The organism is Pseudomonas sp. HY7a-MNA-CIBAN-0227, from assembly GCF_040310325.1.
Classification (GTDB): Bacteria; Pseudomonadota; Gammaproteobacteria; order Pseudomonadales; family Pseudomonadaceae; genus Aquipseudomonas.
The window spans coordinates 113,858-171,528 of sequence record NZ_JBEOPT010000004.1 but is presented as its reverse complement, the minus strand read 5'-3'; the positions used below and the strand labels follow the sequence as shown (position 1 = coordinate 171,528).

Annotated in this window: 47 protein-coding genes and 6 pseudogenes (2 of these 53 running past the window's edge); 31 read left to right on the top strand and 22 right to left on the bottom strand. The window is 56.8% G+C overall.

Features of this window, described 5'->3' with window-relative positions; all coding sequences use genetic code 11:
• The 4 genes in view from AAEZ06_RS08855 to AAEZ06_RS08840 are tightly spaced (each overlapping or abutting the next) and all read left to right on the top strand, a layout consistent with a single transcriptional unit that may run on beyond the window.
• Window positions 1–1,064, top strand: the 3' portion of a protein-coding gene (locus AAEZ06_RS08855) for a ComEC/Rec2 family competence protein (RefSeq protein ID WP_350613928.1). The gene continues 1 nt to the left of window position 1, outside the view; the window shows 1,064 of its 1,065 coding nt (coding positions 2–1,065); its start codon straddles the left edge of the window (only 2 of its three bases are visible, at window positions 1–2); the stop codon is at window positions 1,062–1,064.
• Window positions 1,057–2,388, top strand: a complete 1,332-nt coding sequence (locus AAEZ06_RS08850; RefSeq protein WP_350613926.1) for an ABC-three component system protein — start codon at window positions 1,057–1,059, stop codon at window positions 2,386–2,388. The genes AAEZ06_RS08855 and AAEZ06_RS08850 overlap by 8 nt, the downstream gene beginning before the upstream one ends.
• Window positions 2,366–2,920: an ABC-three component system middle component 1 gene (locus AAEZ06_RS08845; protein WP_350613924.1), complete on the top strand. Its 555-nt coding sequence runs from the start codon at window positions 2,366–2,368 to the stop codon at window positions 2,918–2,920. Before AAEZ06_RS08850 ends, AAEZ06_RS08845 begins: the two co-directional genes overlap by 23 nt.
• Window positions 2,910–6,023 (top strand): hypothetical protein, encoded by a 3,114-nt coding sequence (locus AAEZ06_RS08840; protein WP_350613922.1) that lies wholly within the window; start codon window positions 2,910–2,912, stop codon window positions 6,021–6,023. The genes AAEZ06_RS08845 and AAEZ06_RS08840 overlap by 11 nt, the downstream gene beginning before the upstream one ends.
• A gap of 413 nt (window positions 6,024–6,436) precedes the next feature.
• On the opposite strand, the pseudogene AAEZ06_RS08835 reads toward AAEZ06_RS08840, so the two are convergent.
• The 6 genes and pseudogenes from AAEZ06_RS08835 to fdhD (AAEZ06_RS08810) all read right to left on the bottom strand — a co-directional run.
• A pseudogene (locus AAEZ06_RS08835) lies at window positions 6,437–6,604 on the bottom strand (histidine kinase dimerization/phospho-acceptor domain-containing protein); the annotation flags it as partial.
• A 53-nt stretch (window positions 6,605–6,657) separates the two neighbouring features.
• Entirely contained in the window at window positions 6,658–7,563 is a 906-nt protein-coding gene (gene fdhE / locus AAEZ06_RS08830; protein WP_350613920.1) for a formate dehydrogenase accessory protein FdhE, read from the bottom strand.
• Window positions 7,560–8,204: a formate dehydrogenase subunit gamma gene (locus tag AAEZ06_RS08825; RefSeq protein ID WP_149415185.1), complete on the bottom strand. Its 645-nt coding sequence runs from the start codon at window positions 8,202–8,204 to the stop codon at window positions 7,560–7,562. Before AAEZ06_RS08825 ends, fdhE begins: the two co-directional genes overlap by 4 nt.
• The gene (gene fdxH, locus AAEZ06_RS08820; protein WP_306108740.1) at window positions 8,201–9,088 is read right to left on the bottom strand and encodes a formate dehydrogenase subunit beta; all 888 of its coding nucleotides are present in this window, start codon (window positions 9,086–9,088) and stop codon (window positions 8,201–8,203) included. The genes AAEZ06_RS08825 and fdxH overlap by 4 nt, the downstream gene beginning before the upstream one ends.
• Window positions 9,089–9,106: 18 nt before the next feature.
• Window positions 9,107–12,157 carry a formate dehydrogenase-N subunit alpha gene (gene fdnG, locus AAEZ06_RS08815; RefSeq protein WP_149415186.1) on the bottom strand — a complete coding sequence of 1,017 codons (3,051 nt, stop codon included), beginning with the start codon at window positions 12,155–12,157 and terminating at the stop codon, window positions 9,107–9,109.
• A 139-nt stretch (window positions 12,158–12,296) separates the two neighbouring features.
• Window positions 12,297–13,154, bottom strand: coding sequence for a formate dehydrogenase accessory sulfurtransferase FdhD (gene fdhD, locus AAEZ06_RS08810; RefSeq protein WP_149415187.1), 858 nt, complete (start codon window positions 13,152–13,154; stop codon window positions 12,297–12,299).
• A 151-nt stretch (window positions 13,155–13,305) separates the two neighbouring features.
• On the opposite strand from fdhD (AAEZ06_RS08810), the pseudogene AAEZ06_RS08805 reads away from it, so the two are divergent.
• The 5 genes and pseudogenes from AAEZ06_RS08805 to AAEZ06_RS08785 all read left to right on the top strand — a co-directional run.
• Window positions 13,306–13,446 (top strand): annotated as a pseudogene (locus tag AAEZ06_RS08805) (IS5/IS1182 family transposase); the annotation flags it as partial.
• 244 nt (window positions 13,447–13,690) lie between these two features.
• Window positions 13,691–14,518, top strand: a pseudogene (locus AAEZ06_RS08800) (LysR substrate-binding domain-containing protein); the annotation flags it as partial.
• 671 nt (window positions 14,519–15,189) lie between these two features.
• Window positions 15,190–16,533, top strand: a complete 1,344-nt coding sequence (locus tag AAEZ06_RS08795) for a CHASE2 domain-containing protein (RefSeq protein ID WP_149415189.1) — start codon at window positions 15,190–15,192, stop codon at window positions 16,531–16,533.
• A 37-nt stretch (window positions 16,534–16,570) separates the two neighbouring features.
• Window positions 16,571–16,936: a hypothetical protein gene (locus AAEZ06_RS08790; protein ID WP_133103076.1), complete on the top strand. Its 366-nt coding sequence runs from the start codon at window positions 16,571–16,573 to the stop codon at window positions 16,934–16,936.
• A 12-nt stretch (window positions 16,937–16,948) separates the two neighbouring features.
• Window positions 16,949–18,514 carry a M48 family metallopeptidase gene (locus tag AAEZ06_RS08785; RefSeq protein ID WP_149415191.1) on the top strand — a complete coding sequence of 522 codons (1,566 nt, stop codon included), beginning with the start codon at window positions 16,949–16,951 and terminating at the stop codon, window positions 18,512–18,514.
• A gap of 95 nt (window positions 18,515–18,609) precedes the next feature.
• On the opposite strand, the gene AAEZ06_RS08780 is transcribed toward AAEZ06_RS08785, so the two are convergent.
• A complete protein-coding gene (locus tag AAEZ06_RS08780) occupies window positions 18,610–19,896 on the bottom strand; it encodes an OprD family porin (protein WP_350613916.1) in 1,287 nt (428 codons plus the stop codon).
• A 465-nt stretch (window positions 19,897–20,361) separates the two neighbouring features.
• On the opposite strand from AAEZ06_RS08780, the pseudogene AAEZ06_RS08775 reads away from it, so the two are divergent.
• Window positions 20,362–22,114: pseudogene (locus AAEZ06_RS08775) on the top strand (TonB-dependent receptor).
• Between the two features lie 71 nt (window positions 22,115–22,185).
• On the opposite strand, the gene AAEZ06_RS08770 reads toward AAEZ06_RS08775, so the two are convergent.
• From AAEZ06_RS08770 to AAEZ06_RS08755, 4 genes are all read right to left on the bottom strand, one after another.
• On the bottom strand, window positions 22,186–22,398 hold the full coding sequence (locus AAEZ06_RS08770; protein ID WP_133103072.1) for a hypothetical protein: 213 nt from the start codon (window positions 22,396–22,398) through the stop codon (window positions 22,186–22,188).
• Between the two features lie 242 nt (window positions 22,399–22,640).
• Window positions 22,641–23,747, bottom strand: coding sequence for an agmatine deiminase (aguA, locus tag AAEZ06_RS08765; RefSeq protein WP_350613913.1), 1,107 nt, complete (start codon window positions 23,745–23,747; stop codon window positions 22,641–22,643).
• 5 nt (window positions 23,748–23,752) lie between these two features.
• Window positions 23,753–24,631: an N-carbamoylputrescine amidase gene (gene aguB / locus AAEZ06_RS08760; protein ID WP_149413845.1), complete on the bottom strand. Its 879-nt coding sequence runs from the start codon at window positions 24,629–24,631 to the stop codon at window positions 23,753–23,755.
• A gap of 206 nt (window positions 24,632–24,837) precedes the next feature.
• A complete protein-coding gene (locus tag AAEZ06_RS08755; RefSeq protein ID WP_350613911.1) occupies window positions 24,838–27,747 on the bottom strand; it encodes an aminotransferase in 2,910 nt (969 codons plus the stop codon).
• Between the two features lie 166 nt (window positions 27,748–27,913).
• On the opposite strand from AAEZ06_RS08755, the gene rfbB reads away from it, so the two are divergent.
• From rfbB to AAEZ06_RS08720, 7 genes are read left to right on the top strand one after another with little or no spacing between them, the layout of a single operon-like run.
• A complete protein-coding gene (rfbB, locus tag AAEZ06_RS08750; protein ID WP_149413847.1) occupies window positions 27,914–28,996 on the top strand; it encodes a dTDP-glucose 4,6-dehydratase in 1,083 nt (360 codons plus the stop codon).
• Entirely contained in the window at window positions 28,993–29,868 is an 876-nt protein-coding gene (rfbA, locus tag AAEZ06_RS08745; RefSeq protein WP_350613908.1) for a glucose-1-phosphate thymidylyltransferase RfbA, read from the top strand. The genes rfbB and rfbA overlap by 4 nt, the downstream gene beginning before the upstream one ends.
• Window positions 29,865–30,410, top strand: a complete 546-nt coding sequence (rfbC, locus tag AAEZ06_RS08740; RefSeq protein ID WP_149413849.1) for a dTDP-4-dehydrorhamnose 3,5-epimerase — start codon at window positions 29,865–29,867, stop codon at window positions 30,408–30,410. Before rfbA ends, rfbC begins: the two co-directional genes overlap by 4 nt.
• Window positions 30,407–31,288 (top strand): dTDP-4-dehydrorhamnose reductase, encoded by an 882-nt coding sequence (gene rfbD / locus AAEZ06_RS08735; protein ID WP_350613906.1) that lies wholly within the window; start codon window positions 30,407–30,409, stop codon window positions 31,286–31,288. The genes rfbC and rfbD overlap by 4 nt, the downstream gene beginning before the upstream one ends.
• Before the next feature lie 36 nt (window positions 31,289–31,324).
• Window positions 31,325–33,133 carry a sensor histidine kinase gene (locus tag AAEZ06_RS08730; protein ID WP_149413851.1) on the top strand — a complete coding sequence of 603 codons (1,809 nt, stop codon included), beginning with the start codon at window positions 31,325–31,327 and terminating at the stop codon, window positions 33,131–33,133.
• Window positions 33,130–34,512 (top strand): sigma-54-dependent transcriptional regulator, encoded by a 1,383-nt coding sequence (locus AAEZ06_RS08725; protein ID WP_350613903.1) that lies wholly within the window; start codon window positions 33,130–33,132, stop codon window positions 34,510–34,512. The genes AAEZ06_RS08730 and AAEZ06_RS08725 overlap by 4 nt, the downstream gene beginning before the upstream one ends.
• Before the next feature lie 24 nt (window positions 34,513–34,536).
• On the top strand, window positions 34,537–34,992 hold the full coding sequence (locus AAEZ06_RS08720) for a thioesterase domain-containing protein (RefSeq protein WP_149413853.1): 456 nt from the start codon (window positions 34,537–34,539) through the stop codon (window positions 34,990–34,992).
• Window positions 34,993–35,122: 130 nt separating this feature from the next.
• Here the strand turns inward: AAEZ06_RS08720 and cysQ are convergent, their stop codons facing one another.
• Both cysQ and nudE read right to left on the bottom strand, forming a co-directional pair.
• A complete protein-coding gene (gene cysQ / locus AAEZ06_RS08715; protein WP_149413854.1) occupies window positions 35,123–35,959 on the bottom strand; it encodes a 3'(2'),5'-bisphosphate nucleotidase CysQ in 837 nt (278 codons plus the stop codon).
• Entirely contained in the window at window positions 35,956–36,522 is a 567-nt protein-coding gene (nudE, locus tag AAEZ06_RS08710; protein ID WP_149413855.1) for an ADP compounds hydrolase NudE, read from the bottom strand. Before nudE ends, cysQ begins: the two co-directional genes overlap by 4 nt.
• 87 nt (window positions 36,523–36,609) lie before the next feature.
• On the opposite strand from nudE, the gene yrfG reads away from it, so the two are divergent.
• A complete protein-coding gene (gene yrfG, locus AAEZ06_RS08705) occupies window positions 36,610–37,272 on the top strand; it encodes a GMP/IMP nucleotidase (protein ID WP_350613900.1) in 663 nt (220 codons plus the stop codon).
• On the opposite strand, the pseudogene AAEZ06_RS08700 reads toward yrfG, so the two are convergent.
• Window positions 37,271–37,360, bottom strand: a pseudogene (locus tag AAEZ06_RS08700) (outer membrane lipoprotein carrier protein LolA); the annotation flags it as partial. The gene yrfG and the pseudogene AAEZ06_RS08700 sit on opposite strands and share 2 nt — an antisense overlap.
• Window positions 37,361–37,383: 23 nt before the next feature.
• The gene (lysM, locus tag AAEZ06_RS08695; protein WP_350613898.1) at window positions 37,384–37,824 is read right to left on the bottom strand and encodes a peptidoglycan-binding protein LysM; all 441 of its coding nucleotides are present in this window, start codon (window positions 37,822–37,824) and stop codon (window positions 37,384–37,386) included.
• Window positions 37,825–37,956: 132 nt separating this feature from the next.
• On the opposite strand from lysM, the gene AAEZ06_RS08690 reads away from it, so the two are divergent.
• The 5 genes and pseudogenes from AAEZ06_RS08690 to AAEZ06_RS08670 form a co-directional block, all read left to right on the top strand.
• A complete protein-coding gene (locus AAEZ06_RS08690) occupies window positions 37,957–38,844 on the top strand; it encodes a LysR family transcriptional regulator (RefSeq protein ID WP_149413858.1) in 888 nt (295 codons plus the stop codon).
• A gap of 93 nt (window positions 38,845–38,937) precedes the next feature.
• Complete coding sequence (gene fdhD, locus AAEZ06_RS08685) at window positions 38,938–39,777, top strand: formate dehydrogenase accessory sulfurtransferase FdhD (RefSeq protein WP_149413859.1); 840 nt, start codon at window positions 38,938–38,940, stop codon at window positions 39,775–39,777.
• Complete coding sequence (locus AAEZ06_RS08680) at window positions 39,774–42,122, top strand: FdhF/YdeP family oxidoreductase (RefSeq protein WP_350613895.1); 2,349 nt, start codon at window positions 39,774–39,776, stop codon at window positions 42,120–42,122. The genes fdhD (AAEZ06_RS08685) and AAEZ06_RS08680 overlap by 4 nt, the downstream gene beginning before the upstream one ends.
• Before the next feature lie 291 nt (window positions 42,123–42,413).
• Window positions 42,414–42,893 carry a glycine zipper domain-containing protein gene (locus AAEZ06_RS08675; RefSeq protein ID WP_133103054.1) on the top strand — a complete coding sequence of 160 codons (480 nt, stop codon included), beginning with the start codon at window positions 42,414–42,416 and terminating at the stop codon, window positions 42,891–42,893.
• Window positions 42,894–42,926: 33 nt separating this feature from the next.
• Window positions 42,927–43,011 (top strand): annotated as a pseudogene (locus AAEZ06_RS08670) (outer membrane lipoprotein carrier protein LolA); the annotation flags it as partial.
• On the opposite strand, the gene AAEZ06_RS08665 reads toward AAEZ06_RS08670, so the two are convergent.
• The 3 genes from AAEZ06_RS08665 to AAEZ06_RS08655 form a co-directional block, all read right to left on the bottom strand.
• Window positions 43,000–43,431 (bottom strand): acyl-CoA thioesterase, encoded by a 432-nt coding sequence (locus tag AAEZ06_RS08665; protein ID WP_350613892.1) that lies wholly within the window; start codon window positions 43,429–43,431, stop codon window positions 43,000–43,002. The pseudogene AAEZ06_RS08670 and the gene AAEZ06_RS08665 overlap by 12 nt on opposite strands.
• A gap of 23 nt (window positions 43,432–43,454) precedes the next feature.
• Window positions 43,455–45,392, bottom strand: coding sequence for a RecQ family ATP-dependent DNA helicase (locus AAEZ06_RS08660; protein WP_350613890.1), 1,938 nt, complete (start codon window positions 45,390–45,392; stop codon window positions 43,455–43,457).
• 254 nt (window positions 45,393–45,646) lie between these two features.
• A complete protein-coding gene (locus AAEZ06_RS08655; RefSeq protein ID WP_350613888.1) occupies window positions 45,647–46,822 on the bottom strand; it encodes a tetratricopeptide repeat protein in 1,176 nt (391 codons plus the stop codon).
• Window positions 46,823–46,997: 175 nt separating this feature from the next.
• Between AAEZ06_RS08655 and AAEZ06_RS08650 the strand changes: the two genes are divergently transcribed.
• The 6 genes from AAEZ06_RS08650 (at window position 46,998) to AAEZ06_RS08625 (ending at window position 51,437) form a co-directional block, all read left to right on the top strand.
• On the top strand, window positions 46,998–47,168 hold the full coding sequence (locus tag AAEZ06_RS08650) for a YhfG family protein (RefSeq protein ID WP_003236014.1): 171 nt from the start codon (window positions 46,998–47,000) through the stop codon (window positions 47,166–47,168).
• On the top strand, window positions 47,168–47,761 hold the full coding sequence (locus AAEZ06_RS08645; protein WP_350613885.1) for a putative adenosine monophosphate-protein transferase Fic: 594 nt from the start codon (window positions 47,168–47,170) through the stop codon (window positions 47,759–47,761). The genes AAEZ06_RS08650 and AAEZ06_RS08645 overlap by 1 nt, the downstream gene beginning before the upstream one ends.
• 137 nt (window positions 47,762–47,898) lie before the next feature.
• On the top strand, window positions 47,899–48,252 hold the full coding sequence (locus AAEZ06_RS08640) for a DUF1493 family protein (protein WP_149413865.1): 354 nt from the start codon (window positions 47,899–47,901) through the stop codon (window positions 48,250–48,252).
• A gap of 121 nt (window positions 48,253–48,373) precedes the next feature.
• Window positions 48,374–49,225 (top strand): EamA family transporter, encoded by an 852-nt coding sequence (locus AAEZ06_RS08635; RefSeq protein WP_149413906.1) that lies wholly within the window; start codon window positions 48,374–48,376, stop codon window positions 49,223–49,225.
• Window positions 49,226–49,333: 108 nt separating this feature from the next.
• Window positions 49,334–50,704: a reverse transcriptase/maturase family protein gene (locus AAEZ06_RS08630; RefSeq protein WP_178114481.1), complete on the top strand. Its 1,371-nt coding sequence runs from the start codon at window positions 49,334–49,336 to the stop codon at window positions 50,702–50,704.
• A gap of 142 nt (window positions 50,705–50,846) precedes the next feature.
• Window positions 50,847–51,437 carry an SLATT domain-containing protein gene (locus AAEZ06_RS08625; protein WP_149413867.1) on the top strand — a complete coding sequence of 197 codons (591 nt, stop codon included), beginning with the start codon at window positions 50,847–50,849 and terminating at the stop codon, window positions 51,435–51,437.
• A gap of 57 nt (window positions 51,438–51,494) precedes the next feature.
• Here AAEZ06_RS08625 and AAEZ06_RS08620 read toward each other — a convergent pair whose 3' ends face one another.
• The 3 genes from AAEZ06_RS08620 to AAEZ06_RS08610 form a co-directional block, all read right to left on the bottom strand.
• Complete coding sequence (locus AAEZ06_RS08620; RefSeq protein WP_149413868.1) at window positions 51,495–53,042, bottom strand: phosphoenolpyruvate carboxykinase; 1,548 nt, start codon at window positions 53,040–53,042, stop codon at window positions 51,495–51,497.
• Between the two features lie 179 nt (window positions 53,043–53,221).
• Window positions 53,222–54,124: an Hsp33 family molecular chaperone HslO gene (gene hslO / locus AAEZ06_RS08615; protein WP_133103047.1), complete on the bottom strand. Its 903-nt coding sequence runs from the start codon at window positions 54,122–54,124 to the stop codon at window positions 53,222–53,224.
• A gap of 167 nt (window positions 54,125–54,291) precedes the next feature.
• Window positions 54,292–54,699, bottom strand: coding sequence for an RNA-binding S4 domain-containing protein (locus tag AAEZ06_RS08610; RefSeq protein ID WP_149413869.1), 408 nt, complete (start codon window positions 54,697–54,699; stop codon window positions 54,292–54,294).
• A gap of 296 nt (window positions 54,700–54,995) precedes the next feature.
• Between AAEZ06_RS08610 and rimB the strand changes: the two genes are divergently transcribed.
• Window positions 54,996–55,478, top strand: a complete 483-nt coding sequence (rimB, locus tag AAEZ06_RS08605; protein ID WP_502948027.1) for a retropepsin-like aspartic endopeptidase RimB — start codon at window positions 54,996–54,998, stop codon at window positions 55,476–55,478.
• A complete protein-coding gene (gene rimK, locus AAEZ06_RS08600; RefSeq protein WP_038445187.1) occupies window positions 55,475–56,380 on the top strand; it encodes a 30S ribosomal protein S6--L-glutamate ligase in 906 nt (301 codons plus the stop codon). Before rimB ends, rimK begins: the two co-directional genes overlap by 4 nt.
• Before the next feature lie 89 nt (window positions 56,381–56,469).
• Here the strand turns inward: rimK and AAEZ06_RS08595 are convergent, their stop codons facing one another.
• A protein-coding gene (locus AAEZ06_RS08595; protein ID WP_133103044.1) for an ATP-binding protein crosses the window boundary here: on the bottom strand, window positions 56,470–57,671 show its 3' portion. The gene runs 112 nt beyond the window's last position; the window shows 1,202 of its 1,314 coding nt (coding positions 113–1,314); its start codon lies beyond the right edge, outside the window; it ends in the stop codon at window positions 56,470–56,472.

The following is a 57,671-nucleotide window of genomic DNA, read 5'->3' as shown; positions in this document are numbered from 1 at the left end:
TGCCATTGAAGGTACGTTTTTTAAAGGCGCTGCATGGCGATGCGATTTTCATCACTGCTATAGATGAAGATGGAGTCTCGACCATTCTTATTGATGGGGGCCCCCCCTCAGCCTTCACCCCTCGGGAAGTAGGTGACCATCGTGATGGCGCACTAAGGAAAATGCTTGATGAGCTCGCAGGTAACGGCGGGCAAATAGATTTGCTCATCATGACCCATGTTGATGAAGATCATATTGGTGGGCTCATAAAAGGCTTCGAGCCCCCCCATCACCTACGAAATCTTACTAGATCAGTAGTTTTTAATTCAGGCCAGCTCATTCATGAACACTTTAAATTAGCTGACGTAAGCCAGAATGTATTACGCGGCAACTTTAGCGGGTCTTCACAAACGAGCATCAAGCAAGGGATAACATTCGAAAAGCTGATTACAGATGCTGGAATATGGAAAAGAGAACTATTCTTACAGTCAATGGAGCACGATCTAAAAAATGTTAAAATTCGTTTTTTATCACCAGATGAAGCAGGCATAAAGCGATTACTAAGAAAATGGGAAAAAGAACAGACATCACCATTTACTTCAAAACGCAACACAGACTATAAACAAACATACGAACAGCTATTAAATAATGATGCATTTATTGAAGACAATTCAATACACAATAATAGCTCAATAAGTTGCATTATAGAATTCCAAAGCAAAATAATTTTGTTATTAGGTGACGCCCCACCGAGTAAAATATCAGATGGGCTGCGATCACTTAACTATTCAAAATCCAATCCCATCACCGCTGATCTCGTGAAATTATCTCATCATGGCAGCAAAGCGAATACTAGCCCAGAACTATTAGACCTTATAAATTGTGACCATTACGTAGTAAGCACGGATGGTTCTCGACACGGCTTGCCAAACAAGCTTACTTTTGCACGCATTCACCACCACAATCCAAACGCCACAATTTACTTCAATTATCCCGAAATAATTAAAACCATCTATACACAACAAGAAATAGAAAAACTAGAAGGTAAACTAAAGGGTTTGAACGGGGATTTTTGTCTTGGCTGACTTTTCAGAAAAAATGCGTGACCATACAGTACGTGTAAATGGCGGAAGCGGGGTAGTCATCCAGCCCTCGAACGATCGTTATACATACATACTCACAGCAAAACATGTGATAGAGACTGCCGAAGATAGTGGCGAGTATTTTGATGTTGGCCAGATAACTGTTACAACATACAACGAATTAGAAATTGAGCTATCCAACAGAATTATAGACCCTGATAATGATATTGCGATTCTCAAGACCAGAGAAAAAATACCATCAAGTTTACTCAGGTGTATAGACGAGATTGACCGCGATCAAATAGTACATGTATGTGGCTATCCAGAAACCCGAGAAGACCAAGTTGGCGAAAGGCAGCTCAACGAATTTCGTGGAGTCACTGGAAAAATCAGACCCGATCACTTTGTTGTCACTCTTGAAAACAAACCGGGTCACGATCAGATAGTTGGTGTTTCAGGAGGAGGTGTATTTAGAGATTTAGAAATTGATATTTTTCTTTGCGGCATAGAGTCAAAAGTCGAAGGTAACTCTACCCGTGAGTTTCATGGGAAAATAGAATGTATCCCGCTGGAAGCAATAGATCGGCTCTTGGAAAAAAATGATGACTATGAGCCAATTCTTGCCCCTCACTTACACTCATTTTCCAACATAATAAGTAGGACATTTCAATTCCGAGGCATTTCAACACCGACCGGGGCTGATTTTTTAAAAAGTATATTACACGACTTTGCTGCAGAGCTTGATCGACAAAATCTCCCCACGCCGAAAGATATACACGAGCGTTATAAAGAACAACTGCTCATCCGCAACTCACCTAGTGAACATGCTCTTGAAGTCATGCTTTGGATAGGTTACCTAGAGCTAATTATTATAGCGGCACTAATTGATGAAGTAAAAACAGTAGATTTTGGCTATCTCGAAAAAAACTCATCCCAGCGACGCTTCCTATTCAAAGCAACAAAAGAAAATTGGATGTGGTTATTAAGAGACATCTACACGTCTGACCTAAGAGGGTTACAGCCTGGAGGTATCATCATTGTAAGCACGGCAGATTCAGAGGGAATGTACACCCCACCTCCAGAGGCGCTAGAGCAAGTTATCGCGGATATTGGGAAAGTCTACCCTACTGAAACCAGGATAGACTCTCCGATGATAAACCCCGTGACGGAGTTTAAACTTTATCATTGGGCCGGACTTCACCATGAATGCGTGACTTTAAATCAAAGTTTTTATGTCAAAGGCAACCAATTCTCTGAAGAACATAATGCCGCCTGCTTGTTGAAAGAACTCAAGGAGCACTATAGTGATTTTATCAGAAAGCAGTAAAAATATTAGCTTCCTTACTGAATCATTCCCAGAACTAGACTTCAAACTTTTCGATACTAGAACCACAGACTCAATCAATTGTTTTGTCTGCAGTGGAAATACGAATGTCACGTTATTGAAGTATTGGAGCCAGATTACAAGCTGCATAGCAACAGAGTTCCAAGCAAAACTAAACAACAAGTATCTAGCTTGGAATATTTACCTTGTATTTCTTTGCACAGAAACCATTGATAAGACCTTAAAATATAAGATTGAGAATGACAAATTCTCGTTGCGAAAACTGGTTATTGACAATCCCCACATCCAAAACGACATTGACAAACTACTCAACAACGAAATACTTGGTCATGATTTAGAGTTAATAAATCAAAAAGACATACTAGAAGCAAATGCAGAACATAAAAAAAGCGAGCTCCAAATAATTATTGAGTCTCTTGATGAAATACCTCCAGGTTCTAAAGAGGACGTAGCCTCCCAACGCTTATTGCAACTAGACAAGCTTGTCTCATTGGTGAACCACGATGAAGATTAAAAATGTTGAGATTGTCGGATTTAGAGCATATGCCGACGAAGGAGATGGCAATTTCAATTTTTCTACAAAAAACGTAGAAGCAGCCAACTTCGTTTCGATCTACGCCCCCAATGGATTTGGCAAGAGTTCATTATACGATGCTATCGAATGGGCCATCACCAATAATATAGGGAGATACATTCGCGACGGCCTCAGATCTAATAATGACAGTACCTCGTTGTATCTGAATACTGCAGAAAGCGGCCAAAGTATCCTTCGGAATAGATATATCAGTGAAGATGCTCCGTCTTACGTAAAAATCAATGTAACAGGGAATGGAAAATTTGAGCGTGATGTAAGAAAAGCTGCACTGGGTAGACGTGACTATGCTTTTAAACCTGAAAACACTGATGAAAGCACAAAGCACCTCACGGATATATTCTTATCACAAGACGCCATTGATGCCTTTTTAAAGGAGGAAAAGCCGGAAGTAAGATATGAGAAATTCGTTAAACATTTTGGAGGCAATGATGAAAAGTATCGAGCCAAATTAAATGCGTTACGAAAAACATGCAACGCCCAGATCAAAAAACTGACTACCTACTCTATTGACCTTAAGGCAGTAATTGAGGAGCCAATAGAGGAAAAGGCTATTGAGTTAGTAAACAACACTATAGACTCACTGAATGAATTAGGCGAAAACTTCGATAGAATTTTGCCAATCTATGACTCCACCTTGGAGCTCAACTACAAAAATAAAATTACAAAAAGAACATTAGAAATATCAGAAGAAATAGATAAACACAAACGCATACTAGAAGTGGTAAACGCATGCTTAACAGGCCTGCCTGATTATTACAGAGCAAAAAATTCAACTAACAGTGCATCACAAAGACTTCAGGCCCTTCAACAGAATAATATACTACTTAATGAGCAAATCAGGCTTCAGTCTACATTACCTGAGCTTCGTACAAAGCTCAGCCAGATAGGTGAACTGCTCAGCAAACATGATTCAGCAGCATCCCAACTCGATCAATACATCGTTGAAACAACAGCCTTAGAGAAACACAGACATAATGAGAGCGCACTTTTAGCTGATCGTAATGTGCAAGAAGCGAACAGTAATCGACTGAAAGCTCAACAGCAGGAAATCCAATCAGCTAAACTGGCAATCGAAAATCGTCTGGCAGAAATTACCAGGCTTGAATTAGCTATCAACCCTATACATGAGCAGATAATATTTACTCAGAGGGACATTAACGACCATACTGTACAACTCGACCTCTCTATTAAACGGCTTAATGGCAGCATAGCAGCGAGAGATGCATTCGAAACAGAGATTAATCGAATAAATTCAATTCCAGAAGATAGAAATATTCTTTACTCTTCTGATTTAGCCACCCTAGGTGCACCACAAACATTTCCAAGTGAGCTTTCTCAGGCACTCAGCAACATCGAATCCTATCAAACACAAATCACCTCACATGAAAAAAGTTTAGCTTGCATAGCCGCGGATACGGAAACATTAGAAAAACTTATTAGCCTTGCCTCTGAGTTAATAGGAATCGAACATTCAGATAAATGTCCTGTTTGCAGCCATAAACATGAGTCTTATGAAGCGCTATCGCAAAAAATCCTGAATAACAGTAAATTTTCTTATCAACAACAGTCGATCATCAAAGCAAAAAATGAGGTCGAACGTAAACTTCAGGAAAATGAAAGCTACCTTACTCAAGCCTTCAAATATATTAACGAACTCAAGGCCAAAAAAGTATCAGCCCTGAGATCGGAACTGGGTAGAGTGCAAGATGAATGCCTCAACCACACGAATCAGCAGCAACTTCTGAAGCTAACAATAGAATCGTTAACCGCTCAACTTCAAGAGCTCAGAGCAAAATTATCATTCCTCGACAAAGAAGAGTTTCTAGAGCGCTGTCGTGAAGAGTCCGCGCAACTTACGCAAAAAGATGTCGAACTAAACTTTCAACACAAAGCAAACGAATTAAAAGCAAATGAGATATTAGTTGCACTTCAAAAAGTGCGAGAGGATATTGAATGGGTATCAGCCACAATAGCTCACCTTTCAAAATCGCCGTCGATACAAACTGTAGGCACCTACCTACAACAGCATGCAGTCGCAAGAAACGAAGAGCATGCTTTCTTTAGTGATAGGTCTCAAGAACTAAAATCTCAAGCAGTCGAGCTTTCGGAAAAAATCGTCAATGAAAATCAAAATTTAGAAAAAATAACCAAAACCATTGGCGATTCAACGGGGATATTTGAGCAAAATCAACTTTCAACTATGCTTGATGCCATGACTGTTGAGCTCAACAAAAGCGAAGAAACTATTATACCGCTTACATCCAATTTACGGCTTCTTGATCTTAACCCTGAAATCTCAGAGTCATTATTAAAAGCGAGCCTGGTTGAACTTGAACAGTCGAGCCTTAACACCATTGAAGCTCAACGAAAACTTGCATCTTTTGTAGAAGTTTTCTCTGGCCAATTAGAAAATATACTACCAGCAATTAATAAATCGAACGCCCGAAACGAATTAGCATCAATTCTAGATCAACTAAACAGCTACTCAGTCCTAAATATTAAACTTGGCGAAGAATTTGTAAACGTCGAAAGCCGTTTAAAAAAACGAATAGATAGCTTCTTTTATACGGAACTAATAAACCGTATTTATCTAAAAATTGATCCACACCCTTCGTTTAAAATTGTAAAATTCGAATGCATATTCCCTGACGACAAACCCAGACTAGAAGTATATCTAGAAGAGGAAGATGGCAAAAGAGTTGCGCCTAATCTGTATTTCAGCGCAGCGCAGTTAAATATACTTAGCTTAAGTATCTTCCTCGCTCGGGCGCTTCATGTACAACACGAGGAAAAGCCCGTTGAAACCATTCTTATAGATGACCCAATTCACTCCATGGATTCAATCAACGTTCTATCCACCATCGATTTACTTCGTAATATAGCCGTTCGCTTTGACCGACAGATCATTCTTTCTACTCATGACGAAAATTTTTTCGAGTTGCTTAAAATCAAACTCCCTTCGGAAACTTACGAATCTAAGTTCATAAAGCTTGAGTCTTTCGGAAAAGTCGAAAAGACTTAGTCCGACGGTATACCCAAGAGTGGTTTCTCGTATCTATACATGCTGAGGGGCTAGTAATTCTAGCCCCCTTTATCTTCAGGCAGCTCGTAACCTTAGACTTATTAATGAGCGTCACAATTTCACAAGGTAATAAGGGTAGTTTTAGAGGTAGTAATCTATACTTTATTATACAAATGCTAGTAATAATAGAACGTTATTAATGAGTTCGACTCCTGGTGCCGCACCATACGCTACAAGGCTTAGGCCAACCTTCGGGTTGGCCTTTGTCGTTTCTGGGTTAGGCAAAAACACGAAACTGACACGCTACGAGTCTTGCTTAGCCTCCCTCCTCGTTTTCGAGTCCCCACCCGCACTACGCTTTGCCAAAAACTCTCCAACCAACTCAAGCGGCGGCATACCAAGAGCCTCGGTGAACGAGCCATCGTCAGCAACTGATTGACCAAGCGGGTGCTTCGATCCACACCGGCAATCAGATGTTGAAGTGATTCATGGCGTTCACTTTCATTCGTGGCGTCCAACAGACTATGTGCGCGCACCCTTAATATCGCTAACGGTGCGCGCATGTCATGAACCGCATCAGAAGTGAGACCCTGCGCATGCCATATAAAGGAGCAATCCCTTGCCCCTTTGATGATTAGCCTGGAAACAGGAGCGGATTCAAGCCGCTACGGGCAAAGCCTTCTCTTTCTACCTCAGCATCCAGTGCCAGCGAAGCCAGGTCGTCGGCGAAGACTTCTTGGTAGTTGGCGCGATCGAGGTAGAGCAGTTTTAGGTAGCTCATGCAATGCGAGCAGCTCTCTGCCTTGAGCGGCGCGTCCTTGGTTTCCAGCGACCAATAGTCAAGCTTGTCGCCCTCCTCGCAGTTGCTGCACTTGACCCGCACCATGTGCCAACGGCTTTCGCACAGCCCGCAATGCAGGTAGCGCAGGCCGCTCTGGTCGCCACCCAAGACCACACTGGCACTGGGCGAGCCAGCACAGACCGGGCAGAACTGACGCTGCTCACCCAGTTCGGCGCTGGCCTCAAGCGGCAGCCGTGCGGCGAGCTGAGCCCAGTACAGCGACAGCGCGCTCCACAGGAATAGCGCCCGACCGCTGCCCACCTGGGCGAAGTCGCCGGCGAGCAAGCTGTCGGCCAGCTGCTCCAGCTGCTGAGAACTGCTGTCCCCCAGCTCGTCGAGCACCGCTTGCGCTTCAGGCGAGGCGTTCGGCCGTAGTTCTTCAATCAAGCAGCCCAATACCTGCTGCCAATAAGGGTCACGATGAAGCCGGGCGTGATCCAGCGGCGCCTGGCCGTCTATCAACTCAAGTCGGGCGTTGGCGCTGTCCGGTAGCGGAAATGTGTCGAGCAACCGCTGCTGCGCGGCGGCGATGCCAGCCGTGAATTTCAGGTAATCGCCCATGGCATGGCCTTCGGCCAGTTGTACCAGGCGACTGGCACGGACCTGGTAATGCTGATTCAGGCGTGGCAGCAGCAGTGGCGTAATGTGTTTCACCCCACCGGTGGGTTCCTGAGCCGGGGCGAGCTTGATGCTACTCATGGGTGGTCCTTCTTCGTGGTGTCACCGGTGATCTGGCGATACCAGCGCGGATGGTGGATGCGGGCCCATTTGCGGCTGACGTAGCCGGTAGACATGCTGTCGACCGAGCCCTTGACCCAGAACGCCAGGTAGATGTGGCCGATGATCAGCAGCATCAGCAGCACGCCGGCGATGGCGTGCAGCATCAGGCCGATGCGAATCAGTGGGATCGAAAACAGCGGTGCGAAGTAGGGACGCCAGATCACCACGCCGCTGATCAGCAGCAAGCTGATCAGACCCATGATCCCCCAGAACAACACCTTCTGCCCGGCGTTGTACTTGCCGGTGTCCAGCTCATCGACATGTTCGCCCTTGAGCACTTTGCCGATATTGACGAACCATTTGCCGTCGCTGGCTTCCGGCAGGTTGTATTTGACCAGGCGGATGAACATGTAGACGAGAAAGACGAATATCGTCACGCCCAGGAACGGGTGCAGGATGCGCGCCAGCTGTGGGCCGCCAAGCAGGTTGTTCAGCCAGTTCAGCGAAGGAAAGAACCAGGACAGGCCGGACATGGCCACCAGGAAGAAGCAGATCACCATCAGCCAATGGCTGATACGCACCACATAGGGGGTACGCAGAAGGCTGTTGCGCTTGTTCATACCTGGGTCTCCTCTTCTTTTTTGTCTTCATCCACTGTCTGCGGACCCACCCCTACATAGTGGAACAGTGTTCCGGCCAGCGTGATGAAGAAGGCGGCGGCCGCCACCGGCTTGAGCCAGCCCTTCCAGCCGTGAATGGCACTGCTGATACGCGGATCAGTCGGCAGCTTGTGATACAGCTGCGGCTTGTCGGCGTGTTGCAGGACGTAGATAACGTGAGTACCGCCGACACCCGCCGGATCGTAGATACCGGAACCGGCAAAACCACGCCCCTTGAGTTCTTCAACACGCTCCTCGCCGTAGTGCAGCATGTCCTCCTTGCTGCCAAAGCGGATCGCCCCGGTCGGGCAGGTCTTGACGCAGGCCGGCTCCTGGCCGACGGCGACTCGGTCGGAACACAGGGTGCACTTGTAGGCCTTGTTGTCCTGCTTGCTGATGCGCGGCACATCGAACGGGCAGCCGGCGATGCAATAGCCGCAGCCGATGCAATGCTCGGACTGGAAGTCGACGATGCCGTTGGCGTACTGCACGATGGCGCCCGGTTGCGGGCAGGCCGTGAGGCAGCCCGGCTCGGCACAGTGCATGCAGCCGTCCTTGCGGATCAGCCACTCGAGCTTGCCCGACTCGTCGTTTTCGTATTCGTCGAACCGCATCAGGGTCCAGGTATCCGGCGACAGGTCGCGCGGGTTGTCGTAGACACCGACGTTCTCGCCGACCTCATCGCGCAGGTCGTTCCATTCGTTACAGGCCACCTGGCAGGCCTTGCAGCCGATGCAAGTGGTCACGTCGATCAGCTTGGCTACTTCCGCCTTCTTGTCGCGCACCTGGGATGGTGGCGTCAGAACGTTGGTGGCAGAGCGCTTGATGATGTCTTGAGATTGCATGGACATAAGTTCGCTCCGTTACACCTTTTCAATGTTCACAAGGAAGGCCTTGTATTCCGGGGTATTGCTGTTGGCATCCCCCACGCCTGGGGTCAAGGTGTTGGCCAGAAAGCCCTTCTTAGTGCTGCCTTCGTAGCCCCAGTGACAGGGAATACCGATTTGGTGGATTTGCTGGCCATCGACCAAGAGCGCACGGATACGCTTGGTGACCACCGCCTTGCCGCGGACAAAGCCACGTTTGGTGGTCAGTTTGACGGTGTCACCGGCGACAATGCCCTTCTCCGCTGCCAACGTCTCGCCGATCTCGATGAACTGTTCGGGCTGAATGATGGCGTTGAGCTTGGAGTGCTTGGTCCAGTGACGGAACAGCTCGGTAATCGAATAGGTCGTGGCTACGTAGGGGAACTCTTCCCGCGTGCCCATGCGTTTGGCGTCGTTTTCCAGCAGGCGCATGGTCGGGTTAAAGGTCACCTTGGGATGCAGCGGGTTGTTGGCTAGGGGCGACTCAACCGGCTCATAGTGCTCGGGGAACGGGCCGTCGTTAATGTTACCACCGGCGAACAGCCGGCCGACGCCTTCAGGCAGCATGATGAAGGGACCAGCTTCGTTGCCCGGCGCCAGGGTCGCGCCAAAATCGGGCACGTCGCTGCCAATCCAGCGGCTGCCGTTCCATTCCAGAATCTTGCGTTTCGGGTCCCAGGGTTTGCCCTGCGGGTCGGCCGAAGCACGGTTGTACAGAATGCGTCGGTTCTGCGGCCAGGCGAAGGCCCAGCCCGGCGTACAGCCCAGGCCCGTGTCGGTGTTGTCGCGACGAGCCATCTGGTTGCCCTGCTCGGTCCAGGACCCGGTGAACACCCAGCAATAGCTGGAGGTGGAGCCGTCGTCACGCAGCAGCGAGAAGTCCGACAGCAGCTCGCCCTTCTTAGCCACCAGCTTGCCGACGTCGTCGTAAAGATCCTGCAGAGCGTAGCCGTTGGCGCGTTTGGCTACTTCTTCGGGTTTCGGATCCCAAGGGGTGGAGAAGTTCCAGTTCATGTTGAGAATCGGCTCGGGGCAGGTGCCGCCTTCCTGCTCATAGAGCTCGCGCACAGCCATGAACATATGACCGAGGATCTTGCTGTCGTGCCAGGCCTCGCCGGGCGGCTCGGCACCTGCGAAGTGCCACTGCAGCCAACGCCCGGAGTTGACGATGGCGCCGTTTTCCTCGGCAAAGCAGGACGATGGCAAGCGGAAGACTTCGGTCTGGATATTGGCCGTGTCGACGTCGTTGAACTCGCCGTGGTTCTGCCAGAACGTCGAGGTTTCGGTGGCCAGTGGATCGATCACCACCATCCACTTGAGTTTGGAAAGCGCGGCGCTGGCCTTGTTCTTGTCGGGCATGGCCGCGACCGGGTTGAAACCCTGAACGATGTAGCCGTTGACCTTGCCGTCGTACATCATGTTCATGAAGTTGAGCATGTCGTACTCGCGGTCCCACTTGGGCAGCCAGTCGAAGCCCCAGCTGTTTTTCTTGGTAGCCTTGTCGCCCCAGAGGTCCTTCATCAGGCTGGTGAAGAATTTTGGGATGTTCTTGTAGTAGTTGACCTGACCGGCCTGCAGTGCCTTGGGCGTGGTCTGGGCGAGATAGGTCTCCAGGTCCGGCTGGTTGTCGGTCGGCAGGTTCATATAGCCCGGCAGACGGATCGACAGCAGGCCAAGGTCGGTGTAGCCCTGAATATTGGAGTGACCACGCAGGGCATTGATGCCGCCGCCGGCCATGCCGATGTTGCCCAGCAGCAGCTGGATCATGGCCGCGCCACGGATCATCTGGGCGCCGCTGGTGTGCTGAGTCCAGCCCAGGGCGTAGAGGAAGGTTGCGGTCTTGTTCGGCGCGCTGGTCTCGCCAAGGATCTGGCAGATTTCCAGGAAGTCGGCCTTGGGCGTGCCGCACAGGCTGGTGACCACTTCGGGGGTATAGCGGCTGACGTGCTGCTTGAGCAAGTTGAATACGCAGCGCGGATGTTGCAGCGTCGGATCGCGCTTGGCAAAACCGTCTTCGCCCAACTCGTAGCCCCAACTGCTCTTGTCGTACTGCTTCACGGCTTCGTCGTAACCGCTGAACAAGCCCTCATCGAAGCGGTAATCCTCACGCACGATCAGGCTGGCGTTGGTGTAGTGCTTGACGTACTCATGCTGGATTTTGTCGTGGATCAGCAGGTAGTTGACCACGCCCATAAGGAAGGCAATGTCGGAGCCGGCGCGGATCGGCGAGTACAGGTCGGCCACCGCAGCGCTGCGGTTGAAGCGCGGGTCGACCACGATCACCTTGGCGCCGTTGCGTACCTTGGCCTCGATCACCCATTTGAACCCTACCGGGTGCGCCTCGGCAGGATTGCCGCCCATGATCAGCACCACATTGGCGTTCTTGATGTCGACCCAGTTGTTGGTCATCGCGCCGCGGCCGAAGCTCGGGGCCAGGGCCGATACGGTCGGACCGTGGCACAGGCGAGCCTGGCAATCCATGCCGAGGATGCCCAGGGCGCGGCTAAAATAGAAGTCGAGGATGCCGGTTTCGTTGGACGCCGCCGAGGAGGCCAGCATGCCGGTGGACAGCCAGCGATTGACCGTGGTGCCCTGCTCGTTCTTCTCGATGAAGTTGGCGTCGCGGTCGTCCTTGATCAAGCGGGCGATGCGCTTGATCGCCTTGTCCCAGCTGATGCGTTCCCACTTGTCAGAACCTGGCGCGCGATACTCGGGGTACTGCAGGCGCTGTTCGCTGTGGATGTAGTCGATCAGGCCAGCACCTTTGGGGCACAGCGAGCCACGGCTGACCGGGTGGTCCGGATCCCCCTCGATATGGAAGATCCGCGCCTTGGCGTTCTTTGCGCCATCACCCAGGCTGTACATCAGAATGCCGCAACCGACCGAGCAATAGGTGCAGTTGTTGCGGGTTTCCTTGGCTCGCAGCAGTTTGTACTGGCGCGGCTGGGTCGCTTGAGCAATGCCCGGGGCAAAGCCCAGGGTGGCGGCGCTGGCGGCGGCGACACCGACAGTGCATACCTTGAAGAACTGTCTTCTGCCGAGTTCCATGGTTATCTCCTCATCAGGTGCAATAATTGCGCTTGGATCATTCGCTCCGGCTTCGTAGTGGCCGAATGCGATCAGGCGTTTCGAATGCGCCACCCCCTCACCCGTCGAGATGAATTGACGAGTGAGGGGGTGGCATGGGCTATCGGGTTTTGTCGGGGTCGCGGGTGGGTTCGGGGCTCGGGCTGTACACCCGTGGAGCGTCGCGGTGTGGCGCATGGATCAGGTTCAAATGATGGCGACGGGCCCAGTCCACGGTCAGGGTGGTGGGAGCCGACAGACTGACCAGGGTGCCGATTCCGGCGCGCACGGTCTTATGCAGCAGCTCCAGCCCACAGCGACTGGTGACCACGGCAAAGCCGCCGTGGCTGTCCTGGCCGCCACGCAACTGGGCCCCGATCAGTTTGTCCAGGGCGTTGTGCCGGCCGATATCCTCACGGCACAGCAGCAGTTCGCCGTGGCGATCGACAAATGCGGCGGCGTGCATGCCGCCACTGTGACGGGCCAGTTGTTGAGCGGTATCGATGCGCCGACGTAGCTGTTGCAGGTGTTCGGCGGCCGGCAACGCCGAGGGTGTCAGTGGCGTCAGCTGCGGCAGCGCCTGCTCCAAGGCATCCACGCCACACAGACCGCAGCCACTGCTGCCGGTCAGTTGTCGGCGGTGCTGCTTGAGGCTCCAGAAGGCGCGGCTGCTGATTTGCAGCTCGGCATGCCAAGCGGCGCCCTGCCCTTGCGCAAGGCGCAGGTCGTAAATGTCATCGATATGGCTGATGGTACCGTTGCTAAGGCTGAAGCCCACCACGAAGTCTTCCAGATCACGAGGCGAGACCATCATTACCGCCTGATTCAAGCCGTTGTAACTGATGGCCAAGGCACTCTCGGTGGCCAGCGCCGCCTGTTGCCGGGTCTGCGGCGCACCGAGTTCAGCGTAGGTATAAGTACTGGCAATGCTGCTGGATTGTGGGTTGCCGTTACCGCATGGCTTAGCCTGGAGAGGCATAGCGTGGGCCCTCCGCCCCATGTGACTATTTATCTCATGTCGACTAGTGTAAACCCACAGAAAATATATGGCTAATCGTTAGGAGCCTGTGGTTGGCTAAAGTCGAGGCATGACGACAACCTATCGCCCGTATTAACCAAATCAGACCCTGATGTTGCCACCGTCGGTGAGCGAGTGGCTGCCAGAAGGGCATTTGGCCTATTTCATCAACGATGCGGTGAACGCGCTGGATTTGCGTGCTTTCCACGCCCGTTACGAAGGCGACGGCCGGCGTAATACGCCGTTCGATCCGCGCGCCGGGCGACGACGCCACATGGCCAGTGACGATTGCCAAAGTTGGTCAAAATAACTCCCCCAGAGGTGTCTAAAACCCGGGAGAGATTCATTCGTATCCGCCCAATCACTCGCGGTCACCCACGATCACGGGACGGACTACATCTACTGGTTGATGATCATGCGCGCTAACTCGACCGAGCGTTGCGAACACAGCAACTGCCGTGAGCACGCTGCCGGCGCCCAAGATGAAAAGCAGATAACGACTAGGTATTTCCTCCTCTGGCGTCGGTAAAAGTATTAGTCGGCTGGAGGAGAAGCTCGGTGTACGCCTATTCCAGCGCAACACCCGCAGTATTGCCCTGACGTTAGAAGGGTCACTGTTTCTTGAGCGGTGCCGACGGATACTTTCGGAGCTTGAAGCCGCAGAAATGGAGCTAAGCAATGCCCGTGAACAACCGAGGGGCAAGTTGCGAATTAGCTTGCCTCTAGTCAGCGGTCTAGTGATGCCAGCAATCATTCAATTCATGCGCACATACCCCGAAATAGAACTCGACATTGATTTTTCTGATCGAATGGTCGACGTTATTGAGGAGGGTTTTGATGCTGTGTTGAGGACAGGCGAGCCTAGTGACTCTCGGTTGTTTTCTAAAAGGCTGGGGGGCTTTCAGCTCCAGATTGTGGCGTCTCCGGACTATCTCGCACAGTACGGTGTACCCAAACGGCCAGCGGATCTCGCTACGCACTCATGTTTATTGCACAAGTTTCCTTCAACAGGGAAGGTTGAACCTTGGCCGCTGCGCGTTGAGACCGGAGAGCCGGATTTCGAGCTACCTCAGACCATGGTGTGCAACACGACTGAAGTGATTGTCGATGTGACTCGTTCAGGTTTGGGAATTGCTTGCCTACCTGACTTCATGACTTCTAAGTCCATCAAAAACGGCGAACTGGTTCGGGTGTTAGTAGACTATACGGCTCACACTGGGGTGTTCAGGCTTCTGTGGCCATCAAGCAAACATCTTTCTCTAAGACTACGGGTCTTCATAGATTTTATGCACAGTCAGCTATTCACTAGCGACCTGCATGGATAGCTCGTTTATCTACTCGCCAACGCAGCTCACCTCACAGCAACGACCCTAAGCCCAGGATGTCGCAATAACATCACCGCTTGACAGTCCTGCTCCTTTGCCAAGCTCATCAGCTAGGCGGTTCACCTAAGACAAACCAAGAGCGTTCACTGACTTTCGCGACCAATCGCAGATCAGAGGGTAATGAACGACAGGCTGGCGTGTTCAAGAACGATCAGCCGTGCCGCCCAAACCTCAAGCCCCCTTGCGCTCCAGATTTATTAATTGCTCTTGCTTCTCCCTCCCCAGACAGGCCAGGGCCAACGTACGGGCACTGCCTCACGGCCGTTGCTGTAACGGGTGATTCTGCGTGTCCCCACGCCAAGGGCTTCGGCGGCTTGTGTCAGGTTGAATCCGGTGGTCACTGCACGTCTTCAAGTTTTTCGCCGAAAAACGCGGTGATCTCGGGCACATCGATGGCACTTAGCCATATTTCTAATTGACACCCCCTCCTTGGTCCTTTAAAAACCCATGCATTCGCTGTGGCGGTTGTGGGGCGAGCTTGCTTGCGCAATGGGTTCAGAGGTGTCGTGTTTATCCCGTGAGCGCGCGTCATCATTAGCGACCATCGCAGGCAAGCCAGCGCCTACAGAACAGCCAGAACAGCTGCATTACTCACCTTTATCGAGACATGGATGTCGAAGAATCCTCCTCTTTTCAACTACCGCCGCTATTGGCTCGCTGCCCTTATTGTGTTGCTGGCTGTGCTCGATCCTTTTGGTCTGGCCAGCTCAAGCGACAAGGCCTCCGCGCAGTGGCTCAACCGTATGCTTGCCAGCAAATACCACAACGACGGTCAGCAGCGGATCGCGGTGGTGTTGATCGACGATGCCTATCTGATGCGCAACAACACCTCGTGGCCGATGCCGTATGGCGAGCAGAGCAAGCTGTTCAAGCGTTTGCTGGCGTACAAGCCCAAGGCGCTGTTTGTGGATTTGTTGTACAGCCACGATCACTCGTTCGGTGATCCGGCGCGGGGCAGTCAGTTGTTGGCGAATGTGTTTGAGCGTTATCAGCGTCAGGGCATTGCGTTGTGGCTGGCCAATACCGGGGTGGCGCGGGGTGAGGACGGGCAGGCCAATACGCTGGAGCATTTTGCCCAGGTGAGCCGGCCGGCGCTGGTAGTGTGGGATGGCGTCGACGACAAGTATCCGCTGGCGGTGCCGACGGCGTTGGGGGTGATGGAGACGCCGGCGTTGGCGATGTATCGGCAGTTTTGCAAAGGGCTGGCGTGCGATGAGTTGCCGGCGGATGCCGAGGCAGCGGCGCGGTTACCGCCGATTGCGGTGCAGTGGGGGTTGAAGCTGGCGCCGGAGCAGGTGCGAATTGCCGATATTCGTCATTGCACGCCGTCGCGCAATTTTGTGCTGGATGGCGTGGCGCAGTTTTTCCAGGCGGTGTTCTGGAAGCTCGATGACTCGGCCCAGGCGCGCTGCCCTTACAGTTTTACCTTGTCGGCCAGTGATCTGGAGGTCAGTTCCGAGGAGGATCAGGCCTTGCTCGCTGAGTTGCTGCGTGATCGGCTGGTGATGGTCGGGGCGAATATTACTTCCACGGGCGACTTGGTGCAGTCGCCGGTGCACGGGCAGGTTCCGGGGATTTATCTGCATGCCATGGCGCTGGATAACCTGATCACCGACGGCATGGATTACGACCGGGAGCCGGCGAATCTGCCGTTCTTCAATATCAATTGGCTGGACGGGCTGGAGCTTGGGCTGTTGGCGTTGATTGCCGTGCTTAAGGCTCTGCACGCCCGGCGCTCGGCCGGCCTGCATACCTGGAGCCGTTGGCGGCGCCAGGAGATCTGGTTTTTCTCTTCGCCGTACCTGTCGTGGCTGTTGGTGATGCTGGTGTTGTTGGCGGTGTGTGTACTGCTGCACTTCAACCACATCACGCCGGTCAACGTGCTGGGGATTGTTTTGCTGTCACTGGTGCTGTTCAGCGAGCGGATCGAAGCCTTTTTCGACCGTGGCCGCTGACGATGCCGTTTTCTCGTCTTACTCAAGGAACTCAAGGATGAACAGAACCTTCATCGTGTTACTCGTCGCACTCTTCAGCCAAGCCGTGCTGGCCGAAACCCACGCCATCAAGGCGTTCCTCGCCGACCCGGTGGCGGTGCTGGATGAGCAGGGCAAGCAAGAGCGGGAAATCGCCCAGAAGGACGCGCCCAAACAGCCGGTGCCCGTGTTGCAGTACAACAAGGCGCTGGACCTGGTGCAGGTGGAACTGGCGGGCCAAAAGGTCTGGCTGGACACCATGGATCTGCGCATCGACCCGCCGCTGAATGTGGTGGACCTGCCCTGCCAGATGATGCCCAAGAGCCTGGCCAAGGACAGTCACAACAATTCCACCATCGGTTTTGGTGCCGGCTGTAATCAATAAGGGAGCATTGCGGTGAAGGGATATCTATTGCTGGCCAGTGCATTGCTCAGTGGTTGCGCCACCTTGAAGGGCGCCGACCAGGCGTTTCTGAACCTGGTGGGGCCGTCGACCCAGTCGCGGGTCCAGGGCCACTATGTCGACAACACCGACGTGCGCCAATACTACAAGCTCGACCCGCAACGCCAGGGCCAGCAGCGCTTGAGCTATGACGGCCACACAGTGCCGGCCGCCGAGGCGCGCCAGCAGAACCTGGTGGATATCCCGATGTTGCAGGTGTACTTGCAGGGCATTGTCACACGCCTGTCCAAGGGCTGGCCGGGGGAGTTGCCAGTGTTGCAGGTGAAGATCACCGACAGTTACGGCTTTGGGCCGTCGGCGGACCCGTACGGCAATATCTTCGTGCCTCTGGGCATGCTGGATAACGTGCGCAGCGAAGATGAAATCGCCGCGATGCTGGGCCATGAGATGAGCCATGTGTTGCTGCATCACCATGACCGCTCGGCGGCGTTCCAGCAGCAGAAGGAAATGTTCACCACCGTCGCATCCACCGTGGCCCTGGCGACGATGGCGGCAGACACCGGTATCGATCGCAGCTCCGGGACCATGAAGCTGTTCAGCAAGGACCCGATAGGCACGCAGAAAACCATCGGCAACACTGTGTTGTACACCGCGCTGGCCAATTCCTTTTCTGACAATATATGGAGCACCGCCTGGGGTCGCAGCCAGGAAGACCAGGCAGATTTGCTGGGCACTGACTTGATGATTCGCGCCGGTTACGCACCCCGCGCGGCCACTCATAGCCTGGAGCGGCTGAATGATTTCCAGGGCAAGCAAAAACCATTGCTCACCGGTTTTCTCACCGCCCGCAAGAACGCCATGCAGGACTCGCTGCAGCAGTTCAACCTCAACCGCTTCACCCAGGAGTTGGACGTGCTGGTCAAGGACGGCCTGACCACCAGCATCGCCGCCACCAGCCAGTATTTCAACCGCTCCCATATGTCAGCCATAGACCGTGACAAGGAACTGCGCGAATACCTGCAACGCGAGTACCGCCAGGAGCGCCGCGCCAGGGTTAACACCCAGAGCTGGCCAAAAGTGCGTGACGCCGCGCCTGTGGCCAAGGCCATGCAGGGCTACAAGGACGCCTACGCCGCCACCGCCGCCCTGGAGAAGAACAAGGTGCCCGAGGCTGACGCCTTTATCCGTCGCGCCTTGAGTTCTCCGGTCAAGGACCAGCCGAATATTCGCCGCACCGCCTACACCGTGCGCCTGGCCCAGGGCAAAAACGCCGAGGCGTTAAAGGAGTTGCAGGCAATCAAGGACTGGTCGCTGGCCGGGCCGTCGACCTATGACTTGATGATCAGCTACCACCTCAAGCGCGGCGACGGGCAAGCGGCGCTGGCAATGATCGACAAGGCCGAGCGTCACTTGGGTTCGGAGGAGCTGTTTATCACCGAGAAGCTGCTGGCCAACCAGCAGTTGCAGAACACTCAGCAGGTGCAGACGGTGTTGCGCAAATGTGAGCAATACCCGATGCGCAAGGCCGGCTGCAAGAAGCTGGCGCCCGTGAAGGCCTGAGTACTCGCCGCCAACACGCGTTAATCACAGGCATAAAAAAACCCCGACACGTCGGGGTTTTTTATCGCCTGGTATCAGGCACTGCACCAGATCAATTAGAAAACGTTGATCGGGTAGTCAGCGAACAGACGGATTTCGTTACCGCCAACGTTGTATTTGCTGGCGTTGTTGGAGACGCGCAACCACGACGCGCGGGCACGCAGGCTCAGGTCTTTGGCTGGGCCGGCTTGTACCACGTATTTGAACTGGTTGAAGATCTCACGCTCGCTGCCATCGCCACGGCCGCTGCCGTCGTCGATGTTGGTGCCGCGCACGTAGGCAATGTTGTAGCTCAGGCCAGGAACACCGAAGGCGCTGAAGTCGAGGCCGTAGCCTGCCTGCCAGGAGCGCTCGTCTTTACCGTTGAAGTCGGACCAGTAGGAGTTGGCCAGCAGGATGGTGTTACCACCGTCGCCAAAGCCGCCATCGTTGCGGTAGCCACCGTACAGGTAAGCGGTGTCACCGGTGCTGCGCTGGTGGGCCAGCGTCAAGCTGTGCGGACCAAAGGCCCATGTGGCGCCCAGGCTCCAGATCTTGTTGTCGCGGGCATCGGCATCACCTTGGTTGACCAGGGCGAAGCTCTTGTCCAGCTTGGTTTTGTAGCCGTTGAAGTCAAAGGTCAACGATTGTTTTTCTGGCAGGGCCAGCACGTAGTTGACATTGACGTATTGCTTCTTCAGCACGTTTTCCATGTCGGAAGCATAAAGAGCGGCCGACAGGCTTTCGGTGAATTTGTAGCTACCACCGATGTAGGTGATGCTTTTCAGGTCGCCGCTGTCGGTGCCTTCGGCACTCTTGCGTGCTTCCTTGGTGAAACGCCCAGCGTCCAGTTGCAGGCCTTCGATCTCTTGGGAAACGATGGAAGTACCGGTATAGACTTCCGACAACAGACGGGAATTGTCGTACTCAAGGACCGGCACGGTTGGCATCTGCTCGCCGTACTTGATTACGGTGTTGGAGATGCGTGCCTTGACAGCTGCGCCGCCCTTGGCCAGGTCGCTTGCCGCTTCGCCGCTGTCACCTTGCTTGAAGAAGTCGATACCGCCAGCGCCGCTTTTGCCTTTACCGCCATCCAGACGAACAGCGTATTGGCCCGTCACGTCGACACCAAAACCTACAGTGCCCTGAGTGAAGCCGGACTCGAACTTGCCGATGATGCTTTGACCCCATTCGGCGTTGTCTTGCTTGCCATTCTTGTAGTCGCGGCTGATGTAAGCATTACGCAGCGCGATGTTCAGGTGGCTGTCTTCTACAAAACCCTTGGATTGCTCCTGGTCGTTAGCCATTGCCTGTGTTGCGCTCAAAATCCCCAGAGCAATCAGACCCATCCGTTTATTCAACATCTTTTTATATTCCTTATTACTGGTTGAGTACGCGCTGTGATACCAGGCTCCGTGTAGCTCTTTTGGTGTCGGCTTATCACGGATAAAAAAAGGCCCGCGGACGACTGAACATGCCGCGGGCCTTTTATTATTGGGAAGTCATGGCGGTTAGCCACAGGCGTTGGGACGAATCCTAGCCGCGCCTTTAACTGCATGTCAATTTCGTGAATCGTCTGTATTTAGGCAAAAAAAATCTAAGTAGTGTTATTTAGCCATCTCTCGCATGAGGCAGGCGCATTTGCAGCTCATTGAGTGAACATCCAGCTGTCTCTCAAGGAAATTGCCCGGTGCGACAAAATATCCACGTAAAACACATTCTGTAACATATTGCCGAGAGAGCCTACACAAGAATTAATAACGCAGGCAAATAGCAAGCATTATCATTAATGAGCTATTTCCTACCCTTCTTTTCGGATGCACTCCCTGATGCCTGCCCCTCGCCTGACGCCCATAACCATTGGGCTTTGCGTATTGCTGTCCGCCGGATTTGCCTGCGCTGCGACCATTCTGCCCGAAACCTCCATCAGCGCCGAAGCTGACGAAGACGATCCGCGCATCAAAGAAACCACCACCGCCACCCGCACCGCCACGCTCGTGCGCTACGTGCCCCAGGCCATTGATTCGGTAAAGACCGAAAACCTGCGCGCCTACGGCACCAATGACCTGGGCCAGGCACTGAGCGGCATCCCCAACGTCAGCAGCGGCGCCGATACCCGTTTTGACAGCCTGCGTATCCGTGGCTTCGAGGCCAGCAGTGACTTCTACCTGGACGGTATCCGCGACGACAGCCAATACGTGCGCGACTTGCACAACATCGAGCGCATCGAAGTGCTCAAGGGCGCGGCGGCCAGGGGGGCATCGTCAACCGGGTGAGCAAACTGCCCCAGGTCGGTCACGCCATGGCGACAATCACGACTATATCGACGACACGTCCCAGTCCCTGCGCTCCAAACTTGCCTACGAACTCAACGACAGCTGGCAACTGCGCCACACCCTCGGCGTGTTCAAGCTCGACAGCGATTTCGACAACACCTACCTGACCGGTTACACCGCGTCGACCAACAAAGTTACGCGCCAGCGCTGGCAGCAGGACCTGACCACCCGCAACATCTTCAACAACGTCGAACTGGAAGGCGGCTTCAGCACCTTCGGCCTGGAGCACCGCCTGCTGACCGGCGTGGAGCTGGGCAGCCAGCGCCGTGATCCCAAGCTGTACAGCGGCGGCCAGGCGGTGCCCGGGCTTGACTTGAATCAGCCCAATCACGACCTGAGCCACACCGGCCCCATGACGATTTTCAGCAACAACCACACCGAAGTCGAAAGCCAGGGCCTGTATGTCCAAGACCAACTGCGCCTGAACGATCAGTGGCAACTGCTGGCAGGTTTGCGTTACGACCGCTTTGAAGTGGAGACCACCAGCAAAGTGGCCAACACGCGGCAAAAGGTCGACAGCCACAACACCAGCCCGCGCGTGGGCCTGGTCTGGACGCCGCTGGAAAACCATTCGTTCTACGCCTCCTGGAGCAAGACTTTCTCGCCTACCGGTGGCGGCTTGATCGGCATTACCCCCAACGCTGCCGGCAACGCCAACGACCTGAGCCCGGAGCTGACCAAGCAGAAGGAAGTCGGCGTCAAGAGCGACTGGTTCGACGATCGCCTGAGCACCACCCTGGCCGCGTACGAGCTGGAACTGTACAACCGCCGCACTCGCGACCCTCTGGACCCGACTATCACCCTGCTCAGCGGCCTGCAACGCTCTCGCGGTGTAGAGCTGACCGCGACCGGGAAGATCGTCGGTAATTGGTATGTGCGCGGTGGTGTCGGGCTGCAGGATGCCAAGGTCGAGAAGGACAACAACGGCTTTGAAGGCAAGCGCATCAGCGACGTGGCCAAGCGTAACGCCAGCCTGTTCGTCACCTGGAAGCCCGAGATGGGCTGGTACGCGGAAACCGGGCTGACGTTGGTCGGCGATCGTTATGCCGACAACGCCAATACGGTAGTGCTGCCGGGTTACGGGCGCTGGGACGCACTGGCCGGATTCCGGCAGAAGGAATGGGATGTAAGGGCGGCGCTGAACAACATCAGCGACAAGACGTACTACGCGTCGGCGACCAGTGCGTTCCAGATTCAGCCGGGCGATCCGCGTAACCTGGTAGTGACAGGAACATACAGCTTCTAGGCACTGCTGCACTTTTGTGGCTAGGGGGCTTGCCTCTCGCCACAAGGTCAGTGCATATCTGGATCTGTTATTCAGTCTTTCATCAACTCACACAACACCTGCAACTCATCCTCGCTCAACAGCCCCACCGGATATCGCTCACTCATAACCCGGCGTGGATCAGGCGTCCTGATCTGTCGCGAGCCGTTTGCCTTCAACCAAAGTGCCAGCGCCTGAATCGCGTTGCCATCCACCATCAAGGGATGGGAGGTGCGCGTGTAGATCGTGTTGATTTCGGCGTTCATTCCAGCGTTCTCTCCTACTGCGTAAGCGGTCAACTTACTCAAGGTTTATGACAGAACCGTGCAGTCACCACCTTGATAACCGTCATAAAACAGACACAAGGGCTATGCCAATACCCGCAGTTTGTCGCCGCTCAGACACAAAAAAGCCCACGGCCTTGACGGGCTATGGGCTTGCTGCAATCGCCAGGACAACGTCCCGGCTGACAGTCGCTTCCTGGGGAAATCGGCTGTTACAACTGCACTCAGATTTTGTGCGGTGCCGGCTGCTGTTGAGTCAGGCAATGGATATTGCCACCCCCCAGTAACAGCTCGCGGCCCGGCACCATCACTACTTCATGCTGTGGGAACAGGCTCTGAAGGATTTCCCGTGCGCGACTGTCCAGCGGGTCGTCGAAACTCGGCGCGATGATGCCGCCATTGACGATCAGGAAGTTGACGTAGGAACCGGCCAACCGCACGGTCGGATTACGCTCCTGGGTGCCGTCTACGGGATCGACACCGGCGCACTCTTCCTCGGTCGCATACAGCGGGCCAGGAATTGGCATTTTATGCACGGTGAACGAGCGGCCCTGGGCATCGGTGCTGCTTTGCAACACGTCCAGTGCGGCGTGGCAGCGCACGTAGTTCGGATCTTGCGGGTCGTCGGTCCAGGCCAGCAATACTTCACCTGGGCGCACGTAGCAGCAGAAGTTATCCACATGGCCGTCGGTTTCGTCGTTGAACAGGCCATCCGGCAGCCAGACGATCTTATCCACAGCCAGGTTGGCGCTGAGCACCGCTTCGATTTGCGCACGGTCGAGGTGCGGATTGCGGTTGTGGTTAAGCAGGCATTCTTCGGTGGTGATCAGGGTGCCTTCGCCGTCGACGTGAATCGAGCCGCCTTCCAGCACAAAGCCTTCGGTGCGGTAACGCGGGCTGCGCTCGATCTCAAGGATCTTGCCGCCGACCTGGGAGTCACGGTTCCACGGTGAATACAGGCCACCATCAAAACCGCCCCAGGCGTTGAAGTCCCAGTTCACACCACGGACTTCACCGCTGTTATTGATCACGAAGGTCGGCCCGGTATCACGTACCCAGGCGTCGTCGCTGGACATTTCCACCAGGCGAATATTCGGCATGTCCAAACGGGCACGGGCGTTCTCGTACTGGCCAGCCGAGACCGCCACGGTTACCGGCTCAAAGCGGGCGATGGCCTTGGCCACAGCTACGTGGGCAGCCTGCGCCGGCTTGCCGCCCAGGCGCCAGTTGTCCGGGCGCTCGGGCCAGATCATCCACGCTTGGGTCTGGGTCGCCCACTCGGCCGGCATGTAGAAGCCGTCAGCGCGAGGTGTGCTGTGCAAAGTGGTCATGGCGGTCAGGACTCCAGGGAACCGTCGAGGGTTTTCAACGCGCCGTACAGGTTCGGACGACGGTCACGGAACGAACCCCAGGCACTGCGGATGTGCTCCAGCTCGTCGAGGTCAAAGCTGTGCACCAGGATGCCTTCTTCGGTCTCGTTGAGTTCTTCAACCTTTTCGCCGAACTGGTTGGCGATAAACGACGAGCCGTAGAAGTCGATGTCGTAGCCGTCCTGCTCTTCGTTGCCAATGCGGTTGCTGGCGATCAGCGGCATCAGGTTCGCGCCGGCATGGCCTTGTTGCACGCGTTGCCAGTGATCGCGGGACGAGATGCTCTTGTCATGTGGCTCGCTGCCGATGGCGGTCGGGTAGAACAGGATTTCCGCGCCTTGCAACGCCATGCTGCGGGCGCATTCCGGGAACCACTGATCCCAGCAGATACCCACGCCGATTTTTGCGTAACGGGTGTTCCACACTTTGAAACCAGTGTCGCCGGGGTTGAAGTAGTACTTTTCGTGGTAGCCAGGGCCATCCGGGATGTGGCTTTTACGATAAATGCCGAGGTTGGAGCCATCAGCGTCGATGATCGCGATGCTGTTGAAACGCGCACGGCCGGCCAGCTCGAAGAAGCTGATGGGCAAAACCACCTGCAACTCCTTGGCGATTTTCTGGAAGTGCTTGATGGCGACGTTGTCTTCAACAGTGGTCGCCAGTTGCAGGTAATCCGGGTTGGGCTTCTGGCAGAAGTACGGGCTCTCGAACAGTTCCTGAATCAGGATGATCTGCGCGCCTTTGGCTGCGGCCTCACGGACCAGCTTTTCAGCGGTCTCGATGTTGGCTTCAAGGTCCCAGGAACAGGCCATCTGGGTAGCGGCGACGGTAACGATACGGCTCATGAATCATCTCCTGGGCGGTGGTCAGTGATCAGGGTGGCAGTGATCGATGACAGAAAAGGGAACGCTGGACGCCAGTGTATAGCGTCGGGGACATGGGCGACTTTATAGCGGATAAAAATCGGCTTTTAAAGTACCCTAAGACCCACTCATCGAAATAAATGCTTAAAAACCAGATAAAAATCGAGTTATGTAGATAAAAAACCTCCTTACAACCCCTCATCCAACACCTTCGACAGCATGTCGACAAAGAAATCCACACTGCGCCTGGAGGTGACCATCGGCGGCTTGATTTTGAGGATGTTCAGATAATCCCCGGTTGGCTGCATGAATATCCCCAGCTCCCGCAACCGATCACACAGCAACGCGGTTTCTTCGGTGGCCGGCTCCAGGGTCTGCCGATCACGCACCAACTCCAGCCCCAAGTAGAACCCGGAACCATGCACCGCACCCACCAAGGGATGGTGCTCAGTCAACGCTTCCAACCGCGCCTTGAAATGCCCGCCCACCACCTGGGCGTTTTCCCACAGCTGTTCTTCTTCCATGACATCCAGCACCGCCATGCCAATCCGACAACTGACCGGACTGCCGCCCGAGGAAGAAAAGAAGTATCCCTCGGCCTCCAGCGCCTCAGCGATTTCCCGTCGGGTGATCACCGCGCCCAAAGGTTGGCCGTTGCCCATGCCCTTGGCCATGGTGATGATGTCCGGGACCACACCCTGTTCTTCAAACCCCCAGAAGAAATGGCCCATACGCCCGTAGCCCACCTGCACTTCATCGGCGATACACACGCCGCCCTGGGCGCGGACCAGGGCATATACCTGTTGCAGATAGCCCGGCGGCAGCGATATCCCGCCAGCATTGCCGTACACCGGCTCGCAAATAAAGCCCGCCAGTTGACGCTTCTGCGCGGCGATTTTCGCCAGGTTGTGTTCGACGCTGCGCACGTAGTCTGGTGCGCTGTCCTGGCCGCGAAACTCGCCGCGATAAGTGTTCGGCGCGGTCACCGGGTGCACCCAGTCCGGGCGGCTGCTCAGGGCCAGGGGGTTGTCGGCAATCGAGGTGGACACCGCATCGGCGGCCACCGACCAGCCGTGATAAGCCTCCAGCACGCTGAGCATGTCGCGCCCGCCGCTGTAGGCCCAAGCCAGGCGGATCGCCAGGTCATTGGCTTCGGTGCCGCTGTTGACCAGAAATACCCGGTCCATGGAGTCCGGCGCCAGCGCCAGCAAACGCTCGGAAAACTCGGCAATCGCTGCGTAGTGAAAGCGTGAATTGGTGTTGAGCAGCGACCATTGCCGCGCCGCCACTTGCGCCATGCGCGGATGACCATGGCCCAGCACTGCGACGTTATTGAGCATGTCCAGGTAGGAACGGCCCTGCATATCGATCAGATGATTGCGCCAGCCGCGCTCGATATGCGGCGGGTCGACGTAATAATGCTTCTGCGAACGAGCGAAACTGGCGTCGCGCCGGGCCAGCAAGGCGTCGGAGTCCAGCTCCGGCTCGGCGTCACAGGCCAGCCCCAGCAGCGCCGCTGGCGAAGGGCACAACGCCTGCCACGCCTGCGCCCGTGACGGTGAGCAGAACAGCGGCGCCTCAAGATCGGCGCGGCACACTTGCACCGTCAACGGTCCACCGGCCTCACCGAGCACCTGGCCCTTGAGCACCGCTGCGCCAGGCTGCAGTAAGGCTTTCACGCCCCACAGCCAAACAGTCAATTGAGCGCTGTGCAGCGACAGCCTGCCATCGGCGACATAGTGCAGGGTGCCAGCGAACGGTGATTCCACGGTGGTGCCGTCTGGCACCCATAGCTCTACGTGGATCGCAAAGGTGTCTGGCTCAGCAGAACTGTCAGCACAGGTTCGGGACAGCCGATATTGACCATAACGACTGGCCGCCAGCCCATGAGCCACCGCGGCCTCATGCAACAGTCGCCGATCAATACCGGGCAGCTCCCAGTTGCCCGCCTCGAAATGCGGGCTGAGTACGCCCAGGTCAATCAGCGCGAACTCGCGCCCCACTAACCCCGGCAACAACGGCACGAAGCCCTCACTGGCAATGGGCGGCAAGGCGCCACCGACGCAGGTCAGGATCGCTGCATCCATCAGTTCAAAAGGCACGGACGTGGCAACGTGGAAAATCTCCCACTCATGCTTGGCATTCTTCAGCAGGTACTGGTTCTGCGGATCGAGGCGCTGCTGCTGTTCACTGCTGAGCACCAGCACCGCCGCGCGGGCAACGATCAGCGGCCATAGCACCTGCAACTCTTGCGGCTGCAAGGGGGTGATGGCATGACAGGCGTGAATCGCCGGCAGGATGGCAAACGGATCACCCTCGGCGTGATGCAGCAATGCGGCGCACGTCACCGACAAGTCGGCGATGCGCCAGGTGCGCACCAGATCGCCGAAATCGATGACGCCCTGGATCTGCCAGTGGCGCTGCTCATCCCGATGCCAGACCACATTGTCATCGGTGATATCCATGTGCACCGCTTGCTGGGGCAGACCATCGGCCAAGGGTCGCACCCGCCGCTCAACCTGCTCTGCCACTTGCTCAAGGGCCGCACGCTGCGGCAGGTTTTCCAGGGTCAACAACAGATGGGTAATCAGTTCATGGGCATGGCGCGGGTCCCATTGCAGGGTGCGTGCAAGGCCCGGATGCTCGAAGCTGGCCAACGCCTGGCTCATGCGCCCGCAAAGCTGGCCAAAACCAGCGATCACGTCACGGCCCAGATGAGGCAGATGGGTCAGTGGCTGGCCGTCGATATAGTCCAGCAGCCGCAGGCGCACGGTTTGCCCGGCGACTGTTTCCGTCAGCAACGCTTCGCCATTGAGGGCCGCAATCACCCTCGGCACCCGCACATCCGCATGTTCCTGCAGGTGCTGGAGGGCAGCGTGCTGCGCCTGCAACTCAACAGCGGCATAGTCGCCCCGACAGATTTTCAGGACAAACCGACCACTATCACTGTCGACCCGGTAGTTGAGGTCTTGCTGGCTGCCCAGCGACTGCAACGTGCCGGTGAGGCCGTAATGCTGCTCAAGCCATTGCAACGCCTGCTCAGGACCGACCTGTGGGCACGGCAGACTGGCGCGGTGAATCAACGTGGCGAGCAGCATGTGACGACCCCTTGGTGTTTTTATCAGGCCTTATATCGCCACTGTTGGTGGGTGTTAAGCAACCCCCAAGCGATCAATCTGACCGCAAACCCTTGCACCGCCCTGCTCCAGAACACAAGCTATGCTCCATTCGCTTAATGTCCGTCTAAGGAAAAGGGCCTCCGACATGCGCATTCTCATTACCGGCGGGGCCGGGTTTATCGGTTCGGCTCTGGTCCGGCACCTGATTCAACATACTGAGCATGAAGTGCTCAACCTCGACAAACTGACCTACGCCGGCAATCTTGAGTCGCTGACCAGCATCGCGACCAATACCCGCTATGAGTTCGTCCAGGCAGATATCATCGACCAGGCCGCCGTCAGCGCAGTCTTGGCGCGCTTCGAACCCCAGGCGATCATGCACCTGGCGGCCGAATCCCATGTCGACCGCTCCATCGACGGCCCTTCGGATTTCATCCAGACCAATATCGTCGGCACCTACAGCCTGCTGGAGGCCACCCGCGCCTATTGGCAGACGCTGGCGGAGCCTGAAAAAAGCGCCTTGCGCTTCCACCACATTTCCACCGATGAGGTATATGGCGACCTGCACGGCGTCGATGACCTGTTCACCGAGACCACGCCTTACGCGCCAAGCTCGCCGTACTCCGCCAGCAAGGCCGCGTCCGACCACCTGGTGCGCGCCTGGCAGCGCACCTATGGCCTGCCGGTGCTGCTGACCAACTGTTCGAACAATTACGGGCCGTTCCATTTCCCCGAGAAGCTGATCCCGCTGGTGATCCTCAATGCCCTGGCCGGCAAGCCGCTGCCGGTGTACGGCGATGGCCTGCAAGTGCGCGACTGGCTGTTTGTCGAAGATCACGCCCGCGCGCTGCTTAAAGTCGTCACCGAAGGCGTCGTAGGCGAGACCTACAACATCGGCGGCCACAACGAGCAGAAGAATATCGACGTGGTCCGCAGCATCTGCGCCCTGCTGGAAGAGCTGGCGCCACAGCGCCCAGCCGGCGTTGCGCAATTCACCGACCTGATCACCTTCGTCAAGGATCGCCCAGGCCACGACCAGCGCTACGCCATCGACGCCAGCAAGATCGAGCGAGAACTGGGCTGGGTGCCTGAAGAAACCTTTGAAACCGGCCTGCGCAAAACCGTGCAGTGGTACCTCGATAACCTGGAATGGTGCCGCAGGGTCCAGGACGGCAGTTATCAAGGTCAACGACTTGGCTCCACCAACATGAAGGACCTGATTGCATGATGAAGGGAATTGTATTGGCCGGTGGCTCCGGTACCCGTTTGCACCCTATTACCCTGGGCGTTTCCAAGCAGCTGTTGCCGGTGTACGACAAGCCGATGATCTACTACCCGATCTCGGTGCTGATGCTCGCCGGGATCAAGGATATCCTGGTGATTTCCACTCCGGTGGATGTGCCGCAATACCGCAACCTGCTGGGAGATGGCAGCCAATTCGGCGTGCGCTTTACCTATGCCGAACAACCCTCCCCCGATGGCCTGGCCCAGGCATTCCTGATTGGCGAGGAGTTTATCGGCGAAGACCCGGTGTGCCTGATCCTGGGCGATAACGTCTTCCACGGCCAACATTTCGGCGACCAACTACGCACCGCTGCTGAACGCCCATCCGGTGCCACCGTGTTTGGCTACTGGGTCAAAGACCCGGAACGCTTCGGGGTAATTGACTTCGACAGCGAGGGCCGTGCCTTGTCCATCGAAGAAAAACCGGCCAAGCCCAAATCGAGCTATGCGGTGACCGGCCTGTATTTCTACGATAACGACGTGATCAAGATCGCCAAGGCGGTCAAGCCGTCGCCGCGCGGCGAGCTGGAAATCACCGACGTCAACAATGCTTACCTCAAGCGCGGCGACCTGCATGTCGAGCGCTTTGGGCGTGGATTCGCCTGGCTCGATACCGGCACCCATGACAGCCTGTTGGAAGCGTCAACCTATGTGCAGACCATTGAGCACCGTCAAGGGCTGAAGGTCGCGTGCCTGGAAGAGATTGCTTACCAAAATGGCTGGATTGATCGTGATCATTTGCTGGAACGGGCCAAATATTTTGGCAAGACCGGCTACGGCCAATACCTGTTCATGATTGCCAGGGAAGCGCAATGAAAGTCACTGAGACGACATTGCCTGGAGTGCTGATCATCGAACCTAAGGTGTTTGGTGATGAACGCGGCTTCTTCTACGAAAGCTTCAACTCCCGGGCCTTCGAAGAGGCCTCCGGGCTGAAACGCGACTTCGTCCAGGATAACCACTCGCGCTCGCAAAAAGGCGTGTTGCGCGGCCTGCATTACCAGCTCGAACACACCCAGGGCAAACTGGTGCGCGTCACCGCCGGAGAAGTGCTGGACGTGGCCGTCGACATTCGCCGCAGTTCGCCCAACTTCGGGCAGTGGGTCGGCGTGCGCCTGTCAGCACAGAACCATCGCCAGCTGTGGGTACCAGAAGGTTTTGCCCATGGTTTCGTGGTATTGAGTGAATTCGCCGAGTTCCTCTACAAAACCACCGACTACTACCAGCCCAGCGCCGAGCGCAGCATTCTCTGGAATGACGCGACGCTGGCCATTGATTGGGAACTGACGGAACCGCCACAGCTGTCCGCCAAGGACCAGAACGGCAAAAGCCTCCAAGAGGCTGATCTGTTCCCATGAGCACGCCCCTGAAAATCCTCATCAGCGGCCAACACGGCCAGGTTTCCCAAGAGCTGCAACAGCGGCTCAAGGGCCTGGGCGAATTGGTGATTCTGGGCCGCGACCAGCTCGACCTGACGCACCCCGAGCAAATTCGCCAACAGGTGCGCGCCCATCGCCCTGGGTTAATTATTAACGCCGCAGCCCATACCGCCGTCGACCAGGCCGAAAACGAGCCGGATGTCGCCTTCGCGATCAACGCCACGGCGCCAGGCATCTTCGCCGAAGAGGCCAAGGCCTTGGGCATCCCGCTGATCCACTACTCCACCGACTACGTATTCGACGGCAGCAAAACTGCGCCCTATACCGAAGACGACGCGCCAAACCCGCTCGGCGTCTACGGCAAGAGCAAGTTGGCCGGCGAGCAGGCCATCGCGGCCGTGGGCGGTGAACACCTGATCCTGCGCACCAGCTGGGTCTACTCGACCCACGGCAAGAATTTCCTGTTGACCATGCAACGCCTGCTACAGGAAAAGCCGCATATGCGCATCGTCGCCGACCAGATCGGCGCGCCGACCTGGGCCGGGAGCATCGCCAACAGCACCCGCGCCTTGATCGAGCGCTGGCAGGCAGGCCAGGCAGGCAAATGGGGCACCTATCACCTGACCGCCAAGGGCGAGACCTCCTGGTTCGGTTTTGCCCAGGCCATTGGTGAGCAATTGCTGGCCGAAGGCAAGGCCTGCGCCGAGCTGGAAGCAATTCCCTCCAGCGCCTATCCAACGCCGGCAAAGCGCCCCTTGAACTCGCGCCTCGATTGCAGCCGTCTACAGCAACAATGGCAAGTCTCGCAACCACAATGGCACGACGCATTGCGCGAGTGTCTTGCCGGGCAGCACTAGGCATAATGCGCCTGTACCCCCAGGCGCCCGACTCCCATGACCCCACCCCTTGCGCGAAGACCCCGCTGGCGTAGCCTGGCCTTGCTGGCGCTATGCCTGGCGCCGCTACTGTGGCCGCTGGAGCACTTGGCCGAGCGCTACTATCGTAGCGAATTGGCCGGGCAGAACCGTCAGACCCTCGACCTGTACGTCGCCAACCTGCTGGGCACCCTGCACCGCTACGAAGTGTTACCGCAGATCCTTGGCGACTTGCCAGCCCTGCGTACTGCCCTCGACGCGCCCCACGTCAGCACCAACCTGGTCAGCGCCAACCTGCTGCTCAAGGACGTCGCCGCCCAGGCCGGGGTGGAAGTGATGTACCTGATGGACACCACCGGCAAGACCCTGGCCGCGTCAAACTGGGACAAGCAAGACAGCTTCGTCGGTCGCAACTTCTCCTTTCGCCCCTACTTCAGCGAAGCCATGGCCGGGCGCCTGGGCCGTTTCTTCGGCCTGGGCACCACCTCGGCCAAGCGCGGCTACTTCTTCGCTGCTGCTGTGCGCGACGGTGAAACCATCATCGGCGTGCTGGTGGTCAAGGTCGACCTGGACCACACCGAAAGCCTCTGGGGCAAGACCCCGGAGCAATTGCTGGTGACCGACCACAACGGCGTGGTGATTCTCACCTCGCGCCCACAATGGCGCTTTCGTGCTACCCGGCCGCTGACCGATGCGGAGCGCCAAGCCATCATCGCCATCCAGCCCTACCCTACCCGTGACCCGCAGCCACTGAACCTCAATCCCAATGCCTGGCTGCGGCAATCCACGGCAATCGCCGAAACCGGCTGGAACGTTGAAATCCTCGCCCCACGCACGTTGATCGACCGCCCGGTGCGTACTGTCGTTGCGGTCGGGGGCGCGGCGTTGCTGGTGCTGATGCTCTTGCTCGGCCTGATGATGCAGCGCCGTCGCCACTACCTGGAACGCATCGCCTTCGAAGCCAAGGCCCGCCGCGAACTGGAAATGCGCGTGATCGAGCGCACCAGCGACCTGGAAGGTCTCAACCGACGGCTCAAACAGGAAGTGCTGGAGCGTGAGCACGCGCAGCAGAAGCTGGTGCGCGCCCAGGATGACCTGGTGCAGGCCGGCAAACTGTCAGCGCTGGGCACCATGTCGGCGAGCATCAGCCATGAACTCAACCAGCCGCTGGCGGCCATTCGCAGCTATGCGGAAAACGCCGAAATTCTCCTCGATCACCAGCGCACCGACGACGCCCGAGGTAACCTCAAGCTGATCAGTGAACTGACCGGGCGCATGGCCTCGATCATTGCCCATCTGCGTGCCTTTGCTCGGCGTGACCGCCATGCGCCAGAAAGCGTGGCCCTACAACCGGCCCTGGACGACGCCCTGGCGCTGCTAGCCAAACGCAGACGAGCCATGGAAGTCGAGTTGATCCGCGACTTGCCGGAGGCGACCTTGTGGGTGGAGGCCGGGGAAACGCGGCTGCGCCAGGTGCTGGGCAACCTGCTGGCCAACGCCCTCGATGCGCTAACCGAAAAAGGCCCGCCGCGAAAATTGTGGTTGAGTGCCCAATCCACCGACCAGGGCGTCAACCTGTACATTCGCGACAACGGCCCGGGGTTCTGCATGGAAGCCCTGGGCCGCGCCAGCGAGCCTTTCTACACCACCAAGACCCGCACCCAGGGCCTGGGGTTGGGCCTGGCGATCTGTGACACGCTGATGCGCGCCTTTGGCGGTGAACTGCTGTTCGCCAACCACCGCGAAGGTGGCGCACTGTTAACCTTGAAACTGCGCGCCGGAGCACCGGGCGTCAGTTTGCAACCGTCCGAGGACCGCAGTGTATGAGTATCGATAACCAGATTCAGGTGGTGTTGATCGACGATGATCCGCACCTGCGTCAGGCCCTGTGCCAGACCCTGGACCTGGCCGGGCTGAAAGTCCTGCCCCTTGGCGAAGCCACGGGCCTGACCTCGCGCTTGTCCCGAGATTGGCCGGGAGTGGTGGTCAGTGATATCCGCATGCCAGGCATGGACGGTCTTGAGCTGCTGGCCGAACTTCACGGCCAGGACCCTGAGTTGCCGGTGCTGCTGATCACCGGCCACGGCGACGTGCCGCTGGCGGTCCAGGCCATGCGTGCCGGCGCCTACGATTTCCTCGAAAAACCCTTCGCCAGCGACGCCCTGCTCGACAGCGTGCGCCGCGCCCTGGCCTTGCGCCGGCTGGTGCTGGACAACCGCAGCCTGCGCCTGGCCCTGAGCGATCGCCAGCAACTGAGCACGCGACTGGTCGGGCAATCGGCACCGATGCTGCGCCTGCGCGAACAGATCGGGGCGCTGGCGGCGACCAAGGCCGACGTGCTGATCCTTGGCGAAACCGGCGCCGGCAAGGAAGTGGTAGCCCGCGCCCTGCACGATCTGTCGAACCGCCGTGCCGGTCCGTTTGTAGCGATCAACGCCGGAGCCCTGGCCGAGTCGGTGGTGGAAAGTGAGTTGTTTGGTCATGAACCAGGCGCATTTACTGGTGCGCAAAAACGACGAATCGGCAAGTTCGAATTTGCCAATGGTGGCACGCTATTTCTCGATGAAATCGAAAGCATGAGCCTGGACGTGCAGGTCAAACTGCTGCGGCTGTTGCAGGAACGGGTGGTGGAGCGCCTGGGGGGCAATCAACTAATCCCGCTGGATATCCGCATCATCGCCGCCACCAAGGAAGACCTGCGCCAGTCGGCCGATCAGGGGCGCTTTCGGGCCGACTTGTACTATCGCCTCAACGTCGCGTCGCTGCGCATTCCGCCCCTGCGCGAGCGCGGCGAAGATGCGTTAATGCTATTCCAGCACTTCGCCGACGAGGCCAGCACTCGCCATGGCCTGCCGCTGCATGAGTTGCAACCGGGCCAGCGCGCCTTGCTGCTGCGCCACAGTTGGCCGGGCAATGTACGGGAGCTGCAAAATGCCGCCGAACGCTTCGCCTTGGGCCTGGAACTGGCGCTGGACAATACGCCGGACGGTCCGGCGGCGGGCATTGCGATGACGGCCGGTGGCCTGAGTGAGCAAGTCGAACACTTCGAGAAAAGCCTGATTACCGCCGAACTGGCCCGTCCCCACAGTTCCATGCGCAGCCTCGCCGAGGCCCTTGGCGTGCCGCGCAAAACCCTGCACGACAAACTGCGCAAGCACGGGCTGAGCTTCGCCGACAGCGGCAACAGCAGTGCGGACGACGAATAACCTTCACTTTGCCAAGAGGCACCCATGAGTCGCGATAGCCGTTACCTGGAATCGATCCTCCACCACGACATTCCCCTTACGCGGGAGATGGGCCTCAAGGTGCTCGGCTGGCAGGGCCGGCAACTGCAACTGCACTTGCCGTTACAAGCCAACATCAACCACAAAAGCACCATGTTCGGCGGCAGTCTCTACTGCGGTGCCGTGCTGGCGGGCTGGGGTTGGCTGCACCTGCAATTGCGTGAGGAAGGGATCGAGGACGGACACATCGTGATTCAGGAAGGGCAGATCAGTTATCCGTTGCCCGTCACTCGGGATGCGACGGTGATTTGCCAAGCGCCGGAGGAAAAGGTGTGGAAGCGCTTTGTGGCGACGTATCGGCGGTATGGGCGGGCGCGATTGGCGCTGCAGACGTGGATTGTGAATGACGGCAGTGAAGAGCGTGCCGTCGCCTTCACTGGCCAATATGTCCTTCACCGCTAAACGCAGGCTTGCCACACAACGGCGCTTGTAGGAGCAAGCTTGCTCGCGATGGACGTCAACGATAACGCGTGCTTGTGGGTAACGCGGCACCCTCGGGCTTTTCGCGAGCACGAACTAGGCGTCCCCCTCGCTACAGGCTAGCCAGGGTCAACAGCCGCTCGCGCCACGCGGCCTTCGCCGGCAACGCCAAAAAAAACGGGTTCAGTAGCGATTCCCGCGCTGGATAACTGAACGGCTGGCCATTCAACTCCAGCACTTCACCACCCGCCCCCTCCAGCACGCCCTGGGCGGCAGCGGTATCCCATTGCGAGGTCGGTGCCAGGCGCGGGTAGCAATCGGCGGAGCCTTCGGCCAACAGGCAAAACTTCAGCGAGCTGCCGATATTGGCCAGCTTCAACTCCCCCAGTCCTTCGCTCAATCCAGCCAGCAAGCGCTCTTGCTCGGGACTGGAATGGCGGCGGCTGGCAACCACGGTAAACGCCTCACCCGCCGCAGGCATCTGGCGCACCTGAATCTGCTTGGGCGCTTCATTCACATCAGAGCGCCAGGCCCCAAGGCGGGCACCGCCGAAATAACAACGGCCGCTGGTGGGAATCGACACCACGCCAAACACCACCCGGCCTTGTTCGATCAAGGCGATATTGACGGTAAATTCTTCACTGCCGCTGATGAACTCCTTGGTGCCATCCAACGGGTCCACCAGCCACCAGCGCTGCCAACCGGCACGCACGCTCTGGTCGATGTCGGCGTCTTCCTCCGAGAGCACTGGAATGCTCGGGTCCAGCGCGGTCAGCCCAGCGAGAATCAGATGGTGAGCGGCCAGATCAGCGGCGGTCACCGGTGAATCATCGGACTTGTTGGTCACGGCTACATCGGCACGCCAATACGGCAGGATCACTTCGCCCGCCTGGCGGGCCAATTCAATCACAGGAGCAATAAGCGGGTGACCCAGGGACAGTTCGCTCATGGCTGGAACGCTCCTCGTTGGGTCAACAGGTCTCGCACCAGATAGAGCGCGGCCAGGGCACGGCCTTCGCTGAACTGCTCGTTTTGCGCCAACTGTGAGAGCTCGCGCAGGTTAACCCGGTCCACGCGCATCGGCTCGGGTTCGTCGCCTTCCAGGCGCTCTTCATACAGGTCAGTGGCCAGCACTACCTGGATTTTCTGGCTCATGTAGCCGGGGGACAGCGACAGTTCTGTCAGGTGTTCCAACTGACGGGCGCCGAAACCTGCTTCTTCCTTAAGCTCCCGGTCCGCCGCTGCCAATACGTCTTCACCCGGCTCGATCAGGCCCTTGGGCAAGGACAATTCGTACTCGTCGGTGCCACCGCAGTACTCTTCGATCAACAGCGCATGGTCAGAATCGATCATCGCCACGATCATCACCGCGCCATACCCAGCGCCTTTGCCCACCAGGCGCTCGTAGGTACGTTCCACGCCATTGGAAAAGCGCAATTGCACTTCCTCCACCCGGAACAAACGGCTGCTGGCGACGATTTCGCGGGCGAGGACGGTGGGTTTCTGGCGCATAAGCGGCTCCTTGGCGTGATCGGGTTACTATACCGTGGCTTTTCCGATTGTCTGTGTCGGATGTCTTTACTTACATGAGAGCTTTCCATGCCCCCATTGCCCTGGCACGCCATCGACACCGTCCTGCTGGACATGGACGGCACCTTGCTGGACCTGCATTTTGACAACCATTTCTGGATGGAGCACCTGCCCCAGCGCTATGCCGACCTGCATGGCGTGAGCCGGGCCATGGCCGAGATGGAGCTGCAGCCGTTGTTCGAGCGTAACGCTGGTCAGTTGCAATGGTATTGCCTGGACTTCTGGAGCGCCGAGCTGAACATTCCGGTGCGCGAACTCAAACTGGAAACCGCCCATCTGATCGCGCTGCGCCCGGATGCCGACACCTTTCTGGCAGCGATCAAACAGGCCGGAAAACGCGTGATCCTGATCACCAACGCCCACCGCGACTCACTGTCGCTGAAACTGGAACGCATTGAGCTGGCGCCGTATTTCGAACGGCTGATCAGCTCCCATGACTATGGTTTCGCCAAGGAAAACCCGCAGTTCTGGGATGCCCTGCAAGCAGACATCGCCTTCGACCCGGCCCGTAGCCTGTTTATCGACGACACTTTGCCGATCTTGCGCAGCGCTCGGGATTTTGGCGTGGGGTATTTGCTGGCGGTGAAAGAGCCGGACAGCCGGAAGGGGCCTAAAGACACGGCGGAGTTTGCGGCGGTGGGGGATTATCGGGAGTTGATTGTCGGACTGTAACTGTAGGAGCGAGCTTGCTCGCGAAAAACCCGAGAACGACGTGGGGCGTCAGGCTTCCCGCGTTATCGTTGACGACCTTCGCGAGCAAGCTCGCTCCTACAGGGGTACTGCTTACTCAGGAATACGCAGCGTCTGCCCAGGATAGATTTTGTCCGGATGGGACAGCAGCGGCTTGTTGGCCTCGAAGATTTTGTTGTACTGGTTGGCGTTGCCATACACCGCCAAGGAGATCGCGCTCAGCGTGTCGCCCTTTTTCACCACAACAAAGCGGGCCGCAGCAACTACCGGACCAGAAACGGTGATCTGGTCATCCACACTGGCCACACCGGCAATATTACCCAGCGCCAACAGGATCTTTTCTTTCTCTTCCTGACTGGCGACTTCACCCGTTACGGACACCTTGTCGCCATCAACCGTGGTCTGCACATTCGGACTCCCCAGACCAACTTTGGCGACGTGGTCTTTCAACTGCTCACTCGCGTTCGCATTACCCGGCGTCAACAGATCAATCAACTTCTCGCCTGCTTCTTTAACAAAGCTAAAAATACTCATGGTGCGCTCTCCTTGGGTTTTGATTTCCAGATGCCCAAGACTAGACCAGTCTTACAGACCTTGGTTCCAGTCCGACCAATGACCCAAACGCGCTAGAATCCCCCAGCCATTGGAATAAGCACTGGAGCGAAGATGGACATCAAACAACTGAAATTCCTCATCGCCCTCGACGAAACTCGTCACTTCGGTCAGGCGGCCGCGCGCTGCCACATTACCCAGCCCACGTTGTCGATGCGCCTGCGCAGCCTGGAAGAAGAGTTACAGCTGCCACTGGTCAATCGCGGCCAGCGCTTCGAAGGCTTTACCGCCCCCGGTGAGCGCGTGCTGGCCTGGGCGCGCACAGTGCTGGCGGCCTATGACGGCTTGCAGGCCGAAGCGGCTGCCTGCCGTGGCAACCTGGTAGGCACGCTACGCCTGGGCGTGGTGCCATTGTCGAGTTTCGATCCCTTGGCCCTGATGCAACAGCTGCACAAGCAACACCCCAGCCTGCGCTTTGAACTGTCGGCCTTGAGTTCGGAACAGATCCTCGAACACTTGGCGAGCAATCGCCTGGACCTCGGCGTGTCGTACCTGGAACGCCTGGACAGCGAACGCTTCGACTCCCTGGCCTTGGGCGAAACACGCATGGGCCTGCTTTACGACCAGCGTTTCTTCAGCTTCGGTGAAAAACCCCTGAGCTGGGAATCGCTGATCGAATTGCCCCTGGGCATGCTCACCAGCGGCATGCATTTTCGCCAATCCATAGACCACAACTTCCACAGCCGTGGCCTCACGCCACAACCGTTGCTGCAAACCGATGCTGTCCATCAGTTGCTGCAAGCGGTACACGGTGGCCTGTGTTGCGCGGTGATGCCACTGGACGGAGGCCTGGACGCCTTGACTGAACACCTGCGCCTGCAACCCATTGAAAATGCCCAGACCCTGGCGAACCTGGGCCTGATCATGCGCCGCAGCGCCCCACGCTCCGCCCTGGCGGAAGCCTGTTTCGCGCTTTACCAGAAATCGCTGCTGGAACCCTGATCGACGTCATCTATCGGTAGATCAGTACTGACGATTAGACGCGACTCTTTGTCGCGCCTAGTCTTAGTACTGAACAGTCCGCAGGTATGACCCATGAACGCCAAGCGCCAAGCCTGCGCGGCGCCCGCTCTCGAAATACCAGCGCCCGCCGCCAGCCAGAGCTATCAATACAGCAATCTCGAACACACCGAATCAGCCAGCACCGCCTTGGCCGAGGAAGTCGCGCTGGCGATTGCCTACAACGACATCAGCCAGGCGGTCATGCTGGTTACGCCCACCGACCTTGAAGACTTTATTGTTGGCTTCAGCCTCGGTAGCGGCATCATTGCCGACGTCAGCGATATTTATGACCTGAAACTCAGCGGTGCAGGCTCGGCCCAGTACGCCCAGGTACAGATCTCCAGCCGCGCCTTCTGGAACCTCAAGCAGCAACGCCGGCAACTGGCCGGTACCAGCGGCTGCGGCCTGTGTGGCGTGGAAGCGGTGGAGCAGGCGCTGCCAGACCTTAAGGTGCTGCCCGGCGCGCCCTTGCCGCCTGCCGCATGGCTCGACGGGCTGCGCCAGCGCATCAGCGCCTTCCAGCCCCTGGGCCAATACAGCGGCGCGGTGCATGCGGCGGTGTTCATGAACGGCCAGGGCGAATTGCTGCTGGGTCGTGAGGACATCGGCCGGCATAACGCGCTGGATAAGCTGATCGGCGCGCTGATCCGCCAGAACATCTCAACCGTCGGCGGCGTGGCTATTGTCACCAGTCGTTGCAGCCTCGAACTGATCCAGAAAGTCCTGCGCGCCGGCATCCAGACCCTGGTCAGCCTATCGTCGCCCACCGGCCTGGCCCTGCAATGGGCCCGCCGGCACAACCTCAATCTCATCCACCTGCCGCAGAAAAGTGCGCCGCGGGTCTACAGCCCTGCGATGGAGAATCAAGCGTGAGCACTCATCATCAAGCCGACCAAACCCCAACCCCGCGCTACAAGCCTTACAAAGGCCCGGCCGGCGGCTGGGGCGCATTGATCAGCGTGGCACAGGCCTGGTTGACCAGTGACAACGCGCTGAAAAACCTGCGCATGATGCTCAAGACCAACCAGAACGGCGGCTTCGACTGCCCTGGCTGCGCCTGGGGTGACTCGCCGGATAGTGGCATGGTCAAATTCTGCGAAAACGGCGCCAAGGCGGTCAACTGGGAGGCCACCAAGCGCCGGGTCGACAGCGCGTTCTTCGCCAAGCACAGCGTCAGCTCGCTGCTGGAGCAAAGTGACTACTGGCTGGAATATCAGGGCCGCCTGACCGAGCCGATGAGCTATGACGCCGAGACCGACCGTTACAAGCCCATCAGTTGGGAATCGGCCTTCGACCTGATCGGCAAGCACCTGCAGGCGCTGCCAAGCCCGGACATGGCCGAGTTCTACACCTCAGGCCGGGCCAGCAACGAGGCAGCTTATTTGTACCAGCTGTTCGTGCGCGCCTATGGCACCAACAACTTCCCGGATTGTTCGAACATGTGCCATGAGGCCAGCGGTGTGGCCCTGGCGCAAAGTGTGGGCGTCGGTAAAGGCACTGTGACCTTCGACGACTTCGAACATGCCGATGCAATTTTCGTCCTCGGCCAGAACCCTGGCACCAACCATCCGCGGATGCTGGAGCCGCTGCGTGAAGCGGTGAAGCGCGGCGCACAGGTAGTGTGCATCAACCCGCTCAAAGAGCGCGGCCTGGAACGTTTCCAAAACCCACAACACCCGCTGGAAATGCTCACCAACGGCGACAAGCCGACCAACACCGTGTATTTCCGTCCGGCGCTGGGCGGCGACATGGCGATCCTGCGAGGCATGGCCAAGTTCCTGCTGCTGTGGGAGCGCCAGGCCCAGGCCGAAGGCAAGGAAGCGGTATTCGATCACGACTTCCTCAACGAACACACGGCCAATATCCTCGAATACCTGGGGCGCATCGACGATACCTCCTGGGAGGAAATCGTCGAGCAATCCGGCCTGACCCTGGTGGAGATCGAGCAAGCGGCGCGCATGTACGCCAAAGGCAAGAAGGTGATCATGTGCTGGGCCATGGGCATCACCCAGCATCGCCACTCGGTGCCGACCATCCAGGAAATCGCCAACCTGATGATGCTGCGCGGCAACATTGGCCGCCCAGGCGCGGGCCTGTGCCCGGTGCGCGGCCACAGCAACGTGCAGGGCGACCGCACCATGGGCATCAACGAACGGCCACCGGTGGCGTTCCTCGATTCCCTGGAGCGGCGCTTCCAGTTCAAGGTTCCCCGTGAAAGCGGCCACAACGTGGTGGAAGCAATTCACGCCATGCTCGACGGTCGCTCCAAAGTATTTATCGGCCTGGGCGGCAACTTCGCTCAAGCAACGCCAGACAGTCCGCGCACCTTCCAGGCCCTGAGCAATTGCAACCTGACCGTGCAGATCAGTACCAAACTCAACCGCAGCCACCTGGCTCACGGTAAGGAAGCGCTGATCCTGCCGTGCTACGGCCGCACCGACATCGACATCCAGGCCGATGGCCCGCAGGCGGTGACGGTGGAAGACTCGTTCAGCATGGTCCACGCCTCCAACGGCCAGTTGCAGCCGCTGTCCAAACAGATGCGCTCGGAGCCGGCGATTCTCGCCGGTATCGCCGCCGCTACCCTGGGCAGCAAACCGGTGGACTGGAACTGGCTGGTGGCCGATTACAGCCGCATCCGCGACCTGATTGCCGACACCATCCCTGGCTTCAAGGACTTCAACGAGCGAGTGAAAAACCCAGGCGGCTTCTACCTGGGCAACAGCGCCGGCGCCCGTCGCTGGAACACGCCATCAGGTCGCGCCAACTTTCGCGCGAACATCCTGCCCAAGGACCTGGTGCACGAACGCACCCGCGCCACCGGGCAGTTGCCGGACCTGATCATGCAGTCGATGCGCTCCCACGATCAGTACAACACCACTATCTATGGCCTTGATGACCGTTATCGTGGAGTGAAGGGCCAGCGTGACGTGCTGTTCGTCAACGAAGCCGATATCATCCGCCTGGGATTCAAGCCAGGGCAGAAGGCCGATATCGTGTCGATCTGGGATGACGGTCGTGAACGTCGGGTCAAGGGTTTCACCCTGCTGGCATTTGATATTCCCGCTGGGCAGGCGGCGGCTTACTACCCGGAAGTAAACCCGCTGGTGCCGCTGGAAAGCACCGGGGATGGCAGCCATACGCCGACGTCGAAGTTTGTGGCGATTCGATTGGAAGCGGCCAGTGCGACAGGATTGATCATGGCCAAATCCGCCTAATGCAATATGGCAAGCGGCTGCAACTCCCTCGTAGCAATTGTCGAGTTTTAGCAAGGCTACGCGGGCAGCACCGCCGCCCTCAAGCAGCCCGAATTTTGGGCATAAAAAAGGCCGCTTTTGCATAAAAGCGGCCGTTCCGAAGTAATTACAGACTCGCAAAATTGACTTAAGTTCCCCATATAAAACAGCAAGTTAGATTATTGTATACAACTCGTGTCATTGGTCGGATACCCATTGTCACCAGCCCGATACGGCCTCAGGATCGCGCCGTCATCCTCTTGAGGTTCCCCTATGAAGTTCTCCTCGATTCTCTTGTTGTCCCTTGGCCTGGTCAGTGGCGCAGCCATGGCCGGTGGCACCACCGAAGCCGGTGTGGGCGGCGCATTGGGCGGGGTACTCGGTTCGGTCGTTGGCCAGCAGCTGGGTGGTAACACCGGTTCGACAATCGGCGCGGCCCTCGGCGGCGCAGGCGGCAGTGCGGTCGGCGCAGACAAACGCAGCCGTGGCGAAGCAGCCATTGGCGGCGCACTAGGCGCAGCGGGCGGCAACGTGGTCGGCCGCAGTGTCGGCGGCAGCACTGGCAGCCTGATCGGCGCGGCCGCAGGCGGTGGCGCCGGTGGCGCGCTGGGCAACTATATGGGTAACAAGAGCGATGACGACGACCGCGGTTACCGCGGTCGCGACAACCGTCGCTATGACCGCGATGATCATCGTGGCCGTGGTCATGCGTATGGGCATCGCAAGAACAAGCATCACTCCCGTCACCGCTAAGGCCTTCCCCCAGTAGGAGCGAGCTTGCTCGCGATGGTCGTCAACGATGACGATGGAAACCTGACACCCCACTGTGCTCTCAGGTTTTTCGCGAGCAAGCTAGCTCCTACAGTACCAAGCGCTGTAACGCACCTCGCAGCGCTTGCGGGATCGTCACCGGCCGATTCGACGCCCGATCCACGAACACATGCACAAATCTCCCCGCCGCACAGGCCTCGTCCTCACCGGCCTTGAACACCGCCAACTCATACTGCACCGAGCTGTTGCCCAACTTGCCCACCCGTAACCCAATCTCGATCCGGTCGGGAAAGGCAATCGAGGCGAAATAATCGCAGGTCGAGCTCACCACAAACCCCACCACTTCTCCGTCATGGATATCCAGCCCGCCCTGCTCAATCAGGTAGGTATTCACTGCCGTGTCGAAAAAGCTGTAGTAGGTGACATTATTCACATGGCCATACACATCGTTGTCGTGCCAACGGGTAATGATCAGCTGGAAGTGACAGTAATCGGCGCGCTGGGGCATTGAGTCGGACATGGGCAAGTCTCAGGAAAGTGGTTTTACAGGCTATTCAAATGAGTCTCGACCCATTCCCGCACAGCGGCATAAGGATATTCCTCCAGCGCAGCAAAACCTGGAATCCCTCTCGCCTTCAGCTTGGTAAATAGCGGTACGCTGATACCGCACAAAAAACGCGTCAACCGTTCGGCTCCGGGCAAGTGGCCGTTGTACTGATGATGCCTGTGGATAAAATCGCCGCACAGCCCCTGGAAGTTTTTATCCACAAGCGGCGGCAGGCTTGGCGGCTCCGGTAAATGCGCGACCTGACCGTGGCAGACCGAACAATGCCCGCACTGCTGGGGCGCTTTTTCGTCACCAAAGTACTGCGCAAGGCGATAGCCCAGGCAGCGGTCGGTAGCGAACAGATCCAGCATCGCGTGGATCCGCGCAACCTCCGTGGCCTCGTGCTGCTTGAAGCCGGCGTGCAGTTGCGCACTCAGGGCCTGTGGATCAAAATCGGTATTCAGCAGGCTGTAGACCTCGGTCATCTGCTTGCTTTCCAGCTCGATCAGACCCTGTTCCTGGAAGTAATCCAGGGCCGTCACCACCCGGTTTCGCTCGGCTTGATGCTGTTGATAGAGCGCGTCGAAATCCACCGTCGCCCAGGTTTTAGCCCTTTTGCAGACCTGGATAATCGCCGAGACAAACTGCTGCCGCTCGCCGGAAAAACGCGCAAGTAATGCCTCGGGCTCCACCAGATACTTGAAGCGGTATTCAGCGTAAAAGGCGTAGCGCGGGGCGATCAAACCCTTGAGTTCAAGCTGCACCAACAAGGTCTTGAGCGGCAGTTCGCGAATGTTGCTGTGGTCCGAAAGTGACCTGAGCAAAAACTCCCACTGCCCATCACCACGGGCTGCCAGCAGTTCCTCCAGTACACAGCGAATGCCTTCCTGCTCTGGCGTGTCGCCGTACACGAAGTTTTCCAAAATATTGAGGCTGTCACGGTTGGCCAAAACCAGACAGTCAGACGGCTGCCCATCACGCCCGGCACGACCGATTTCCTGACTGTAGTTCTCGATGGATTTGGGCAGGTCGAAGTGCACGACGTTGCGAATGTCGCTCTTGTCGATGCCCATGCCGAAAGCGATAGTGGCGACGATGCAATTGGACTGGCCGCCCATGAACCGTCGTTGGATACCCTCGCGCTTATCGTGGGGCAAACCCGCGTGATAAGCCTCGGCCTGGATGCCGTTGCGGTTCAAATGCTCGGCAATCTGCTCGGCGGTTTTTTGCAAGGTGACATAGACGATGCTCGGCTGATTGGCCCGCTCCTTCATCCACGTCACCAAGCGCCGACGCTTGTCTTGACCGGCGACGGGCTCCACCAGCAGATTGAGGTTGGGTCGGTAGAAGCCCGTGGTGATCACATCCTCCGGCGCAATGGCGAACTTGGCCTGCATGTCGGCGATCACCTTGGGCGTCGCCGTGGCGGTCAACAGCAACGCCTGGGGGATGCGGAACTGGCGCTGGTAGTCCGGCAGCTTCAAGTAGTCCGGGCGAAAGTTATGGCCCCATTCGGAAATACAGTGAGCCTCGTCCACCACCAACAGCGAGATCGGCACGGTTTGCAGGAAATTACGGAAGCGCTCGTTTTTCAAGCGTTCCACGGAAACCATCAGGATCTTCAGCTCGCCCGAGCGCGCCCGGGCCATTACGTCATTGGCGTCATCGCGGCTCTGGGCCGAGTCGATACTGCCAGCCGAAATCCCGTGGCGCTGCAAAAAACCCAGTTGGTCTTGCATCAGCGCCAGCAGCGGCGACACCACCAACGTCAGGTGTGGCAACAACACGGCAGACAGCTGATAACAAAGAGACTTGCCGGAGCCGGTGGGGAAAATCGCCGCAGCCGAACGGCCAGCCAGCACGGCACTGACGGCTGCCTCCTGGCCCAAACGAAACTGTGGATAACCAAAGACCTGTTGGAGGGTGTTGTACATACGCTGTCACTCCATTGACCGCTGAACGAGGCAAAAATACAGTTCGAAAACATAGCTCGAAAACATAGCCCAGCACGTTCGGCGAATCGAGAAAGGTCGCAGAAAAAAGAGACAAGATAATACACAGGGTACGGGGTGGCCTTGGGCCGAATCGGGATGATTGGACAAGTGTTGCAGGAATAAGCAATTTACCGTGTAAGAAATGAACAACGCGCCAAAGGGCGCGTTGTGGATATCGCTGCGTTACAGCTCAATCAGCGGTTCTGCACCCGCTCGATCGCCTTGTCATACACCGGATTGGCCTTCTGCTCCTTGGCCAACTGGTAGTGACGCAACGCATCGGCGAACTGCCCAGCCGCTTCATAAATCCGCGCAATGTTGTAGTAGGAGCCTGCACGCACCGTAGCCGCTGTAGGACCGCTGGCCAGGGCAATCGCCTTGCGGTTGGCCCAGATCGATTCGGCAGTGTTGCCGGCTTTCTGATAGGCCAGGCCGAGGTTGCCGTAGGCTTGACCGTAAGAATTGTTCAGCTCGATGGCCTGACGGAAGTAGTCAATCGCCTGGTCCAGGTTACCGGCCTGGTAGGCTGCTTCGCCTTTGGTGTTCAGCTTCTTCGCATCGCCCTGGGCCGAGGAACTCACCACCACCGCATCGACCGCCACACTGTCATCCAGCAGCGGCTTGACTTCGTTGAGTACGTTCTCGGCGTCGACATTTACGCCGCTGAACGTGTTGATATCCTGGAAGTCGCCGCTGCCGGTCATGCGGAACACGGTCCACAGGTTGCCACTGCGCTTTTGCGGCACGTAGTAAGTGCGCACCAGCGACTGGCCCATGTACACAAATACCTTGGCTTCGCTGTCGGACAGTTCGCGCGAGCCTGGGTTGCCGCGGTTGGTGAAGTCATGCACGGCGTAGACATAGCTTTCACCGTAATGCTTCTTCTGCAGCGTGATGGTTTCCGGGCCGTAGCTGTCGGTGTCGTCCACATCCAGTTCGGCGTCGGTACCGGTCTTGCTTTGGAAGTAGATGTTGTTGCCAGGGAAGATCATGTGGGAATCGAGGTCTGCTGGAGTCCTGCCCCAGGTCAGCACCACGCGCAAGCCGTCGAGGTTTTCCATCACTGGGCTTACGGCATAGGTCATGCCCTTGCACGGGCACTTGACCACCAGGTTGGAGTAGCCGGGCTTCTTGATGATCAGCAGGTTGCTGGCGTCATCAGCGGCTTCGCTGGTCAGGGTGACTTGGCCCTGAGCGTTGGTGCGGCCCACTACGTTCTGCGCGCCGTTGCGTTGCAGCAGCACTTGGGCGTCGTCAATTTTCTGGTCCTTGACCACCGCACTGAGCACTTCAATTGGCAATTGCTCAGCCTGAACCGAAAACGCGGCCACGCACAATGACATCGCCGAAGTGACACGAAGCAAACCCATGCTTAACTCCCTTTAAGATGCGGACGGAAACGTCCTGTAAGATTTCGCGGTGGAACGTACGCTGAATTCAGGGGTTTTGCCGGAATTTTATGCAAAATGTGACATGGTTTTTATCCCGCCTACGCCCGGACGCATTGCGCTACACTCTAGCCTTGCCACCCTGGAGAACGCTGTGATGAGCGAACTGACGTTTGAGCAAAAGCAGGATCACTACCACAAGATCCGCCGTTCCAACTACTTGGCTAGCCTGCGCCTGGAAGGGTTCGACACCCAACCCGCCGATGTCGACAAACCCCTGCCGACCCGCGAAGCCGTCCTCGCCAAGTACCGCAACACCCCACGCTGATGCTCGACAAATATGGGGTGGGCCTGGACCCGTACTGCTACCCTGATAGCAGCGTCCTGCGTAACCGCCTCGACTTGTTCGATGAAGAGCGTCTGCACCAGGCCGAGCGGGAATTGTCCGAAATTGCCGTCGGCAGCCTCCCCCTCTACCCGCCGCCCTACGACCTTGAACGGCTACAACACATCCACCGCATCCTGTTCGGCGATATCTACGAATGGGCCGGTGCACTGCGCACGGTCAACATTCAGAAAGGCGACACCCTGTTCTGCACCCCGGAACGCATCCCGCCCGAAGCGGCAAAAATCATCCGGCAGATGGAACAGGCCAACTGGTTCATTGGCCTCGGCCAAGGCGAGCTGGTGTCCCGCATCGCCGAAGCCTACGGCGACCTCAACGTCATTCATCCTTTTCGCGAAGGCAATGGCCGGGCGCAGCGGATTCTGTTCGAGCAAATCATCGTCAATGCTGGGTTTTCGGTGAACTGGTGGCTGGTGAAAAATGCCGCGTGGATACCCGCGAATATTGATGCGGTGGCGTGTGATTACCGGGGACTGGAGGCGATTTTTGAGCGGTGTATCAGTTCGCCGCATTAGCCCTCGACCGTCAACTAACCACCGCTGAGGCCGTCAAGCGAACGCCTATTGAACAGCCACATTTGACTTGTTTCGTTTGAAGGACCTCAGCCCCATCGATAAAGTCAGTCATCCCCACCCACTCTCGCGTGCCCACCATGAACCTGGCCCCCAACTTCCCCGAAGACGCCGCCATGCAGCAGCTCCTGCAACTGCTGCACGAAGAAATCGGCTTGCCCGAACACAAGACCCTGCGCCTTGAAACCGCCATCAATCTCGATCTGGGTTGCGATGGCGTCGAAGCCAAACAGTTCATGGAAGCGCTGGAGCAAGACTTCGCCGTCGACCTGAACGACTACGACGCTTATCGTTACTTCCAACCTCCCGTCTTCGACGTATTCCTGAAACACCGAGCGAAAGGCCGCGGCGACAAAATCGCGCTGACCATCGGCATGCTCTATCTGGCAATCAAGACTCAACGCTGGGACACGCAAACCCTGGAAAACCTGTAGGAGCGAGCTTGCTCGCGAACAACCTGAGAACGCCGCGTTAAACCTGGAAGCCCGCGTTATCGTTAACGACCTTCGCGAGCAAGCTCGCGCCTACAATTAAGGACCCTACATGGACGTACTAATGGGCCTGCTGGCCGCTCTGCTCTGGGGTGGCACCGACTTTCTCGTTGGCCTCAACGCCCGAGCCGTCGGCGTCAAACGCGCGGTGTACTTCGGCCAAGCCTTGGGCTTCGTGATCATGACCCTGCTGCTGATCATATTCCCCGCCTTCCTCCTGAAATCCCTCGCCGCGCCCTTGAGCGTCTGGCTCCTGGGCGCCGCAGCCGCCTTGCTCACTGTCTCCGGCGCCCTCGCCCTGTCCAAGGCCTTCGCCTTGGGAAAAGCCGCCATCGTCGCGCCGCTGGTGACGTCCTACGGCGTCGTCACTACCTTGCTGTCCTGGGCCAGCGGCGAACACATAAACTTGATTCAACTCGGTTGCATCGCCCTGTGCGTAGTCGGCGTGATCCTCTCCAGCATCCACAAGGACAACGGCATCCCCCACAACAGCTCCAATCGCTCCATCGCCTACGCCATGCTCGCCGCGATGCTTTATGGCACCAGCTTCTGGCTGCAAGGCCGCTACACCCTCCCGAGCCTTGGCCCGATTACCATGCTCTGGCTCGGTTATCTGGTGGGGCTGTGCGTGCTGGTGTTGATGGTCCTTAAAGTCAAAGACGGCCTGAAAATCCCACCGCTAAAAAACTGCGCAACGCTGACCGGGGCGAGCTTGATGAACCTGGGCGGTTTCTCGGCATTTTCTTGGGGCGCGATGGCTGGGTCGGTTTCAGTGGTGACGGTGATCAGCACTCTGTCCGGCGGGATCGCGGCGATTTTGGGGTTTGTGTTTTTCAAGGAACGGCTGTCGGCGGTGCAAATAATGGGCGTTCTTTTAGTATTACTAGGAGCAATGACTTTGCATTTGGTTGGTTAATTTTTGTGGTTTGTTTGAGGCTGGGGTCGAGTAAAAATTAGACATATGCGACGAATCCCAGATAGTGGCAAAATGGCAGCTAGGAAAAATCGCCTGCAAGGAACGCGTATGACTCAGGAGAGAAGAAAGGCATTTCAGGAGTACTTCAGTCCAGAAGCACTCCGAAAAGTGTTTATTGATAAAATTAAATCTAAGCCCAGCATCGGCATTGATGGTACCAGCGCGTCGGCTTTTGAGTCCTCTATCAGATCAGAAACTGAAAGCTGTAGTAGAAAGATAAAATCTTATAAGTTTAAGTTTTCTCCTTATCTCGAAGAAGTCAAAAGCAAGGGAAAGAACAAACTGCCGCGAGTAATATCCAAGCCAACCATTCGCGACAAGACACTGCTATCGTCAGCAAATAAGTGCCTACAGTCCTATTACCCCGACGCTATAAACAAAAAACTCCCAAATGAAATAATCAGGGAAATCAAGGAAAGCCTTAAGAATAGCAACGAAGATTTATTTTTCTGCAAAATCGATATTAAAAGCTTCTATGACCATATAAATCACGAGATACTTCTAAAAAAACTAAGTAGAACAGTGGACAAAAAAACTTTATGGTTAATTTCTAACGCAATTAAAAACATCACTGTCAGCGCGAGCACGAAAAGAAAATTCTATCCCACTGAAAACTCTTTGGGCGTGCCTCAGGGGCTGCCTATCTCCAACATACTATCTGACATATATTTACACAGAATAGATAAAAAATTCGAATCAGTGAATTACAGACGATATGTCGATGATATTTTAATTATCGCCTCAAAAGAAACCTCGAAAATAACAAAAGACATCAAAAACTTACTATACAAAATAAAGCTAGAAACGAATGAAAAAACAGAAGAAGGCCAAATAAGCGGTGGCCTAGAGTACTTGGGCTATAATTTCCTCGGCAACGACAAAGTTTCGGTCAGAGATTCGTCACGAGATAAATTTACCGCCTCATTAATTGCACCAATCACACGATACAAAAAAGGCCAAGACAAATCAATTGGCACAACCTGGCTGACTATCGAGACGCGAAAAAACATACTAATCGAGCATCTCAATGAAAAAATAACAGGCGCTATAAGTGAGAAAAAAAGGTTTGGGTGGATATTTTATTTTATTGAAATAACGGATCTTAAAATCCTATACGACCTAGATGCGATTATTAAAAGGGAGCTAAAAAAAGCACACCTGACCCCAGCTGAAATTTCGCGGGTAAAGCGCCTTTCCAGAGCCTATCACGAGGCAAAGCATAATCCAGAAGGCGGATACATACATAACTATGATACATACAAAACAACACAAGAAAAAATTAGCGCGCTAAGGCGCTTTGGATACTTAGACCCAAATGCATCTGCCGCATATGCGCCTGAGCACATTGATGCGCTATTCGAAAGGCTGAAGTCAAATCAGCTCTTGCAACTCGAAAGGGATATCGGCACTATGTACTAGCCCCCTTTATGACCTGCTTTTTTTGGTCATAGATTCAAGAAAAATCTTGGGTATTGGTTACTATGCTTACGTAATAGTTGGCCTGTAAGGCTTCGGTTGATTCCGGGGAAATTAATCAGTTAACTTTAAGGGGGCACTCCTTTTGTCACATATAAATACATTAGACGAACTCAGGACTAAAATATGGAAAACCAAAGGAGCTAGGTTCAACGCAAGTAGGCGCCTGCAAGCTAGAAAAGTTTGGGGAGGGTATCTTGTATCTGCTTTCTCTATATACATTCTCGCCATTGGTATTTTTTCTCTAACAGAAACGCATACCAATCCAACTTTAAATCTTTCGTCGATTATAGGCTCCTTACTAATTCTAGTTTTCAGCCTACACGAAGGATCTTTAAACGCCGAACAGAAAGCCGAAAGGCACCACGTATGTGCCAAAGATCTAACGGCACTTTACGATAAGGTCTCACTACAAATCCAAATCGCCGAGACATCTAAGGCGGAAGCCTTAATAGAAGAATATGCCCGCATAATCGATCGTTCTCCCGAAAATCACGACCTCATTGATTACAAGCTATTTAAAACCGAACACAAAGACTTCAAAGTCTCATGTCTCACAGCGTTAAAGATTGAGTTTAAATATTATAGCTTTCAAACTGCCTGCACGTTGCTAATCACGACACCACTAATTTTACTATCCATTTTTTATGTGATGCATCAATCCCCAGCTGTTTAAGTACTTTCAATAAAAAACCGCCCACAAGGGGCGGCTTTTTCAAACAGCTACCGAATCTTACAACTTCGGCCCAGCCGCCTTGATCGCGTCGCTCACTTCAAACTTCTTGAAGTTCTCAACAAACAACCCGGTCAGCGCTTTCGCTGCTTCATCGTAAGCAGCCTTGTCAGCCCAAGTGTTACGTGGGTTCAACAAGCCAGTTTCAACACCCGGCACGACCAATGGTACGTCGAGGTTGATGGTGTCGAGGTGTTCGGTTTCAGCACCGATCAACGCGCCGCTCTGGATCGCTGCAATCACGCCACGGGTGGTCGGGATGTTGAAGCGTTTGCCCACGCCGTAGCCGCCGCCGGTCCAGCCGGTGTTGACCAGGTAGACCTTGGAGCCGAAGCCGCGGATGCGCTTGATCAGCAGTTCTGCGTATTCGCCAGCCGGACGCGGGAAGAACGGTGCGCCAAAGCAGGTGGAGAAGGTTGACTTGATGCCGCTGCCCGAACCCATTTCAGTCGAGCCCACCAAAGCGGTGTAGCCAGACAGGAAGTGGTAGGCCGCTTGTTCTTCGCTGAGGATCGACACTGGCGGCAGTACGCCGGTCAGGTCGCAGGTCAGGAAGATCACGGCGTTTGGCTCGCCACCGAGGTTTTTCGGTGCGCGTTTTTCGATCAGTTCACGCGGGTAGGCGGCGCGGCTGTTCTGGGTCAGGCTGTCGTCGGCGTAGTCGGCCTTTTTGTCGGCATCCAGGACAACGTTTTCCAGTACGGCGCCGTGCTGGATGGCTTTCCAGATCACCGGCTCGTTCTTCTCGGACAGGTCGATGCACTTGGCATAGCAACCGCCTTCGATGTTGAAGACCACGCCAACGCCCCAGCCGTGTTCGTCGTCGCCGATCAGGTAGCGGCTTTCGTCGGCGGACAGGGTGGTTTTACCGGTGCCCGACAGGCCGAAGAACAACGTGACGTCGCCTTCTTCGCCCATGTTGGCAGCGCAGTGCATTGGCAGCACGTCGACGGCTGGCAGCAGGAAATTTTGTACGGAGAACAGGGCTTTTTTCATTTCTCCGGCGTAGCGCATGCCAGCGATCAGCACTTTCTTGGCCGCGAAGTTGATGATCACGGTGCCGTCGGAGTTGGTGCCGTCACGCTCAGGTTCGCAGACGAACTCTGGGACGTTGAGGATCTGCCACTCGCCCTTGCCGCCGGCGTTGTACTGGCCAGCTTCAGGGTTGATGAACAGGCAACGGCCGAACAGGTTGTGCCAGGCAGTACCGGTGGTCATTTTGACCGGCAGGTAGTGCGCCGGGTCGGAGCCTACATGCACGTGGGAAACAAAACGCTCACGCTCGCCGATGAAGGCTTCAACGCGGTTCCACAGGGCGTCGAACTTGTCGGCCGGGAACTTGCGGTTGATCGGGCCCCAGGCGATGGCGGCCTGGGTGGAAGGCTCTTCAACGATGAAACGATCGACCGGCGAACGGCCGGTACGGTGACCGGTGTGTACGACCAGCGCGCCAGTATCGGCAAGCTCGCCTTCACCGCGCTGCAGGGCTTCTTTGACCAGATCGTCAACACTCAGATCGGTGTATACGGCGTTATTGGCTTGCGTCATGAGGTTCCCCGTCGGCCTATGGCCGAGTGCTCCAAACGTTTTGTAGTAGAAAGTTGCGCACTACTACCGCAGAAAAAGTGGGCCGGATTATGCCAGAAAAGCCCAAAAAAAGTAGGGCCCTCCCGTCAGAACGGCGTTAATCCGGCGTTTGTCAGGTGATTTACCTGTGCTTAAACGTTTTAGTGGCGGGTGCCCGAAGGGGTATCGACGCCCGCCCCGGCGAACAATTGAGCGATATCGGCGGTGTCGAACAGGTAGCGCTGGTTGCAGAACTGGCAATCGATTTCGATATTGCCACCGTGTTCTACCACCAGAGTCTGGGCATCTTCCAGGCCCAGGCTCACCAAGGCATTGGCCGAGCGCTCGCGGGAACAGCTGCAGCGAAAGCGCAGGGACTGTACGTCGAACAGGCGCACGGTTTCTTCGTGGTAGAGGCGGTGCAGGACGGTTTCGTTGTCCAGGCCCAGCAACTCTTCGGCGGTCAGGGTGCTGGCCAGGGCGGTGATGTGCTGCCAACTGGCGGCGCGGTCTTCCTCATCGCGGATACGGTCGGCCGGCAGTTGCTGCAACAGCAGGCCACGGGCGCGCTTGCCGTCGGCGTTGAGCCAGAAACGGGTGCCCACTTGCTGGGACATCACGAAATAGTTGGTGAAGCACTCCGACAGATCGGCGCCGTCCAGGTCAACGATGCCCTGATAACGCTGGCCCTGGGTCGGGTCGACGGTGAGGGCCAGCACGCCGCCGGGCATCAGGTCGGCCAGCGTGGCGTCAGGAGCGATCTGGTCGGCTTCGTAACGGGCCAGGCCGCGGATTTCGCGCTCGCTGGAGCACTCGATCATCAGCAGTGGGATCGGACCATCGGAACGGGCCTGCAGGATCAGCAAGCCATCGAACTTCAAGGTACCGACCAGCAGCGAGGCAGCGGCCATCAGCTCGCCGAGTAGTTGCGCGACCGGCTCCGGATAGGGGTGCTTGGCAAGGACTTCGGCATAGCTGCGCTCCAAGGCGACCAGTTCGCCGCGGGCGTCGTTGTCGTCGAAGATGAAGCGTTGGGTGAAGTCGGTGTCCGGTAGATCAGTCATAGGTCTGGGTATCTGAATTGATGACGATGTTTCTAGAATTATGCGCTTTAGCACCGATTTGGTGCATTTCTCCCCTGAAAAACGAAGTGTTTTAAAGCGAAGATGAGACAGTTTATGAACAAACCGGGCGTGTTCCAAGCCAAGTGACGCCTCGGGCGATTGATCCATTAATCATCGTTGCCGCTGCCGCGAAACTTGAACAAATCGCGGCGCTGCTTCTTGCTCGGTTTGCCGTCGGTGCTGACACCCAGTGATCCGGCCTTGCGCATCGCCGCCGCGTTCTCGCGCTTGGCGATGCTGGCTTCGGTCTCGGCGTACAAGGCCTGTGCCTCGGGCGCGCCTCGGCGGACGATAGAGAGCGCCTGAACCACCACCGTGCGCTCATCAAAACCGACGCGGATCTGGAACTCATCACCCATGCGCGGCTCCTTGCCCGGCTTGCAGCGCTCACCACGACAATGCACCTTGCCACTCTCGATCGCGGCCTTGGCCAGCGCACGGGTCTTGTAGAAGCGCGCCGCCCACAGCCATTTGTCCAAACGGACTTTTTCGTCCTCTTCCTGCTTTTGAGCCACTTGAATTCCCCGCTCTGAAAAATGCCGCAACTGAACAGTCGAACCCCTTCGACGCATAAACATCGGGGCTCATCTAAGATACGCCAGTCACTACACTGTTTCTGTGAGTTTCCATTGAGCCGACTGATTTCTGAAGCTCGATAGATAACGGTCGCCATTTGCCAAGTATTCTGCGTGAATACCGCGAATTCGATCCCGAACCCTGAGAACAGTTCGGGGATTGTCACAATCCGTGAGCAGTTGGACGTTACTGTCCTCGACGACTACGAGTTATTTCTGAATGCCGGTTACCCATATTGAAGACTTTTGACCATTTGACCGTTGTGGGTCTGCGTGAGTGGGTGGCACTTCCCGGCTTGGGAGTGGCCGGCCTGCGGGCAAAGATCGACACCGGCGCCAGTACCTCAAGCCTGCATGCCACCGAGATCGAGCCCTTTGAGCGCGACGGTGAAAAATGGGTGCGGTTCACCGCGCACCTGGGCAGCGTGGTGCAACTGCGTCACCGACGCTGCGAAGCGCCGCTGGTGGCGATGAAAACCATTAAGAGCTCCAACGGCCAGGCGCAGGTGCGCTATGTCATCAGCACGACTCTGGCCTTGGGTGATCGGGTATGGCAGGTGGAGTTCACTCTCGCCTGCCGCAAAGCCATGCGCTATCGCCTGCTGCTCGGTTCCAAAGCCCTGATTGACGGCCAACTGGTGGTCAATCCCGGGCTCAAGTACGTTCAAGACAAGCCGGTGTTCCCGGCCTCTACTATTTCTGTCACAGGTGTTGCATGAAAATCGCTGTGCTGTCGCGTAACCCGCGTCTGTATTCCACCCGTCGCCTGGTCGAGGCCGGCACCGAGCGTGGCCATGAGATGGTGGTGATCGATACGTTGCGCGCCTATATGAACATTGCCAGCCATAAGCCGCAGATCCATTACCGGGGCAAGCCGCTGGAGGGCTTCGACGCGGTGATTCCACGGATCGGCGCTTCGGTGACGTTCTACGGCTGCGCGGTGTTGCGCCAATTTGAAATGATGGGAGTGTTTCCCCTCAACGAATCAGTAGCCATCGCCCGCTCGCGGGACAAGCTGCGCTCACTGCAGTTGCTGTCGCGGCGCGGCATCGGCTTGCCGGTGACCGGGTTCGCTCACTCCCCCGACGACATTCCCGACCTGATCGAAATGGTCAACGGCGCGCCGCTGGTGATCAAGGTACTGGAAGGCACCCAAGGCATCGGCGTCGTGTTGTGTGAAACCGCAACAGCGGCAGAGTCGGTGATTGAGGCGTTCATGGGCCTCAAGCAAAACATCATGGTCCAGGAATACATCAAGGAAGCCGGCGGTGCGGATATCCGCTGCTTCGTAGTCGGCGACAAGGTGATTGCGGCGATGAAGCGCCAGGCCAAGCCGGGCGAGTTTCGCTCCAACCTGCACCGTGGCGGTAGCGCCAGCCTGATCAAAATCACCCCTGAAGAGCGCATGACAGCGCTGCGGGCAGCCAAGGTCATGGGGTTGAGTGTGGCGGGTGTGGATATCCTGCGTTCCAACCACGGGCCGCTGGTGATGGAGGTGAACTCGTCACCGGGCCTGGAAGGGATTGAAACCACCACCAACAAGGATGTGGCGGGGATCATCATTCAGCATCTGGAGAAGAATAGCGGGCCGAATATGACTCGGACCAAAGGGAAGGGGTAGAGGAGCAGTTACAAGCTTCAAGCTATAAGCTGCAAGAAAGAGCAAAAGCAGCCTGCTTTTCCCTTGCAGCTTGAGGCTTACCGCTGCTCCTACACTGCATCCCTGGGCAACATCAGCCCCAATGGCAAGCGCACCCGCGCTTCCAGGCCGCCATCGGTACGGTTACGCAGCTCAACATTGCCGCCGTGCATCGAGGCAATCCGCCGGACGATCGCCAGCCCAAGGCCCGTACCCTTGCCACCACGGGCACGGTCGCCACGGGTGAACGGGTTGAAGATGCCCTCCAGCTCCGCCGGGTCTATACCCGCGCCACGGTCCATGACGCTCAGTACCACGTAAGGCGCATTGGTATCGCCCGATACATAGGCCGCGACTTCCACATCTGAGCCAGCGTGATGCAGGGCGTTGCCGATCAGGTTGTTCAGCAGTCGCTTCATTGAAACCCGACGCAAGGCAAACGGCTGGATCGGCTCCAGGCGCATGCGCACCTGCTCGCCATTCTGGTTGTAGGGCGCCACCACTTCACGCACCAGGTCGGTCAGGTCGACCTCTTCCACCACTTCGTCACGGCCATCGCGGATAAACGCCAGGAACTGGTCGAGAATGGCGTCCATGTCTTCGATGTCGCGGACCATGCCGTCGGTAAGGTCAGTGTGATTGCCCATCAGTTCCAGGGACAGACGCAGTCGCGTCAGCGGCGTGCGCAAGTCATGGGAAACTCCGGCAAGCATCAACTCGCGCTCACGGCCGGCCTGTTCGACGTCCTCCGCCATCTGGTTGAACGCGCTGTACACCTCGGTCATTTCGCTGGGGGTGTCACTGATGGGCAAGCGCACGCTACGCCCCTGCCCCAGTTGTCGGGCAGCAAACACCAGGCGCTTGAGCGGCTGGTTCAACTGGCGAACGAAAATCCACGCCGACGCGGTAGAAAGCAAACCGATGGCGAGGAACCAGCCCAGTACGTTCCAGATTTTCTGCCCCCGCAATGGATGCGGATACAGGGGCACTTTCAGCCAGCCATCCCCCAGGCTCGGAGCCCGCACCCACAGCGCAGGAGACACATGCATGCGCAGCCGCACCTCGGTGTCCTCACCCAGTTCGGCCTGCATCTGGCGTTGATAGATTTCACTGTAGGGCCAATGCTGCTCCCCTTCCGGTACACCAGCGCCCACCACTCGGGTCAGCGTCGCAGCCTTGGCGATCTTCTCGCGATTCTCCGGGTCTGCGGCCCAATAGGCACGCAAGGTCAGGGCGACACCGTGGCTGTACTGTCGATCCACCAGCACGTCTT

What these genes read in the sequence shown, in the direction of transcription:
- AAEZ06_RS08840 (WP_350613922.1), top strand. Translation starts at nt 2,910, where the DNA reads ATGAAGATTAAAAATGTTGAGATTGTCGGATTTAGAGCATATGCCGAC.
- fdhE (WP_350613920.1), bottom strand. Translation starts at nt 7,563, where the DNA reads ATGAGTAGCATCAAGCTCGCCCCGGCTCAGGAACCCACCGGTGGGGTG.
- AAEZ06_RS08825 (WP_149415185.1), bottom strand. Translation starts at nt 8,204, where the DNA reads ATGAACAAGCGCAACAGCCTTCTGCGTACCCCCTATGTGGTGCGTATC.
- fdxH (WP_306108740.1), bottom strand. Translation starts at nt 9,088, where the DNA reads ATGCAATCTCAAGACATCATCAAGCGCTCTGCCACCAACGTTCTGACG.
- fdnG (WP_149415186.1), bottom strand. Translation starts at nt 12,157, where the DNA reads ATGGAACTCGGCAGAAGACAGTTCTTCAAGGTATGCACTGTCGGTGTC.
- fdhD (WP_149415187.1), bottom strand. Translation starts at nt 13,154, where the DNA reads ATGCCTCTCCAGGCTAAGCCATGCGGTAACGGCAACCCACAATCCAGC.
- AAEZ06_RS08795 (WP_149415189.1), top strand. Translation starts at nt 15,190, where the DNA reads ATGTCGAAGAATCCTCCTCTTTTCAACTACCGCCGCTATTGGCTCGCT.
- AAEZ06_RS08790 (WP_133103076.1), top strand. Translation starts at nt 16,571, where the DNA reads ATGAACAGAACCTTCATCGTGTTACTCGTCGCACTCTTCAGCCAAGCC.
- AAEZ06_RS08780 (WP_350613916.1), bottom strand. Translation starts at nt 19,896, where the DNA reads ATGTTGAATAAACGGATGGGTCTGATTGCTCTGGGGATTTTGAGCGCA.
- AAEZ06_RS08770 (WP_133103072.1), bottom strand. Translation starts at nt 22,398, where the DNA reads ATGAACGCCGAAATCAACACGATCTACACGCGCACCTCCCATCCCTTG.
- aguA (WP_350613913.1), bottom strand. Translation starts at nt 23,747, where the DNA reads ATGACCACTTTGCACAGCACACCTCGCGCTGACGGCTTCTACATGCCG.
- aguB (WP_149413845.1), bottom strand. Translation starts at nt 24,631, where the DNA reads ATGAGCCGTATCGTTACCGTCGCCGCTACCCAGATGGCCTGTTCCTGG.
- AAEZ06_RS08755 (WP_350613911.1), bottom strand. Translation starts at nt 27,747, where the DNA reads ATGCTGCTCGCCACGTTGATTCACCGCGCCAGTCTGCCGTGCCCACAG.
- rfbB (WP_149413847.1), top strand. Translation starts at nt 27,914, where the DNA reads ATGCGCATTCTCATTACCGGCGGGGCCGGGTTTATCGGTTCGGCTCTG.
- rfbA (WP_350613908.1), top strand. Translation starts at nt 28,993, where the DNA reads ATGATGAAGGGAATTGTATTGGCCGGTGGCTCCGGTACCCGTTTGCAC.
- rfbC (WP_149413849.1), top strand. Translation starts at nt 29,865, where the DNA reads ATGAAAGTCACTGAGACGACATTGCCTGGAGTGCTGATCATCGAACCT.
- rfbD (WP_350613906.1), top strand. Translation starts at nt 30,407, where the DNA reads ATGAGCACGCCCCTGAAAATCCTCATCAGCGGCCAACACGGCCAGGTT.
- AAEZ06_RS08730 (WP_149413851.1), top strand. Translation starts at nt 31,325, where the DNA reads ATGACCCCACCCCTTGCGCGAAGACCCCGCTGGCGTAGCCTGGCCTTG.
- AAEZ06_RS08725 (WP_350613903.1), top strand. Translation starts at nt 33,130, where the DNA reads ATGAGTATCGATAACCAGATTCAGGTGGTGTTGATCGACGATGATCCG.
- AAEZ06_RS08720 (WP_149413853.1), top strand. Translation starts at nt 34,537, where the DNA reads ATGAGTCGCGATAGCCGTTACCTGGAATCGATCCTCCACCACGACATT.
- cysQ (WP_149413854.1), bottom strand. Translation starts at nt 35,959, where the DNA reads ATGAGCGAACTGTCCCTGGGTCACCCGCTTATTGCTCCTGTGATTGAA.
- nudE (WP_149413855.1), bottom strand. Translation starts at nt 36,522, where the DNA reads ATGCGCCAGAAACCCACCGTCCTCGCCCGCGAAATCGTCGCCAGCAGC.
- yrfG (WP_350613900.1), top strand. Translation starts at nt 36,610, where the DNA reads ATGCCCCCATTGCCCTGGCACGCCATCGACACCGTCCTGCTGGACATG.
- lysM (WP_350613898.1), bottom strand. Translation starts at nt 37,824, where the DNA reads ATGAGTATTTTTAGCTTTGTTAAAGAAGCAGGCGAGAAGTTGATTGAT.
- AAEZ06_RS08690 (WP_149413858.1), top strand. Translation starts at nt 37,957, where the DNA reads ATGGACATCAAACAACTGAAATTCCTCATCGCCCTCGACGAAACTCGT.
- fdhD (WP_149413859.1), top strand. Translation starts at nt 38,938, where the DNA reads ATGAACGCCAAGCGCCAAGCCTGCGCGGCGCCCGCTCTCGAAATACCA.
- AAEZ06_RS08675 (WP_133103054.1), top strand. Translation starts at nt 42,414, where the DNA reads ATGAAGTTCTCCTCGATTCTCTTGTTGTCCCTTGGCCTGGTCAGTGGC.
- AAEZ06_RS08665 (WP_350613892.1), bottom strand. Translation starts at nt 43,431, where the DNA reads ATGTCCGACTCAATGCCCCAGCGCGCCGATTACTGTCACTTCCAGCTG.
- AAEZ06_RS08660 (WP_350613890.1), bottom strand. Translation starts at nt 45,392, where the DNA reads ATGTACAACACCCTCCAACAGGTCTTTGGTTATCCACAGTTTCGTTTG.
- AAEZ06_RS08655 (WP_350613888.1), bottom strand. Translation starts at nt 46,822, where the DNA reads ATGGGTTTGCTTCGTGTCACTTCGGCGATGTCATTGTGCGTGGCCGCG.
- AAEZ06_RS08650 (WP_003236014.1), top strand. Translation starts at nt 46,998, where the DNA reads ATGAGCGAACTGACGTTTGAGCAAAAGCAGGATCACTACCACAAGATC.
- AAEZ06_RS08645 (WP_350613885.1), top strand. Translation starts at nt 47,168, where the DNA reads ATGCTCGACAAATATGGGGTGGGCCTGGACCCGTACTGCTACCCTGAT.
- AAEZ06_RS08640 (WP_149413865.1), top strand. Translation starts at nt 47,899, where the DNA reads ATGAACCTGGCCCCCAACTTCCCCGAAGACGCCGCCATGCAGCAGCTC.
- AAEZ06_RS08635 (WP_149413906.1), top strand. Translation starts at nt 48,374, where the DNA reads ATGGGCCTGCTGGCCGCTCTGCTCTGGGGTGGCACCGACTTTCTCGTT.
- AAEZ06_RS08630 (WP_178114481.1), top strand. Translation starts at nt 49,334, where the DNA reads ATGACTCAGGAGAGAAGAAAGGCATTTCAGGAGTACTTCAGTCCAGAA.
- AAEZ06_RS08620 (WP_149413868.1), bottom strand. Translation starts at nt 53,042, where the DNA reads ATGACGCAAGCCAATAACGCCGTATACACCGATCTGAGTGTTGACGAT.
- hslO (WP_133103047.1), bottom strand. Translation starts at nt 54,124, where the DNA reads ATGACTGATCTACCGGACACCGACTTCACCCAACGCTTCATCTTCGAC.
- rimK (WP_038445187.1), top strand. Translation starts at nt 55,475, where the DNA reads ATGAAAATCGCTGTGCTGTCGCGTAACCCGCGTCTGTATTCCACCCGT.